46 protein-coding genes and 2 tRNA genes (1 of these 48 cut by a window edge) are annotated in these 50,418 nt (G+C 56.7%); 21 read left to right on the top strand and 27 right to left on the bottom strand.

Translation table 11 applies throughout. The features are described 5' to 3' along the window. The first annotated feature begins 87 nt into the window (after positions 1–87). Positions 88–1,755, top strand: coding sequence for a carboxypeptidase regulatory-like domain-containing protein (locus VFA76_03730; protein ID HZR30949.1), 1,668 nt, complete (start codon positions 88–90; stop codon positions 1,753–1,755). A 174-nt stretch (positions 1,756–1,929) separates the two neighbouring features. Here VFA76_03730 and VFA76_03725 read toward each other — a convergent pair whose 3' ends face one another. Then, positions 1,930–2,508 (bottom strand): hypothetical protein, encoded by a 579-nt coding sequence (locus VFA76_03725; GenBank protein ID HZR30948.1) that lies wholly within the window; start codon positions 2,506–2,508, stop codon positions 1,930–1,932. Between the two features lie 114 nt (positions 2,509–2,622). On the opposite strand from VFA76_03725, the gene VFA76_03720 reads away from it, so the two are divergent. The 3 genes from VFA76_03720 (at position 2,623) to VFA76_03710 (ending at position 3,284) form a co-directional block, all read left to right on the top strand. Next, on the top strand, positions 2,623–2,793 hold the full coding sequence (locus tag VFA76_03720; GenBank protein ID HZR30947.1) for a hypothetical protein: 171 nt from the start codon (positions 2,623–2,625) through the stop codon (positions 2,791–2,793). A gap of 111 nt (positions 2,794–2,904) precedes the next feature. Further along, positions 2,905–3,144: a hypothetical protein gene (locus VFA76_03715; GenBank protein ID HZR30946.1), complete on the top strand. Its 240-nt coding sequence runs from the start codon at positions 2,905–2,907 to the stop codon at positions 3,142–3,144. Next, positions 3,141–3,284, top strand: a complete 144-nt coding sequence (locus tag VFA76_03710) for a hypothetical protein (GenBank protein ID HZR30945.1) — start codon at positions 3,141–3,143, stop codon at positions 3,282–3,284. Before VFA76_03715 ends, VFA76_03710 begins: the two co-directional genes overlap by 4 nt. 6 nt (positions 3,285–3,290) lie before the next feature. On the opposite strand, the gene VFA76_03705 is transcribed toward VFA76_03710, so the two are convergent. The 3 genes from VFA76_03705 to VFA76_03695 form a co-directional block, all read right to left on the bottom strand. Then, a tRNA-Pro gene (locus VFA76_03705) sits at positions 3,291–3,367 on the bottom strand. Positions 3,368–3,479: 112 nt separating this feature from the next. Continuing rightward, complete coding sequence (locus VFA76_03700) at positions 3,480–3,782, bottom strand: metal-sulfur cluster assembly factor (GenBank protein ID HZR30944.1); 303 nt, start codon at positions 3,780–3,782, stop codon at positions 3,480–3,482. A gap of 54 nt (positions 3,783–3,836) precedes the next feature. After that, positions 3,837–6,401, bottom strand: a complete 2,565-nt coding sequence (locus VFA76_03695; protein HZR30943.1) for an RNB domain-containing ribonuclease — start codon at positions 6,399–6,401, stop codon at positions 3,837–3,839. Between the two features lie 466 nt (positions 6,402–6,867). Between VFA76_03695 and VFA76_03690 the strand changes: the two genes are divergently transcribed. After that, positions 6,868–7,416 (top strand): polymer-forming cytoskeletal protein, encoded by a 549-nt coding sequence (locus tag VFA76_03690; GenBank protein HZR30942.1) that lies wholly within the window; start codon positions 6,868–6,870, stop codon positions 7,414–7,416. 126 nt (positions 7,417–7,542) lie between these two features. Here VFA76_03690 and murJ read toward each other — a convergent pair whose 3' ends face one another. Beyond that, positions 7,543–9,204: a murein biosynthesis integral membrane protein MurJ gene (gene murJ, locus VFA76_03685; GenBank protein ID HZR30941.1), complete on the bottom strand. Its 1,662-nt coding sequence runs from the start codon at positions 9,202–9,204 to the stop codon at positions 7,543–7,545. A 200-nt stretch (positions 9,205–9,404) separates the two neighbouring features. Here murJ and VFA76_03680 point away from each other — a divergent pair, with 200 nt between their 5' ends. Next, positions 9,405–10,769, top strand: coding sequence for an aspartate aminotransferase family protein (locus VFA76_03680; protein HZR30940.1), 1,365 nt, complete (start codon positions 9,405–9,407; stop codon positions 10,767–10,769). Positions 10,770–10,781: 12 nt separating this feature from the next. On the opposite strand, the gene hemG is transcribed toward VFA76_03680, so the two are convergent. From hemG to VFA76_03660, 4 genes are all read right to left on the bottom strand, one after another. Then, entirely contained in the window at positions 10,782–12,230 is a 1,449-nt protein-coding gene (gene hemG / locus VFA76_03675; protein HZR30939.1) for a protoporphyrinogen oxidase, read from the bottom strand. 9 nt (positions 12,231–12,239) lie between these two features. Further along, the gene (gene hemH, locus VFA76_03670) at positions 12,240–13,214 is read right to left on the bottom strand and encodes a ferrochelatase (GenBank protein HZR30938.1); all 975 of its coding nucleotides are present in this window, start codon (positions 13,212–13,214) and stop codon (positions 12,240–12,242) included. Positions 13,215–13,228: 14 nt separating this feature from the next. Then, a complete protein-coding gene (hemE, locus tag VFA76_03665; protein HZR30937.1) occupies positions 13,229–14,275 on the bottom strand; it encodes a uroporphyrinogen decarboxylase in 1,047 nt (348 codons plus the stop codon). A gap of 160 nt (positions 14,276–14,435) precedes the next feature. After that, positions 14,436–15,137 (bottom strand): phosphatase PAP2 family protein, encoded by a 702-nt coding sequence (locus tag VFA76_03660; GenBank protein HZR30936.1) that lies wholly within the window; start codon positions 15,135–15,137, stop codon positions 14,436–14,438. A gap of 169 nt (positions 15,138–15,306) precedes the next feature. Here VFA76_03660 and VFA76_03655 point away from each other — a divergent pair, with 169 nt between their 5' ends. Further along, positions 15,307–16,269, top strand: a complete 963-nt coding sequence (locus VFA76_03655) for a polysaccharide deacetylase family protein (protein HZR30935.1) — start codon at positions 15,307–15,309, stop codon at positions 16,267–16,269. A 20-nt stretch (positions 16,270–16,289) separates the two neighbouring features. Here the strand turns inward: VFA76_03655 and VFA76_03650 are convergent, their stop codons facing one another. The 3 genes from VFA76_03650 to VFA76_03640 all read right to left on the bottom strand — a co-directional run bounded on the left by VFA76_03650 (position 16,290) and on the right by VFA76_03640 (position 18,589). After that, complete coding sequence (locus VFA76_03650; GenBank protein ID HZR30934.1) at positions 16,290–17,066, bottom strand: glucose 1-dehydrogenase; 777 nt, start codon at positions 17,064–17,066, stop codon at positions 16,290–16,292. A 210-nt stretch (positions 17,067–17,276) separates the two neighbouring features. Beyond that, complete coding sequence (locus tag VFA76_03645) at positions 17,277–17,858, bottom strand: cupin domain-containing protein (GenBank protein HZR30933.1); 582 nt, start codon at positions 17,856–17,858, stop codon at positions 17,277–17,279. Further along, complete coding sequence (locus VFA76_03640) at positions 17,855–18,589, bottom strand: sigma-70 family RNA polymerase sigma factor (protein ID HZR30932.1); 735 nt, start codon at positions 18,587–18,589, stop codon at positions 17,855–17,857. The genes VFA76_03645 and VFA76_03640 overlap by 4 nt, the downstream gene beginning before the upstream one ends. A 238-nt stretch (positions 18,590–18,827) precedes the next feature. On the opposite strand from VFA76_03640, the gene VFA76_03635 reads away from it, so the two are divergent. Next, positions 18,828–19,268, top strand: a complete 441-nt coding sequence (locus VFA76_03635) for a response regulator (GenBank protein ID HZR30931.1) — start codon at positions 18,828–18,830, stop codon at positions 19,266–19,268. A 327-nt stretch (positions 19,269–19,595) separates the two neighbouring features. Here VFA76_03635 and VFA76_03630 read toward each other — a convergent pair. Further along, positions 19,596–19,688, bottom strand: a tRNA-Ser gene (locus VFA76_03630). Positions 19,689–19,874: 186 nt separating this feature from the next. On the opposite strand from VFA76_03630, the gene VFA76_03625 reads away from it, so the two are divergent. The 3 genes from VFA76_03625 to VFA76_03615 are packed head-to-tail and all read left to right on the top strand — an operon-like array spanning position 19,875 to position 22,245. Then, positions 19,875–20,810 (top strand): chromate resistance protein ChrB domain-containing protein, encoded by a 936-nt coding sequence (locus VFA76_03625; protein ID HZR30930.1) that lies wholly within the window; start codon positions 19,875–19,877, stop codon positions 20,808–20,810. After that, the gene (locus VFA76_03620; protein ID HZR30929.1) at positions 20,807–21,274 is read left to right on the top strand and encodes a chromate resistance protein ChrB domain-containing protein; all 468 of its coding nucleotides are present in this window, start codon (positions 20,807–20,809) and stop codon (positions 21,272–21,274) included. The genes VFA76_03625 and VFA76_03620 overlap by 4 nt, the downstream gene beginning before the upstream one ends. Positions 21,275–21,303: 29 nt before the next feature. Further along, entirely contained in the window at positions 21,304–22,245 is a 942-nt protein-coding gene (locus VFA76_03615) for a DUF1259 domain-containing protein (GenBank protein ID HZR30928.1), read from the top strand. A gap of 497 nt (positions 22,246–22,742) precedes the next feature. Here VFA76_03615 and VFA76_03610 read toward each other — a convergent pair whose 3' ends face one another. The 10 genes from VFA76_03610 to VFA76_03565 all read right to left on the bottom strand — a co-directional run bounded on the left by VFA76_03610 (position 22,743) and on the right by VFA76_03565 (position 34,805). Beyond that, positions 22,743–23,489, bottom strand: a complete 747-nt coding sequence (locus VFA76_03610) for a 2OG-Fe(II) oxygenase (protein HZR30927.1) — start codon at positions 23,487–23,489, stop codon at positions 22,743–22,745. After that, positions 23,477–24,160, bottom strand: coding sequence for a GNAT family N-acetyltransferase (locus VFA76_03605; protein ID HZR30926.1), 684 nt, complete (start codon positions 24,158–24,160; stop codon positions 23,477–23,479). Before VFA76_03605 ends, VFA76_03610 begins: the two co-directional genes overlap by 13 nt. A gap of 97 nt (positions 24,161–24,257) precedes the next feature. Next, complete coding sequence (locus tag VFA76_03600) at positions 24,258–25,544, bottom strand: metallophosphoesterase (GenBank protein HZR30925.1); 1,287 nt, start codon at positions 25,542–25,544, stop codon at positions 24,258–24,260. Between the two features lie 136 nt (positions 25,545–25,680). Beyond that, the gene (phoU, locus tag VFA76_03595; protein ID HZR30924.1) at positions 25,681–26,358 is read right to left on the bottom strand and encodes a phosphate signaling complex protein PhoU; all 678 of its coding nucleotides are present in this window, start codon (positions 26,356–26,358) and stop codon (positions 25,681–25,683) included. Then, the gene (gene pstB / locus VFA76_03590; protein HZR30923.1) at positions 26,358–27,119 is read right to left on the bottom strand and encodes a phosphate ABC transporter ATP-binding protein PstB; all 762 of its coding nucleotides are present in this window, start codon (positions 27,117–27,119) and stop codon (positions 26,358–26,360) included. The genes phoU and pstB overlap by 1 nt, the downstream gene beginning before the upstream one ends. Before the next feature lies 1 nt (position 27,120). Further along, entirely contained in the window at positions 27,121–27,999 is an 879-nt protein-coding gene (gene pstA, locus VFA76_03585) for a phosphate ABC transporter permease PstA (protein HZR30922.1), read from the bottom strand. Beyond that, positions 27,989–29,032 (bottom strand): phosphate ABC transporter permease subunit PstC, encoded by a 1,044-nt coding sequence (pstC, locus tag VFA76_03580; GenBank protein HZR30921.1) that lies wholly within the window; start codon positions 29,030–29,032, stop codon positions 27,989–27,991. Before pstC ends, pstA begins: the two co-directional genes overlap by 11 nt. Before the next feature lie 160 nt (positions 29,033–29,192). After that, positions 29,193–30,941, bottom strand: a complete 1,749-nt coding sequence (locus tag VFA76_03575) for a putative porin (protein ID HZR30920.1) — start codon at positions 30,939–30,941, stop codon at positions 29,193–29,195. 85 nt (positions 30,942–31,026) lie between these two features. After that, entirely contained in the window at positions 31,027–32,058 is a 1,032-nt protein-coding gene (gene pstS / locus VFA76_03570) for a phosphate ABC transporter substrate-binding protein PstS (protein ID HZR30919.1), read from the bottom strand. A 209-nt stretch (positions 32,059–32,267) separates the two neighbouring features. Beyond that, the gene (locus VFA76_03565; protein ID HZR30918.1) at positions 32,268–34,805 is read right to left on the bottom strand and encodes a M1 family aminopeptidase; all 2,538 of its coding nucleotides are present in this window, start codon (positions 34,803–34,805) and stop codon (positions 32,268–32,270) included. Here VFA76_03565 and VFA76_03560 point away from each other — a divergent pair. Further along, the gene (locus VFA76_03560; protein ID HZR30917.1) at positions 34,804–36,348 is read left to right on the top strand and encodes a tetratricopeptide repeat protein; all 1,545 of its coding nucleotides are present in this window, start codon (positions 34,804–34,806) and stop codon (positions 36,346–36,348) included. The two genes, VFA76_03565 and VFA76_03560, sit on opposite strands and share 2 nt — an antisense overlap. Positions 36,349–36,506: 158 nt before the next feature. Further along, complete coding sequence (locus tag VFA76_03555; protein HZR30916.1) at positions 36,507–37,271, top strand: SpoIIE family protein phosphatase; 765 nt, start codon at positions 36,507–36,509, stop codon at positions 37,269–37,271. On the opposite strand, the gene VFA76_03550 is transcribed toward VFA76_03555, so the two are convergent. Beyond that, positions 37,268–39,037, bottom strand: a complete 1,770-nt coding sequence (locus tag VFA76_03550) for a hypothetical protein (protein HZR30915.1) — start codon at positions 39,035–39,037, stop codon at positions 37,268–37,270. The two genes, VFA76_03555 and VFA76_03550, sit on opposite strands and share 4 nt — an antisense overlap. A 142-nt stretch (positions 39,038–39,179) precedes the next feature. Between VFA76_03550 and VFA76_03545 the strand changes: the two genes are divergently transcribed. The 4 genes from VFA76_03545 (at position 39,180) to VFA76_03530 (ending at position 43,174) form a co-directional block, all read left to right on the top strand. Next, positions 39,180–40,346 (top strand): peptidylprolyl isomerase, encoded by a 1,167-nt coding sequence (locus tag VFA76_03545; GenBank protein HZR30914.1) that lies wholly within the window; start codon positions 39,180–39,182, stop codon positions 40,344–40,346. Positions 40,347–40,439: 93 nt separating this feature from the next. Beyond that, entirely contained in the window at positions 40,440–41,558 is a 1,119-nt protein-coding gene (locus tag VFA76_03540) for an OB-fold nucleic acid binding domain-containing protein (GenBank protein ID HZR30913.1), read from the top strand. Between the two features lie 263 nt (positions 41,559–41,821). Beyond that, positions 41,822–42,376 (top strand): hypothetical protein, encoded by a 555-nt coding sequence (locus tag VFA76_03535; GenBank protein HZR30912.1) that lies wholly within the window; start codon positions 41,822–41,824, stop codon positions 42,374–42,376. A 36-nt stretch (positions 42,377–42,412) separates the two neighbouring features. Next, positions 42,413–43,174: a haloacid dehalogenase type II gene (locus VFA76_03530; GenBank protein ID HZR30911.1), complete on the top strand. Its 762-nt coding sequence runs from the start codon at positions 42,413–42,415 to the stop codon at positions 43,172–43,174. Positions 43,175–43,204: 30 nt separating this feature from the next. On the opposite strand, the gene VFA76_03525 is transcribed toward VFA76_03530, so the two are convergent. Together VFA76_03525 and VFA76_03520 are read right to left on the bottom strand one after the other, a co-directional pair. Beyond that, the gene (locus tag VFA76_03525; GenBank protein ID HZR30910.1) at positions 43,205–43,870 is read right to left on the bottom strand and encodes a response regulator transcription factor; all 666 of its coding nucleotides are present in this window, start codon (positions 43,868–43,870) and stop codon (positions 43,205–43,207) included. Positions 43,871–43,929: 59 nt separating this feature from the next. Beyond that, the gene (locus VFA76_03520; protein ID HZR30909.1) at positions 43,930–45,579 is read right to left on the bottom strand and encodes a GAF domain-containing sensor histidine kinase; all 1,650 of its coding nucleotides are present in this window, start codon (positions 45,577–45,579) and stop codon (positions 43,930–43,932) included. Positions 45,580–45,884: 305 nt separating this feature from the next. Here VFA76_03520 and aroC point away from each other — a divergent pair, with 305 nt between their 5' ends. The 4 genes from aroC to VFA76_03500 are packed head-to-tail and all read left to right on the top strand — an operon-like array spanning position 45,885 to position 49,969. Further along, positions 45,885–47,075, top strand: coding sequence for a chorismate synthase (gene aroC / locus VFA76_03515; protein HZR30908.1), 1,191 nt, complete (start codon positions 45,885–45,887; stop codon positions 47,073–47,075). Between the two features lie 13 nt (positions 47,076–47,088). Then, positions 47,089–47,631 (top strand): peptide deformylase, encoded by a 543-nt coding sequence (gene def, locus VFA76_03510; GenBank protein ID HZR30907.1) that lies wholly within the window; start codon positions 47,089–47,091, stop codon positions 47,629–47,631. A 42-nt stretch (positions 47,632–47,673) separates the two neighbouring features. Then, positions 47,674–48,603 carry a methionyl-tRNA formyltransferase gene (gene fmt / locus VFA76_03505; GenBank protein HZR30906.1) on the top strand — a complete coding sequence of 310 codons (930 nt, stop codon included), beginning with the start codon at positions 47,674–47,676 and terminating at the stop codon, positions 48,601–48,603. A 10-nt stretch (positions 48,604–48,613) separates the two neighbouring features. Beyond that, positions 48,614–49,969 (top strand): transcription antitermination factor NusB, encoded by a 1,356-nt coding sequence (locus VFA76_03500; protein ID HZR30905.1) that lies wholly within the window; start codon positions 48,614–48,616, stop codon positions 49,967–49,969. 46 nt (positions 49,970–50,015) lie between these two features. Here VFA76_03500 and VFA76_03495 read toward each other — a convergent pair whose 3' ends face one another. Then, positions 50,016–50,418: the 3' portion of a PASTA domain-containing protein gene (locus tag VFA76_03495; protein HZR30904.1), read on the bottom strand. It continues 326 nt past the right edge of the window; only the last 403 of its 729 coding nucleotides appear in the window; its start codon lies off the right edge, out of view — the gene reads right to left on this strand; it ends in the stop codon at positions 50,016–50,018.

Genomic DNA, 50,418 nt, shown 5'->3' with positions numbered 1-50,418 from the left:
ATTGGGATTTCTCGACAGTTGACCGTTGTCGTATGATCAACTTTGTTCCGCTTCCGCTATTTCTCTCTTGAGAACAGGAGGGTTCCCATGCGGAGTGTGCTTCTCTTAACCACAGTAATTGCATTGGGCATTAGCTTGTTGGCGCAAACGAGTGCTCCTATTTCCAAGGGAGAGAAAAGCAAGTCGGCAACATTCTGCACTGTTTCAGGGCGGGTAGTCACCGCGGCTGAAGGAAATCCCCTGAAGTTAGCGCATGTGGCACTCGCACCCGAGCATCAGGGTCGTCCGAGCGATATTTACGCTGCCATCTCTGACGGCGATGGCCGGTTCAGGGTAAAAGAGGTTCCTCCCGGCCGTTACCGGTTTGTCGCCACCCGGGCAGGCTACGTGGATCAGCAATACCAATCTAAAGGAGCTGGCAAAGGCGCGATCTTAGCACTGCAACCCAAGCAAGAAGTGACAGATGTTCTTTTCCGCATGGTTATGGCGGCGGTGATCACTGGTCGTGTAAGCGATGAGGACGGAGAACCGATGGCTAACATCCAGGTCGTCGCGTTGCGCGCCCCAGATGAAGAAGAGATCGAAGATGGAGAACCGTTCTCGTTAAGGAAGCAAGAATTAATTCCAGCCTCGTCCGTGCAGACCGACGATCGCGGCCAATACCGCATCTTCGGACTTAAACCCGGCGACTATTACATGAGGGCGACGGATACATTCGAACCTCAGTCAGGAATGCAATTGAGTGAGGATTTCTTCATTCGGCAATCACTCGGCTCGCAGTACGTTCCCGTGTACTACCCCGGAGTACTCCAAGTGAACCAGGCACAACTGGTTTCGCTCCGTGCAGGCGAGGAGATGCAGGCTGACTTCTCCATGCGACACGGAAGAACCGTGGAAATCTCGGGGCGTGTTATCGGCCCCGACGGGAAATCTGCTAGCAATATCGGGGTAAGCCTTCTAGGCGTCGAAACCTATGGTATGGACAACTCCGCTGACGTGGACGCCGAAGGCAAGTTCCGGCTGAAAGGGGTACCACCGGGCAGCTACATGCTAGTTGCATACGAGCATGTGGAAGACAGCAGGTATAGCGCTCGGCAGAAGATCGAAGTCGGCAACGAAGACATCGAGTCCATCAGCCTTGCGCTTGGACGGGGTGCTAACTTTCGCGGACGCGTACTGGTTGATGGGCCAGGCGACCTCCATTTGGAGGACATATGGATTAATCTAGACTCCGTGAGTTCGGATCAACAGTCGGGAGGCTTCGGCCGTGTGAAGAAGGATGGTAGCTTTGAATTAACCGATGTGGCTGAAGGTCAGTACGTACTTTCCATTGGAACCCGTGATCCGGGTTGGTACACCAAATCGGCACGACTCGGCGAACAGGACGTTCTCGCAGAGGGGCTGCAAGTCGAGAAAGGGCTTTCTGGCGGGACCTTTGAAATTGTTATCGGCTCCTCAAACGCGCAATTGGAAGGTTCGGTAACGGAAGACGAGAAGCCGGTGGTGGGGGCACACGTCCGCATCGATCCATACCCGGCGACGCCCTACAACACGATCCGTCGGAATAAAGCGACCACTGACCAGACCGGCCGCTTTTTGTTTTCTGATATCGCTCCAGGGAAGTATCGAGTGTCCGCCAAGTTTGTTGCATCTGGGGACGCTCAGGCTCTGATGTCAGATTCGCAGACCGTTACGGTTTCCGAGCATGGCCACAAGACTGTGCAACTGACGCTGGTTCCACCCCAGAGCCAATAATCTGGCGGCTTTTTTGGCGCGCCTCGGCTGCGCCTCCGCGCTTAAATTTGGGGTGCTCGCGGTCGGCGAGTGAAAATGTTGGTCGGCTCTAGCGGACGATTTCAGAATTTTCTGCTGTCTGGCTTGCGAGGTGCCCCGGACGTACACGTCTTTCGCGTTTGAAACGCATAAATCCTAATCCGCTGGCGACTGCTCCCCCTCGCGTGTCATGATCCTCTGAACACCTCTTACCATGGGGCTGGTCACCACCTCACCGGTCTCGTCCTGCCGGATGATTCCAGTGCATTTATCGACTAGAAAATAGCCTATGGTTACCGAACCATTGGGGTTATATCGTCGCGCATTCTCGAGCCGAAATGCGTATGCTCCCTGACGATACTCTTCCACGCCGGGTTCGCGCTTCCAACCGACGTCCATTTCCTCCGCCCGAAGTTCGTCGGCCACAGGCATGAGATAGAGGAGGATTTCCGCATCTCGGACAGAGATTTTTTTGCACTGGGGCTCCGGAACGGCTCTCGAAGCTGCAGGTGACCCTGAGTTGCGAGTCTTGACGAGTAGCTGAACAGTATTTGTGGTATCCATGAACCAGCGTGCGAACCGATCCATGTCAGCCTTGGTCACATCAACCCGAAGGCAGCTGAGGCGCCAATACACGAACAGTGCGGCAGCTACATAGAGCGTCGGGATTAGCAGCAGCAGAGCCACGATTCGTCGAGCCGATTTCCACCGTGGTCTGCTTATGTTACCGGACATTCTTTTCACCACACTGTCTAGACAGGAACCTTACTACCTCCCGCAGTGTTGACAAGAGAGCTGGGGAGGAGTTGAGTTCGTGCACAACCTTATCATTTACGGATATTCCTACCAATGAAAGCACCTGTTCTGCGGGAAGATACCATGCTCGTGCTTGCCAAGCAGATAAAAACACTATTCAATCATGGCGGCGATCTGTGCCGCCGCGAGCTATGCCGGAAATATTACGACCGCTTGTCTTTCGGTATGGGAAACTACCCCGATATTCCTCTTGTTGAACACTGAGGTTGTAACCGTCTACAAAATTGCCGACACCGTTGTAGACGGGAAAATCCGAAGCGCTGTTTATGTGTTTGAAAATTATTGGTCGGGACGGGCGGATTTGAACCGCCGAGCATGTTCGCCCTGCCGGGCTCACCCCCTCGCAAGCTTTTTCTGGCGCGCTTCGGCTTCGCCGACGCTGCGCTTCAATTTGGGGTGCTCGCGGTCGGCGAGTGGGAATGTCGGTCGGGACGGGCGGATTTGAACCGCCGAGCGCGCTCGCCCTGCGGGGCTCACCCCCCTCGCAAGCTTTTCCTGGCGCGCCTCGGCTGCGCCGCTGCGCTTCAAGTTGGGGTGCTCGCGGTCGGCGAGTGAGAATATTGGTCGGGACGGGCGGATTTGAACCGCCGAGCACGCTCGCCGTGCCGGCTCACCCCCTCGCAAGCTTTTTTCTGGCGCGCTTCGGCTTCGCCGACGCTGCGCTTCAATTTGGGGTGCTCGCGGTCGGCGAGTGAGAATGTTGGTCGGGACGGGCGGATTTGAACCGCCGACCCCTCGCACCCCAAGCGAGTGCGCTACCAGACTGCGCCACGTCCCGACGGCTGAGAAAGTCCATCCTGCAAGGATGAACCGGGTGAAGCGGGGTCAAGAGAAGAATTCTACACCAGGGCCTTCTACAGCATGGCCGGTCTGAAGCCGGCAGAAGGCGCTTACGCCTCAATGCCCAGTTTTTCACGGCCTTCGGGGCTGATGCGGCTGGGGTCCCAAGGCGGATCCCAGACAACATTGATTTTTACGGTGTTCACTCCCGGAGTGTTGAGCAAAGTGGTTTTGATGTCGCGGCTGATCTCATTGTGCGAAGGGCAGCCCTGCGCGGTCAGCGTCATTTCGACTTCGACATCGCCCTCGTTGACTTCAACCTTATATATAAGACCGAGGTCCACGATGTTGAGCGGAATCTCCGGGTCATAACAGAACCGCAGCCGCTCCAGGATGTCTGCTTGTGTGGGCATGTAAAAGGAAATTGTACTTGATTGTGTGGCGCGCGGGCATGCCTCGGCACACTATTAGGAACGGCGCCGCCGTTTCTTTTGCTTGTGGGATTGCTTCTGAACGTGCTTTTGCGGGCGCACGGGCCGCTGCTCGACCAAGGAAAACTGTATCTTTTTCTGCACCGGGTCGATGCGGTCCACCAAAACGCGCACACGCTGGCCCAGGCCGTAGATTTTACGGGTGCGCTGACCGATGATCTGCTTGGTGTTCTCGTGATAGATGTAGCGGTCGTCGTTAAGTGAGTCGATAGGTACCAGTCCTTCAATGAACAGGTCGGTAAGTTCCACGAACAGGCCGTACTTGGTCACACTGACGATGAGACCGTCAAATTCTTCGCCGACCCGGTCCTCCATGAACCTGACCTTTTTCCATTCCATCAGTTCCCATTCAGCTTCGTCAGCGCGGCGCTCGGCGTCACTGGACTCCTCGGCAATCTCGTGCAGAACTGGTTCGGGAATGGGCTCGATGTGTTTTTTCTCTGCAGGGTGGGCCTTCTTCGAACGCGTGTGGGCAGATGAGGTAGCAGCTTCCTGCCGCTTCGACCAGGGCGTTGCAGCTCCCTCGCTGCGCGCTGGAGTGCCTTTTCCAACCGGCACATCGCCCTCATGCGCCTCCGCCGCCTCGCGCAGCACCTCCTTTAATATGCGGTGAACAATCAGGTCGGGATAGCGCCGAATCGGAGAAGTGAAATGCGTATAGCTAGGGGCAGCGAGAGCGAAGTGACCTTCGTTGTTCTCCGAATAGCGTGCCTGTTTGAGAGAGCGCAGCATCAGGAAGGAAAGAATCCGCTCCTCAGGCTTGCCGGCAATCTTCTTCGTCAGCTTCTGATACATACGCGGCGTGATATGCACCTCTTTGGGAATTTCCAGGTCGCGTGGATGCCGCCCTGTGCCGTGAGTGGAACGACGATCACTGCGGAATTGCATTCGCTGCACGGGTAAAGGTCCAACTCCTAACGAATAGCCAAAACTGGCGGCAATGGTTTCGAACTCATAAACCCGCTTGGGGTCAGGTTTCTCGTGGATGCGGTACAGCGAGGGAACGTGCTTGCTCTCCAGGTACTGGGCAACAGACTCATTGGCCGCCAGCATGAATTCTTCTATCAAACGGTGAGCGATGTTTCGCTCTGATCGCGCGATGCTGCGCATCAGGCCGAACTCGTCGAATTCGATCATGGGTTCCGGCAGGTCGAAATCAATGGAGCCGCGCCGCTCGCGCTTGCGGTTCAGGATCATGGCGAGATCACGCATCAGCTCGAAGGTCCCCACAAGCGGGTCGTAGCGCTTGCGCAGCACGGGATCTCCTTCCAGAACGGAGTTCACAGCCGTGTAAGTCATGCGTTCGACGGAACGGATTACTCCCGGCCTGATCTCGTAGTGCACGATTTCGCCCTGGTGATCAATTTCCATCACGCAAGACATCACGAGCCGGTCCACTTGTGGCTTGAGGCTGCAAATATCAGTGGAGAGCTCGACCGGCAGCATGGGAATGGCACGATCAGGGAAGTAGACGGATGTGCCGCGCAGTCGCGCCTCGCGATCCAATTCCGTCTCGGGTGTGACATAGTTGGCGACGTCGGCGATGTGTACCTGGAGTTCGAAATTCCCGTTGGGCAAGGTGTACGCCAGGACCGCATCATCGAAATCGCGCGCCGTCTCCCCGTCAATGGTGACGATCGAAAGTGCACGGTAGTCGCGCCGCGAATGCAATTCACTGGCAGGAATAATCGGCTCGATGGCCTGAGCTTGGTCCAGCACGGCTTGAGGAAAGCGGTGTGGCAAGTGGTGCTTGCGGATGATGATCTCGACGTCAACGCCAAAATCATCTTCACGGCCAATCACTTCTACGACTCTGCCTCGAGGATTCTGAGTGGGCGTGGGCCAGGCAGTAATCTCCACGTCAACCACAACCCCCTCGAGATCATCCCAGGTCGTCGGCCTCTTCTGGGCCTCTTCACCCAGTACACGATGCGGTGTGCTGCGGGAATCTACGCGCGGTGGACGCGCTACCCCAGAGGGCTGAGATTCAGTGGTCGAAGATTTAGCCTCCGGAATCTCTTGTCCAGGTGGAATGATGATGTCCTGGGTGACCTTTTCATCCATCGGGTGAACATAGTTGTAACGCGGGCCGTAATGAAAGGTGCCGACGATAGTGGGATGAGCGCGTTCCAAAGAGCGGACGATGCGGCCTTCGGCTCGGCCATCGGCGCGAATGGCACCCACTTCAACCAGAACGCGATCGCCGTGCATCGCCGCGTCCATAGCGTTGGGAGCGATGTAGATATCGCCGCTGATCTTTTCGCGCAGCTCGGAGCTGTCCGGGATTACGAAACCGTAGCCATCGCGGTGCATGGTAAGACGGCCGGTAACCTGGTTCTTCCCACGAGACGCCTTGGGAATTGCGTAGCGATCGCCATCAGCCTGAACCAGTTCGCCGCGTGAAACGAGATTGCGGAGACGGTCAGAAAGTTCCCGCCGATCGTTGCCGCGCGCGCCCAACTCGCGAACTAATTGCTTGTAGCCCGCCGTCTGCCGTGGTTGGCGTTCGATGTTGCGAAGGATGTTGCTGTCAGAAATCATGCTCAGGAACAGTCAGTTAGATGTGGCCGCGCACTGAACGTGTGCGCCGAACAGAATATTGTCCCGCCAGATTTTGCGCAGCACCGCTCAAGTCTGGATGATGACGCCCAATTTCCCGCTTCGGACCAAGGCTCCTGCAAGGGGACTAGCCCCTTAGTAACTGCCCAGTTTCCACCTTTGTACCTTACTCTACGCTAAGCGCGAAACTAACATGGCGGTAAGGACTTTACCGGATGCCTTCTTCATCACCCAGGGTGGAAGATGAAACCGGCAGCGCGACCGGGTCGTCCAAGACGTTGTGCGCGCAACGTGTCGCGAAGTCGTTGACGTTTGGGCATTTTCCTCAGGCGCAACACGATTTCCACAGTGTGCGGGTTGAAGCTGCAAGGTAGAATGGAAAGCAGTCTCCCGGACATCAACGACTGGAAACGCCACGTTAATTCCGACGGAAAGGATTTCTTTGACCATGTGGAAGCCCACAACTCAGCCCACGACTGGCAGTAGCCCGAAGCCGTTCAGCTCGGAACCGGAGCGTCCGGTCACAACCTCCACGATGTCTCATTCGTCAGCTTCAGAAACCAGCAGTGCACCCGCTCCACGTCCGACCGTAGGCACCACGGCAGAACAGGCAACCATCGGTAAATCGCTCGTGATTAAGGGCGAGGTCACCGGATCGGAATCGCTCTACATTGATGGCCGGGTGGAAGGCTCCATTAACCTTGCCGGAAATCGCGTCACCATCGGCCGGAACGGCGTAGTGGCTGCGAACATCAACGCCCGAGAGATCGTGGTGTTGGGCAAAGTGCGCGGCAACCTCACCGCCAGCGATCGCGTTGACATTCGCAACGACGGATCACTGACCGGCGATGTGGTGGCTGCTCGCATCAGCATTGAAGATGGCGCTTTCTTCAAGGGCGGAATTGACATTCGCAAGCCCGGGCAGAAGGTGAATGGCGACGGCAAAGACGCCGATGGCCCGGTTGTCACTGCTGCACGAGCCGGCGCTGCCAACTAAGAGCCTGGCCCGCTGAACCGATATAAGACTCGCGGCTGAAATGTGGCTGCGACGAAATGATTAAGGGCGCTCCCAACGGAGCGCCCTATGTTTTTATCGGGGGCTTGTGCCGGAATTTTTCTCGCCTTAAGGCTCTATTCTCATGTCCTCTGCGTGTTTTTCGGCGACGTGCGGATACGAGGTGCGTTGACCGCGTCGTCTCAGGCTGGCCGGCAATTCGGAGCCTGTCGCCCACAGCCCCATCGCAACCGCCGCCGCCCAGGTCACCGAAACCATTGCCAAAGCTTCAACGTCAGACAGCCGGCTTCCTGTCACCTTCACAGCTTGAGCAACTCCGTAGCTCAGCACGCCGGCGAAAATGGCAGTGAATACAGCTTTCCCCAACTCTCGCCAGGGAAGATGAGACATGCTGACCAACCTCTCCCGATGCAGCCAGATGGCCAGCGCCAGAGTATTGGCCAAGATGCCCAGGTCTGAAGCCATAGCCAATCCGACTATGGAGAATCGGTGAAACAACACCGAATAAATCGGCAGTGACGCGAAAGTGATGGCGGTCCCGGCGAGCATTGGGGTGAGGGTGTTTCCTGCCGCATAGAAAGCGCGGGCATATAAGGCCTGTGCCGACCAGAAGGCGAGTGAAACCGCGAACCATGCAAAGTACAGAGCAGTTTCGCGCGAGTCAGAAAAAGTAAATCGCCCGCGCCGGTACACCAGGTCTACAAAGGGTAGGGCGGCGGCAATCATCCAAGCGCTAAAGAGAAACGAGACCGCGGAGATCCGGTACACGGAGGCGTTTACCGTGTCGCGGAATTCGTCCATACGACGCTCCCCGATCAGCCTGGCAAAAAATGGCAACGAGGCTTGCCCTGTGGCTTGGCCGAGCACCGCCATGGGCACTGCAAACAGACGTTTGGCATAGTTCAAGCGAGTGATGTCGCCGGCACTGCCGGAGGCGAAGAAGCGCAGGATCCAATCGTCAGCCGTTACCAGCGACACGCCCAGCATCAGCGGGATAGAAAGCTTTACCCATTCCATAAATGCAGGATTTGTAAGATCAAACATCGGCCGGTAGCCTGTGCCCACGCGACGCGCACCGATGGCGTTCACCAGGAAGGGACCGACGAAGCTTCCCGCCAATGCTCCGTAGGCGAGAGAAGAAATTCCTAATCTTCTCGACAAAAGGGCTCCGCCCAAAATAATGAACACGTTGTAGAGCAGTGGCCCGAGCGCCGGAAAGAGGAACAACCGGCGTGAAAGCAGCACCGCCGAAACCACTCCGCCAACATAGAAGAACACTTGTGCCGGCAACAAAATGCGGGTGAGGTGCACGCAGAGCCGCAACTGTTCGTAGGTAAAGTGCGGGAAAAGGTGGCGCTCAATATTGAAGGCAAATAGCTCTGTCAGGCCAATGCCGATTATCAGCACGGTCGTCATAACCGTGATGATGATGGAGAAGGTCTTCTGCGCTTCGTCCTCCCGCTTCTCCGCCAGGAATCGCGTGTAGATGGAAATAAACGTTATGGAGGCGGTCCCGCCAGCCACTAGGTAATTGAGCCAATCCGGCAGGGTAAATGCTGCGACATAAGCATCCGTCTGCGGCCCAGCGCCGAATGCATAGGCTATGTAGGCTTCGCGAAGGTAGCCGATGATGCGCGAGAGCATCACGGCTGACATCAGCAGTAGCGTGGCTGAAAAGGCGCTGTGCTCGTGGGAAGGCCTGAAATAGCGCAACAGGTTACGACCGGGAGGTCGCGCTGGCGCAATTCCAGGATCAGAGGGAGAACCCATCAATTCGCCGATTCTACACGGAGTGTGACCCGTTCTATGGGCCGCGAAATGCGAATCTTGGTTCCCGCATCTCAGAAGATAGTGTCAGCGGCGACCTTTGCGTTTTTCCGGTTTCTGACACTGCTGCCGGCTGCGACCACGATAGTCATTGGGCGCAGGCTATAATCTTCGCGTCCCTTATCCCAATACTCGAGGCTCCCTTGGGCTCAGCGCCTTCTGAAGGGTCGCGCCAGTCGGCGGTATTTCGCCGTTCTTTTAGCAAGACTTTTCCGGCAGCAATTCGTGGCGAAGGCGCGCTCCTGTGGGACGCAGAAGGCAAGCAGTATCTGGATTTCTCCGGCTCGGCCGCAGTGAACTTCATCGGACATGGCGTGCGCGAAATTTCCGATGCCATGGTGGAACAGGCACGGGCGTTGGAATTCGCGCACACCAGCCAGTTCACCACGCCCATCGCCGAGGAATATGCGCGCGAACTGCTGGAGTTCGCCGGCGAAAATTTCCGCGCAGGCGCAGTTTACTTCACGAGCGGCGGATCGGAAGCAATTGAGAGCGCACTCAAACTCGCCCGGCAGTATCAAGTAGAAATTGGTCAGAAAGAACGGTTTGAGGTGCTCAGCCGTCGGCAAAGCTACCATGGATCAACTCTAGGAGCACTGGCCGTCTCTGGGAACGCGCGTCGGCGCGAGATTTACTTACCCATGGTCCGCGAGTTCGAGCATGTTGGCACTCCTTATTGCTACCGTTGCCAATATGAATGCAAGAGCTGCGCGCGCGCCTATGCCGATGAGGTGGAACACGCGCTCGCGACCAACGCCCACGCAGCGGCCTTCATCGTCGAACCGGTGAGCGGGGCTACCTTGGGCGCTGCTGTCCCGCCGGACGGATATTTGCAGCGTGTTGCCGAAACCTGCTTCCGCCGTGGCGTTCTGCTGATCGCTGACGAGGTCATGACCGGCATGGGGCGTACTGGCCGAAACTTTGCCGTGCAGCATTGGGGCGTCGCGCCGGACATTCTAGTCACCGCCAAGGGGCTCTCCAGCGGCTATGCGCCCCTGGGCGCGGTGATTGCCAGCCGCAAAGTAGTGGACGCTATTGCAAATGGTTCGGGCAGCTTCACCCATGGTTTCACCTACAATGCGCACCCCGTCGCGTTGGCGGTAGGTCGCGCGGTTTTGAGACGGATTCAAAGCTCGCGGCTGGTTGATGCCGCGTCTTCATCCAGCCGAAAGAGCATCGGCTCGACTGTAAAAACTGCACTCCAGGAGCTTAGCTCCTGTCGCGCGGTTGGTGATGTTCGTGGCATTGGCCTGCTCTGGGGTGTGGAATTTGTTGCCGATCGCAGCAGTAAGCAGCCGTTTGCCGCGGAAGTGAACTTCGCCGGCCGCGTGGGTCAAGCCGCCGCCAATCGCGGCCTGCTGGTTTATCCCATGCAGGGCTGTGTAGATGGATACTCGGGCGACCACCTGCTCATCGCGCCACCGGCGGTGATCACAGAAGAGCAGATCGCCTGGGCAGGAGGGGAGTTGAAAGCCGCGATTGATGAAGTGACGGCCGAGGTCGTTTAGTTTAGTTCCGGTCTATTGCTGGACCAGGTGACTCGGGCTGGCGGTGGCTACCGTGGTGACTGCGCCGATCACCTGATCAGCGGCTTCCTTTCCAGAACGAATACAGTCGGGCACGCCGATGCCACGATAACCGTTACCGACCAGGTACAGCCCCGGCAATCCCTGGCGCAGTTTTTCGATGCGCTGCAGCCGCTCCAGATGCCCAACTGCGTATTGCGCCATGGCGGCCTTCCACTTGTAGACTCGTGCGAAAAGCGGCTCCGATTTTATCCCGATGATTTCCAGTAGCTCACGGCGAACAATGGCCAGGATTTCCTGCTCACTCTGCGCAAGGATGCCCTCGTCTCGCGAGCCACCCAGGAAAACACGTAAGAGAGCGCGGTCGTCAGGCGCCCGATGGTGGAATTTATTATGAACAAAAGTACAGGCCAGCATCCGTTTACCCTCGGTGCGTGGCACAAGCAAACCGAAGCCGGGTGGCAACTGGAGCGCATTCTTCGCATACCCTAACGTGACCGTAACCGAAGAACTGTATGCGATTTGTTTCAGCTCCGCAGCCAAACGAGCGTCGGTCGATTCGAGCAGCCGACCGGCAACTGGCGCTGGCGTCGCGACGATCACGCTGTGGAAGCGTTGCGGAGCCTGGCTGTCCGAGATTAGCTGCCATACACCCTCAACTTGGCGCAGCTCTCGAACCGGAGTATTCGTTTGCAACGTCTCTGCCGGCAGATTCGCAACAAGTGCATCCACGATCTGCTGCATCCCATTTTTTAGAGATGTAAATAAAGATGGAGCGCCTGCGCCACTTGTCGCGGCACCTGCAGCGCGTCCCTTTTTGCGCGATGCCAACATAGCGCGCCCGAGGCTACCAAATTTGTTTTCTGCCTCCGCAAACCGGGGCAGGACTGCGCGGAGGCTCAGATTGGCGGCTTCACCACCGTACACCCCCGCAAGCAGCGGATCAGCAAGCCGCTCGACCATCTCCTGGCCATAATGGCGCTCCACGAAAGTAGCCGCACTCTCATCAGCTACGGCTGGCCTGGGAGGATGAAACCACTCCTGCACAATGCGCCGCTTTGCAGAAAACGAAAATAGCGGTGACCAAAGAATCGGAAGAAGCCTGGTAGGCACCATGAACATCAGGCCCTCAGGAATCGAGACCAGCCGCTGATTTACAAGAATATAGGTTTTGCGCTGAGCGTCATTCGATCCGATTAGCTGGTCGCCCAGGCCGAGCTCACGGCACAGTTCTGCGGCCCAAGGCTTTTCGCTGAGAAACGAATCCGGGCCGGCCTCGACCAGGCAGCCGTCCACGTTTTCGGTTTGCACCGTTCCACCTAGCCGCGAGGAAGACTCGAACAGCAGGTATTCGATCGCGGCACCCTGTCGCCGTCTTTTTTCCAATAAAAACGCGGCGCTGAGGCCGGATATTCCGCCGCCGACGATGGCTATGCGTCGCATCAGAAGTTCTTATGGCTTCGTCTGCGCCAGCGGCGCACCTTCCGCGTGAAAAGTCGTTCGTGATCGCGCCAAATCCGCCAGGGCAGAGGTCAACCCCGGCGAATCGTTCAAGGACTCGGCGCGCCAGAGGCGCATTCCCTGCTCCGCCGCAAATTGGCGGAATGCAATATCAATGTCGTACAAGACTTCCACGTGATCGCAAAGAAACCCTACGGGCTGAATAAACACACCACGATGTTTTTGTTGGCTGAGCTGCCGAATGGTTTCTTCCACGGTGGGCCCCAACCAGGGCCCGCCTGAGGTCCCTTGACTTTGGAACGCGAAGCTCCAGCCGTCTCTGCCAAGGGCGGGCACGGACATTGCCACCAATGCGGCGGTTTCGCGCGCCTGGTGCTCGTACGGGTCACCTTCCTGGATAGTTCGTGCGGGAACACTGTGGGCGGTGAAGATCACCGGCAGTTTCGCGCCAAGTTCGCTGCAAGCGTGTTCCCATCCCGCTCGTAGTTTCTCCGCGAAGGCTTGCACCAAAAGGGGGTGATCGTGCCACGATTCGACAAAGTCAACTTCGAATGGGACCGGGCTGGCGCTTCCCTTTTCGCGCTGAGCCCCGAGCAAGGCCCTGCGATACAGACCAACGCTAGTGCGGGAGTTCTGCGGCGCGAGACAAATTATCACGGCTCGTTGCACCCCATCGGCAACCATGGTGTGTGCAACATCCGCGATGTAGGGCCGCCAATTCCGCATGGCCCAGTAAACGGGCGCCTTCAGTTTTCGGCGGAGGGCCTCCGCCTGGGCTTGAGTGTACTCATCTAGAGGCGAGCGGCCGATCAGGGCATATCGGCGCTTAACTTCGTCCACTACGTTTTGTGGGAGGATTCTGCCGCCGGTTACGTTGGTAAGAAATTCCGGGACGTCGTCCACTCTCTCGGGGCTGCCGTGCGCCAGCAGTAGGACGGCGGTTTTAGAATTGACGGCATTTCCCATCGCCAGGATGTCCCTCAGACAGCGGCTGCCTTTACTGTGTACTCGTGTACAAATGTCACCAGATTGCGAACATTTTCAACTGGGGTCTCCGGCAAAATCCCGTGACCTAGATTGAAGATGTGTCCGGGGCGTCCATCTGCGCGTCGGAGCACATCTTCGGCGCGGGCCCGCAATTCTTTCCAGGGAGCAAACAATGCCACTGGATCCAGATTTCCTTGTACGGAACCTTCAAAGCGGATGCTGCGCCACGCATCGTCGAGCGGAATGCGCCAGTCAACCCCGATTACCTCTGCGCCGGTTTGTTTCATCGAGGGCAGTAGAGTTGCAGTGTCCGTCCCAAAGTAAATTACCGGCACGCCATTCTGGTTGAGTGCTTGAATCAACTTTTTGCTGTGCGGGAACACGTATCGTTGATAGTCCTCAACCCCCAGGCATCCCACCCAGCTATCAAAAACTTGGATTGCATCGGCACCGGCACGAACTTGTTGACTGGCATATTCGCTGAGCACGGCCACTAATTTGCCCGCGAGCTCGTTCCAGGCTTGTGGCTCGCGGAACATGAGCTTCTTGGTTTCAAGATAGTTTCGTGACCCGCCACCCTCAATCATGTAGCTGGCCAGAGTGAAAGGGGCGCCGCAGAAACCGATCACCGGCAATCTCTCGCCGAAATGTCCGGCCACCAGACCTATGGCTTCAGACACATATCCCAACTCTGCCACGCGGTCAGTTCGCAAGCGCTGGATCTCCGCCATGCCACGCAGCGGATTTTCTATCACCGGCCCCTCACCAGCTGCAAAACGAAACGGCATACCCATTACTTCCAACGGCAGCAACAGATCAGCAAAGATGATGGCTGCATCTACGCCCAGCCATTCAGCCGCGGTAATGGTTACTTCGGCAGCGAGTTCGGGGTTTTTGCAGATTTCGAGAATCGAATGGCGCTCGCGAATGGCGCGATATTGCGGCATGTAGCGGCCCGCCTGCCGCATAAACCACACCGGAGTTGCGGCTACAGGCCGCGCGTGACAGGCTTTCACAAATGCGGAGTTCGGCGCCGACATTGCTATTCAATGTAGCATTTTTTGTGCATGGGCTGGATGTGACGTCCCGCCGGGTTGTGCAGTCGTCTAGAACATCCCGGTGGTGCAGGAATGCAACCGCCAAAATTCGCATAGCCACGGCTGAAGCGCTTCAGGGTCGTGGGAACTCTGGCAGACCCGCCTAGTGCGGAGAGGTAAAGTAACTTCCAGTGACGTAGCCGAGTGTTCCGCCAATCAGGATGTCCGATAAGAAATGCTTCTTCGCGGGGAAGCGTGCCATGCTTACTCCTGCCGCGAGCGCATACATGCTCCACTTAAGCCAACGCTTCTGCGGATATTGGTGGGCGATCACGGTCGCAATTGCAAAAGTACCGGCTGCGTGTCCGGAGGGAAAGGATTTCCCCTTCTCCCAAAACTCGCCCGCACTGTTTGCCTGGTCTGGCCGCTGGCGATTGGTTCCCGCTTTGACCAGCGTGTCCAAGAGCGAGGCGGCTCCCGCTGCTTCGAGCGCAATCAAACCGGTCGAGCGCAATGTGGTGCGATGGGAAAGACACCCGACCCCATACATCAACGCCGCAGTACCCAATTCCAGATCCAAACCGACTGTCGAGGCAGTATCCCAGCGGCGCGCTGTCGAGGTGCTCTGAATCTCCCGGCTGGCGGGTGAATCTGCGGCTTCGATTAACACGGCGCTCGCCGCTGCAATTGGCAGTTCCCACTTAAGGTTTTTGGGCCGAATCGCGTTGCGCGGCGCGTTCACGATACCGTTCCAGGCCCAAGCCGCGTCATGGTGCACCTGCTGTCCGGTTCCCCTCACACAACCCTCGGAGGAAACACCGGTCTGCGCGCCCAGGTTAGCACTGAAAAGAGTTGCAAAGGCCACGACCACAGCCAGGCGACTTGGTATGCGGCATCTCACGCTAATTCAGGATAGCAAGCATGGATGCATCATCTTCGGCTCGGGATTGCTGGTTCTTACTTTTAAACCGGCAGGCAAGAAATTAGCACTTTACTGGTTTGTGCGATAATCCGCGTTTTCACGGGAGCAGTTTATGAAAATCTCGCGAGTATTGACGGGAATCATCTCGATGTTATTAATCTCTGCAGGCTGGCTGAACTCACAGAATACAGCTCATGCGGATCGCCAAGTTTGCATCACGGTTGACGACCTGCCCGCAGGCGCCGCCGATTCCATGTCTGCGGCGACCATTACCGATCTGACCTCGAAAATCGTAGCTACTCTTCGCGACCAGAAGGTCCCAGCCGTGGGGTTCGTCAACGAAAAGAAGCTGTACCACTGGGGCGAGGTCGACCAAAGAATCAACGCGCTTGCGATGTGGGTGGACTCAGGTTTGGAACTCGGCAACCACACGTTCAGTCACGCATCTCTCAACAAAGTGGGTCTAAAGGCGTGGGAGGACGAGATAGTGCAGGGCGAGTCAGTCACCCGGCTGCTGCTCGCCAAGCACAATATGAAGCTTCGATACTTCCGTCATCCGTACCTCGACACTGGCCGCGATCTGCAAACCCGCCGGGATGCGGAAGCCTTCCTGGTCGCGCGCGGCTATCGCATCGCGCCGGTGACGGTCGACGCCTGGGACTGGATGTTTGCCGGGGTTTACGAAGATGCCAAGAAGCGCGGTGACACTGCCTTGCAGCAGCAACTCGCGAAAACCTACGTCACCTACACCGATGCGGTATTTGCGTACACTGAACAGTTTTCCAAAGAGCTGATCGGTTACGAGCCCAAGCAGATCCTGCTGTTGCACGGCAATCAACTGGAGGCTGACCATCTCGGCGAAATAATTGACGTGATGCGCAAGCGAGGCTATCGGTTTATTACGCTGGAAGATGCGCTGAGCGACCAGGCGTACAGCCTTCCCGACACCTACGTGGGAGAGGAAGGCACCGGCTGGCTTGACCATTGGGCGATCACGCGTGGCAAGCCTCCCCAGGGAGCTCCGGTATTTCCGCAATGGGTGATCGATCGCGCGAAGACGATCAGGGGGTACTAGGGGTCACACGACCCGGAGAATCATCGGGTGACGCCAGCGGCCAGAAAGCCTCCGTCAACTACCAGGTTGGTACCAGTAACAAAGCTGGCGGCGTCCGACGAAAGAAAAATCGCCGCCCCAACAAGTTCCTCCACCTTGCCGTAGCGCCCCATCGGCGTGCGCTGCAATATTTCCTCGCCGCGTGGTGTTCCATCCAGCAGCTTCTGATTGAGTGCCGTACGAAAGTATCCGGGGACAATAGCGTTTACGGCCACCCCATGGCGTGCCCACTCGATAGCTAACGACTTGGTGAGCGAGGCGACGCCAGCTTTGCTCGCACAATAGGCCGTTACTTCGTACAATGCTTGAAAAGATCCCACCGATGCGATGTTGACGATGCGCCCGGAGCGGCGCTCGACCATATGCCGTCCAAAGATCTGACAGGCGCGCAGAGTGCCGGTCAAATTGGTTTCCATCAGAGCGACCCAATCTTTTTCGGGGAAATCGAGGGTCGGTGCGCGCTGGTTATATCCGGCAGAGTTGACCAGAATGTCCACTTTTCCGAACGCATGAACAATCGATTCGAGTAAACGCTCGAGGGAAGCGCGATCGGTGACGTCCGAGGTGATGGACAACGACCGCCGGCCCAAAGCCTCAATTTCTGCAGCCGCGATCTTGACCTGCTCCTGGCGGCGGGCGGTGGGCACTACGTCGGCGCCCGCCTGGGCCAGTCCGAGGGCGATCGCTCTCCCTATGCCAGAGGTTCCGCCGATCACCACCGCCACTTTGCCGCTAAGATCGAAACCGCTGTAGGCCATAGTGTTTCGTAACCAGCTTTGTCGGCAGTTAGTCTCGAACGACCGTCTGGCCGAGCTTGTTTTTGGAGCGGAAAGTATATCAAGCAGGTCGAAGTCAGGGCCCTGAATGCGTTCCGCTTTGGCAGATGCGATCACGAAAGGCGATAGATGTCCACCTGAAGATTTCGAATCCCTTATTGCGTCGCTCCGCAGTGGGATTAGAGGTCGGAATCAGAAAAGGGAGTCTTCCGTCGAGGTGAACAGAAAGCAGGTACAGCCGGTTTCACTCCACACTCGATGATCGACGCTGCCCGCCTCGCTGTGGATGAAATCGCCAGGGTACAGTGTTCTCTCATCGACCTTCAGTATGCCGTGAAGAAGATGCAGTTCTTCGATGCCCGCATGCCGGTGTCCTGGATAATCCGTTCCCGGATCAAGCCGGACCAACATGCTCACGCTATCGTTTTCCGAGTCCCTCGCGAGTATCTTGACGTGGATACCTGGCGCCGCTTCCTCCCACTCTGGTTTAGCCGGTTCGTCCAACCGAAGTACGAACCGCTGCGAGCCTCCTTCGCTGGCGATTCGCTTCGCCAACCGACCCCATAGCGATTCCGCGGGGCGCAAGACATCGGTGGGCCAGCCAACAAATGACCGGACAATAGGCCGGAGTGTCTCGATTTCCTGGCGGCAATCCTCGCACGACGAGACTTGAGCTTCAACTGAAGCCATCTCGGACGGAGGAAGCGCCTGCAATACAAACAGGAACACGAGATCCAGATGCTCTTGACTGTGTGTGCCCGGTCTTGAGTTCATGCGGCCTTCGTTTTTCCTTTTAGCGCTTCTCGAAGTTTTCCTAGTCCAGAGCGGATTCGCGTCTTCACGGTTCCAAGAGGTTGATTCAACTTCCTTGCCGTTTGTTCATAAGTCAATTCAGAGAAAAATGCGGTTCCGATCGTTTTTCGTTCTTCTGGATTCAGGGTCTCAAGCGCATTCCGCAACAGGCGGCTCTCCTCCTCAAACAGACAAGCCTGCTGAGGATCAACCATGTCCGTTGTCGGCCCCAAACTGTGCGGATACGTGTTCACTCTTTTCTTTCTCTGGTCGAACCGCAGGCGATCAATCGCCCGGCTGCGCGCCTGATTCATGATCCAGCCGACCACCGATCCGTTCGCAGGATCATAGCTCGAGGCTCTTCGCCACACGTCATAGAAGACATCGAGCGTGACTTCTTCGGCAGTTTCTCGATTCATGATTATCCGCACGATCAACGTGAAAACGATTCGATGCGTTTGCTCGTAAAGGGAATACAGTGCGCGCTGGTCACCTCCGGCGACGGCTCGGACGAGCTGTAACCACTCATTCTCGGATACGCGAGTCTTTGACTTATCCGCATCGAGAATGTCCCCGAGCCTCTTCGTAATCGGCTCACTCACACCAGAATTGTGCCCGGGGCATTGCTGCCCGTCAATAGGCCGGAAAGCGATCCGGCACTTAATACTCGCAGCCTGCGCGTCGCCTTGCCCTGACACCAGGATAAACGCCAAAAGTCTGCCGCCGGATTTGAATGGAAACCAATTTGAATGGAAACCAACAAGTACGAATCTTGACCCGGGGGACGAATGATTATTGTGTGCTGGGTACAAATCCCAAAGCTGATCTTTGACGTTATTCAGGACAAATGATGATTGGGCCAGGTCCTTCCTGCCAGACATCCGTTCCCACATCGTCGGCCAGCCGCTGCCGACGCCCATCGAGGAACACCCAAGGGTGCAGAGGTCCCTCATGAGCCGGCGAATACTGCTCGTGGATGATGAGCTTGCAATTCTGCTGACACTAAAAGCGATTTTGGAGATGAACGGCTTCGAGGTCGTCACCGCTGCCTCCTCTGCTGAAGCCAAGGTCAGACTCGGAGCTGAGACGTATGACTTGGTTATCACTGATCTGAAAATGGAGCATGAAAACGCCGGCTTTGACGTGGTACGGTTCGCCAGAGAACAGAGTCACCGTCCCGCGGTTGCAATTCTGACCGCTTGCCCCGATCTTGGCAGGGATTGGAAGGAACAGGGCGCAGATAACCTATTGATAAAGCCTATGAATACGGCGGAACTATTGGAGTGTATTGAGGCTCTTGTGGCAGGACAACAGAGCACAACCTGGCGGGAGAAGAAAACCTCAATTGTCACCAAAGGCGTACGGCTTCCCTTGGGAGGGACGGCGAGCTAGCACTTCGGCTGGCGGACTAAAGCAGCAGTTGGGCCGAGCCCGCAGACAAGGGGTATTGAAACACAACACAACAGTAGAAGGTCGTTAGTTTTCGGAACAAGACCTGGGAAGATCATGAGAGACGATAATATTTATGGCATATCAGTCCGTGCTGAAAAGGGTTTCACACAGCATCCGGCCGATGATTTTAGGGAACCAGTAGTAGAAGGCCGCGAAGAGCGGGAAGACCGCCCCCGGCGCCTGAAAGTCGCAAGCCAACGCAGATCATGTAAGGAAGGTCACAGGCGACGCCGGTAAACGGGCCATAGCCGTACAACTTAGAAGAACTGGCGGAGAGGGGGGGATTCGAACCCCCGATAGAGCTTTTGACCCTATAACGGTTTAGCAAACCGCCGCCTTCAGCCACTCGGCCACCTCTCCGGCGACGTGCCAGCAACAGTTTACCATCATCCTCTCAGTTCAACTGCTGAGCTGTTGCCTTACGGCGATTTTGGCTCGCTTCAAAGGCGTCCTGGAGAGCCGCATCGCTCACCGGTACGGCGAGATCGTGGCCCCACTCCCCCTTCCCTCTCCGGCATTGTTGTTATACGTATATCATGTATTATAATGCCGATGCTTGCGGACGAAACCCGCGCGCCCTGGCTATTGCTCGTATTCAAGCTTCCCGTGCGACAAGCGAGCGGCAGGGTGGACATCTGGAGAAAGCTTAGGCGCTATGGGGCACTTCCCATGCTGACGGCCGGCTACGTACTCCCGAATACCCCAGCTAACCGAGAGCGGTTCGAATGGCTTACTGCTGCCATTCGCAAATACAAGGGACAGGCGTCGGTAGTGCAGGCACAGTCGATTGGCGATCTCCCCGACAAGAAGCTCGCGCAACTCTTCACAGAGGCGCGTTCCCGTGACTACGAACTGGTATTGAGGAAACTCCGCAAGCCGCGACAGTCGGTGAGCAAGCTGTCACGTCTTCGTAAACGTTTTCAGGACATCGTAGAAATTGATTTCTTCAACAGCCCGCTGCGCGCCCGAGTGGAGGCGGCATTTGGCCGTCGCGACGATGTTTACAAAGTTGCGGAACCGAAGAAACAACAGGTTTCTTCCAGGAAGAAATACTCGAACCGAACCTGGATGACTCGGCCACGCCCCGGCATCGACCGAGTTTCATCTGCCTGGCTCATTCGGCGCTTCATTGATCCCAATGCAAAGTTTGTGTTCGGCGCCACTCCCGAACAGCACCCCGAGGCCATCCCGTTTGACATGTTTGGGACCGAAGGATTCGGCCATCGCGGCGACGACTGCAGCTTCGAGACACTGCGGAGGCAATTCGCAATACGCGGTCGCCGAATTGCGGTCATAGCAGAAATGATTCATGACGCTGACATAGGAGATGAGAAATTTGGGCGGGTGGAGGCTGTGGGGCTGGATCGCACCCTCATCGGATGGGCGCAGCAAGGGATTTCTGACGAGACATTGCTTCAAAGGGGCATGGACCTGATCGAAGGTCTCTATCAATCAATGTCTGAGACGGGGAGGATGCGATGAAATGGATAACCCGAGCCAACGTAAAGGTAGATCGTGTGGCATGCCCGTGGCTCATCCGGCGATTCATTGATCCCCAGGCTGAGTTTTTATTCGTTAGCGAGGAACGTCTGCTGGAGGCAGCGCAACGCGAGCAGGCGACGGCTTTCGACGCTCCCAGAATCAAAGAGGTCCCGCTGAACCATCGGGGGAAATGTTGCACCTTCGAAGCCATTCTTTCTGACTACAAGCTGCGTGATCCGGGACTGGCACGGCTTGCGCTCATTGTTCGGGCCGCAGATGTGCGCGGCCAGGAGCACGTGGCGAAAGAAGGTACAGGCTTAAAGGCAATCGCCCACGGTTTCGCGGCGCTGGGCATCCCAGATCATGAACGACTGGCTAAGATGTTTCCCATGTACGACGCGCTCTTTGAGTATGAACAACGCGTGAAAAGGAGCGTGCCCGATTTGTGGGTGCGCTACTGGTAACCAGCACAAGCACCAGGAAGGAACTTCTTATGAAGACTGCAGACGAAACAACACGGCACGTAAACTCTTTTCTCATCCCGACAATAACCCTCGTCGTCCTTTTAACGTTGGGCAGCGCACAGTTCTTGGGGCAGGCAACAAATGAGAAATCCGACTGGAAACCGGTGGAAGATGCTATGGGCCGCTCCGGCAAGCTCCAGCCGGGTGATGTCTTTAAATTCGGAATGCCTCGTAAAGACCTGCAAGTCACAGTGAACGGAGTTCAGGTGAAGCCGGGGCTGGCGCTTGGTTCGTGGGCCGCATTCAAAAAAATGGGTGAAGAAGCGATGGTGATGGGCGACCTGGTGCTGACAACCGATGAAGTTGAACCAGTAATGCTGAAGCTGCAGCAGGAGGGCATCGAACAAACCGCATTGCACAACCACCTGCTCGGTGAATCGCCACGCGTCATGTACATGCACATTGCTGGCCGCGGCGATGCAGTGAAGCTGGCCAGGGCGCTGCATGATGCGCTTGCGCTGACCAAGACTCCCGCTGAAGGAAATCCCCCATCAAGCCCGCCAAAGCTGGACATTGACACTGCCGGGATTGATGAAGCTCTGGGGCGAAAGGGCAAGAACGACAATGGCATCTACAAAATTGAGGTTCCACGGTCCGAAAAGATAACAGACAGCGACATGGAAGTGCCGCCATCAATGGGGGTGGCGACGGCAATCAACTTTCAGCCGACCGGCGGCGGCAAGGCTGCAATCACTGGAGATTTCGTGTTAATCGCCAGCGAAGTCAATCCGGTGATCAGGGCGTTGCGTGAAAACGGCATTGCAGTCAATGCGGTACACAATCACATGCTGAACGAGAATCCGCGGTTGTTCTTCATACACTATTGGGCGAATGCGGATGCCGTGAAACTGGCACACGGGATACGAGCCGCGCTCGACAAGACTAATTCGGCAAAGGCAACGGGACAATGATCTTCAGGACCGGTCGGTTGCGCTCAGGAATTTACTAAGAGGAACGGAGGGAGAGAAAATTAAAAGGGCTGCGACATTGGTTATGCTCTAGCCGCCAGCTATTTGCGAGAAAGCTGACAGCGTGGAAACATGCACCGTCACAGCCCCTGATGCGACCACTGCTTTCGCAGTTCCAAACCCCAACGCTCCTCGCAGAGTTGTTGGTTTTTTCGGGTTTGGTCGCCCAGTGAGTTTCCCCACCAAGCTGATCACCCAGCCTACTTCGGACTGACTGACTTGCGTCAATCAACCCTTTCAGCCATCGACGGGATGGAAGTTAAGCGTTTCGCCACGAATTGTCAATGCCGGATATTGGTGCAACTAAGAAGAGAGCGCCACGTCTGGAGCTTTGCCTCTAAGCCATTGCCAAATATTCGTTTATCAAGAGTGACCATCCTGTTTTCCTTCATTTTCCACAAGAGATTCCACAGCGACACCGGGGCGATGCAGGACTATTTCTACTGTGCATCATGAAAGATCACGCCCAAAGTGTAGCGCTCACCGCTCAGAATCGGGCTCACGCCGTGGCGGAAGTTGGTACGGTAGTGACCACGAGATCCCTTTGCCGGACGGTATCGCGTGCTTATGACAACCGCATCGCCCTGCAGCAGACGAACTGCGTGGCCGACGGACTGCGCGCGCGGCCGTTGTTCCACCAGCAACAGTTCGCCTCCCGTGAATTCGACTTCCGGCTGGCTCAATCCGAAAATCACCTGGAAGGGAAATACGATCTCGCCGTAGACGTCCTGATGCAAACAATTAAAATCTCCTGCGCGATAGCGAAGTAGCAGCGGAGTCGGGCGGGTCTGACCATGAGCGTGACACTGCTTAAGGAAGCTAGGCAAAGTGTTGGGGAATTTAGCGGGTAGCGCAAGCGCGGCCATCCACTCGTTTGCTGTACCGACCAGCTTCGGATAAAGGAGCTCGCGAAGCTCCGCCACCAAAGTGGGGAGCGGATACGCAAAATACTGGTATTCGCCGCGGCCAAAGCGATAGCGTGCCATGTCAATTCGGCTGCGAAAAAGCTCGGGATGCAAATAGAGGGAGCGCAGTTCCTCGCATTCCGTCTGTCTCAGGACTTTTCCCAGTCGGGCGTAGCCAAAATTCCACAGGTCGTCCCGCACCGCTGGCCAATCCAGTCCCGCGATGCGGTCCGCGGCGGTTCCGCTTATGGACGACGCTTTGCTTAAGGTTAGTCTGTGCAATTTTGAATCACAGAAAGATGCAGTAGTCGCCTGTCTCTGAAGCCCAGACGCTTGTATAGCTCGACCGCCCGCAGATTTCCTGGACGCACATGCAGAAACGGAATTTCGCCGCGGTGGTGAATTCGCTCCATCAAAATAGCCATGAGTGCGGTGGCATATCCATGTCCGAGGTAATCGGGATGGGTGCATACGGCACTCACCTCGGTGTACCCGGGAATTCGCAGCCGCTCGCCTGCCATCGCGACCAGCTTTCCGGAATCGCGGATCCCGATATAGTCGCCCAATTCGTGGGTACGAAGGCCGAACGGCCCGGGCTTGGTTAACCTGGCAAGAGCCAGCATCTCAGGCGCATCTGCCGCTGTCAGCTCAATGAAGTCGAGCTTTTTTGTTTGGCGGACCCCGTTTTCACACGCCATTTGCAATAGTGGCGTACTTTCTATGACTCGCCACTCTCTGGGGGGCTCCTGGGGACTTTCAAGAAAGAGGGCGGAGGGTGTTTTGGCTGAGGGCAAAGATGCTAAGGACTCGTAACCTTCTGCCGTCAGCGATGACACAGCGGCAAGAGAGGTGATGTCGGTGGGAAATCTCCGCGCATAGTCGCCAGCTTCAGCAAATTTTGCCTGCCTGGTGGTGAGTGCTCTCCATATGACGTTGTCGAGTGGATGCGTCATCTCAGCCGGCCATTCTTTACTCACCTACGGTAAAGTTCGCATGAAGATCTATCTATCCGAAACTTGCGCTTGAACAAGGGCCCTGGACGTTACCGGTTCACGCTCGGCGCAACGTGAGCAACGTAATTTCGGGTGGCACACCAAGTCGAACCGGTATGCCGATGGTCCCCAAGCCGCGGTTCACGTATAAGGAGGCGTGGCCGCCCGGATCGCGGGGCGAAGCGTCGGCAGTTTTCCCAGCGCCGGCTCCAAAGGAACGCTGATAGAGTCCGGCCGGGTAAGCGGTAATGAACCGCGCGGGCGTGAAGCGGTGGTCCAGGATTTCAACTTTGACTTGGCCGCCGTGAGTATGTCCAGCAAGTGTCAATTCAATACCCAGTTCGCGGGCGCGATCGAAAGCATTGGGATTGTGGGACAGCAGAATGTTGGGCATATCTCGCCGGATTAATGCCTCAACTCCGCGCAACATCTCCAGGCGCTCGCCCGACCACGAATGTTGCCGTTGATAGTCCACTCCGATCAAGTTGAACTTCATGCCACGCCAGGTGAGCTCTGTATTCTGCTGGCGCAACATCTGCATGCCGTGTTGCCGAAACAGTTCTTCAGCGGCATCTTCTGCGTCGGCGTAGATCTCGTGATTGCCGTTGCACCCCCACACTCCCAGAGGTGCGCGCAAACGGCCCAGTTCTTTTACGCATTGCTCCAGGGGATCGCCGGGACCTGTCAGCAGATCGCCGGTAACCGCAACCAGTTCCGCGTCAAGTTGGTTAGCCAGGTCCACAGCTCGAGCGACCTCACTGCGGGGCATATAGTCGCTGATGTGAATGTCGCTGAGCTGGGCGATTCGGAGACCATCGAGCGCAGGCGGAAGCCCCGTGATTGGGACCTCCACTCGACGCACCGTGTAACGGAAACGCTCAGCCGCGAATCCGTAAACGGCGGCTGCAAAGGGCAGCGCCCCCGCCGCGAACGTAGCCGTGCGGAGGAAATACCGCCGTGAGCCGTCCACCAAGTCAGGCACATTTGCGCTGCGAGGTCCCAACCGGCGCAAGGCTGCTGCTACGATCCGCCAAAGCTTCCCCGCCCCGCGCACAACCTGCACCGCCAGGTAGGAAACGATGGACCCGCCCAACCACAGCGCCAGCAGGATTGAGGACCAGGCATAGTATTCCTGGTGGGGAGAGGGCCAGCCCGCTATCCCCGCGACCCTCTGGGCAAGTAGCAGCAGGAAGAGCGAGACCGCACCGATCCATGACCAGCGGAGAACGAACCGCAGCTTAGGGTGCTGCACCCGGGCGATGCGCCGCCGGCTCCGTACAATCCAGAACCGCTGTGAGAAGTAAAGTAACGTCAGAAAGACGATAAGAAAAAGAAACCGAACCATCCAAACAGTCATAGAGACCCGATCACCCATCGGAAGTGAAGCACTGCCCTCACCCCACCGAAAGCTGGTACCAGAGATGATTTTGCTATTGGATTAGATTCAGCGAAGTGAAGGCCGGACACTTTGAAAAAGCGCACTACCTGGCAGTCACGTGGCCGGTCCCGAAGGAGTGCCGTACGTCTGCCCCGCGCACCCAGAAGATCACGTCTTCGGCAATATTGGTGGCGTGGTCAGCCACCCGCTCGAGATTTCTGGAGATGAGAAGTGCATCGAGCGCTTGCCGCGTGACCGTAGGATTTTCATTCATGGTGCGGACCAAGGTAATGAAAGCCTCGTCGCGCATGCGGTCCACAACATTGTCCATTTCCAGGACGGCCTGAGCCAGTTCGGCCTTGCCTTCGATGAACGATTCCAGCGAGCGCTGGACCATAGCCGACGCGGCGGAAGCCATACGAGGAATGTCCACGGGCAAGTCGGCCGCTGGCATGTCAACCATGTCCATAACTCTCTCCGCTATGTTCACGGCTTGGTCGCCGACGCGCTCAAGGTCAGCATTAATCTTGACCACCGCCAGGATGAAGCGGAGGTCAATCGCCATGGGCTGTTGCATGGCGAGCAGGTCGAGGGCAATCTCGTCAATTTCGCGCTCGGCGATGTTGATCAGGTCTTCACCTTCCAGCACACGACGGCAGAGGACGAGATCGCGCTCGCGATAAGCCTGGCAGGCGCGTTCCACTGCCTGTTCAGCCAAGCCTCCCATTTTGAGCAGCTTTTCCCGTAACTCTTCCAACCCTTGCTGAAATTTGGTCCGCATTAGCCGAACCTGCCTGTGATGTAGTCTTCCGTGCGTTTCTCGGAAGGTTTGGTGAAGATTTTTTCCGTCTTATCAAATTCGATGAGTCGCCCTAACAGGAAAAATCCCGTAAACTCCGCCACTCGGGCGGCTTGCTGCATGTTGTGGGTGACAATCACTATGGTGTACTTCTCTTTCAATTGAAATATAAGGTCCTCTACCTTGCCGGTGGAAATAGGATCCAACGCCGAGGCGGGTTCGTCCATCAACAATACATTAGGTTCGACAGCAAGCGCACGCGCAATGCAGAGCCGCTGTTGCTGCCCGCCGGAGAGGCTGGCCCCGGACTGCTTCTTGAGCTGATCTTTCACTTCATCCCAGAGTGCCGCCATGCGCAAAGAGCGCTCCACGATCTCGTCAAGCCGCCGGGCATTGCGGAATCCATTCAGCTTAAGGCCGGCCGCCACATTGTCATAAATTGACATGGTGGGAAATGGGTTTGGTTTTTGGAAAACCATACCCACATGCCGGCGTATTTGGACGGCTGGGGTTCCATTGCCGTACACATTGATATCGCCAATACGAACCTGACCTGATACTCGAGTATCAGGCAAGGTTTCGTGCATGCGGTTTAAACAACGAATGAACGTGGATTTACCACACCCGGAAGGCCCAATGATTGCAGTGGCGTGGTTAGGAGCAATAGACATGGTGATGTCATGCAGGGCTTGATTTTGTCCGAACCAGGCATTCAGGTCCCGCACTTCGACGCCTACACCCATGTCAGTTGGTCCCCTTCAACAGCCCGCGACTGGCAACAATTCTTACAATGGCCACAACGCTAACAATAAGCACGATTAACACCAGAGCACCCGCCCATGCCTGGCGGTGCCACTCATCATAGGGAGAAATGGCATACGCGAAAATCTGTAACGGCAGCGCGGCGGTGGGCTGGTCCAGTTTCCAGTTCCAGTATTGATTACCGAAGGCCGTAAACAAGAGAGGTGCTGTCTCACCCGCGACTCGGGCAAATGCCAGCATAATTCCCGTAATAATTCCGGCAGCAGCTGTTCGTAGAGTAATGGACACCGTCGTTCGCCACCGTGAAATCCCCAATCCTAAAGCCGCCTCCCGCACAGACAGTGGAACCAGCAGCAACATTTCCTCTGTAGCGCGGCTTATGGTGGGAATCATCATAATGCTCAGTGCCACGCCACCCGCTAACGCAGAGAAGTGTTTCTGGCGGAACACCACAAGTCCGTAAGCGACAATGCCGATTACAATTGAGGGTACGCCATTTAGCACATCGGCTGTGAAGCGGATAGCATTTCCGAAGCGATTACGTCCGTATTCGGCGAGAAATACTCCGGCACCGATACCGACCGGCACTCCGATAAGGCTGGCGATCGCCAGAATCACACCTGAGCCAGCGATGGCATTGCCCATGCCCCCACCCACTTCGCCCACGGGCTTGGGAGTCTGAGTCAGGAAAGCCCAGTTGATGGAACTAAGACCACGCTGCATCAGGTACAGAAAGATCGCAGCTAGGGGCAAAAGCACCAGCAGAATTGCCAGAACTGCACATGCCGTGGCAAGGTGGTCTTTTACCGTGCGGGCCCAGCTGATGCGATCTTGGGACATCACATCTGACCTACTGGGCATGCACCCTCGCAGGGACACCGCGGGTCACCGTCCACACCAGGAGCCGCGCGAAACCGTTCACCACAATGGTGACCAGGAACAAGGCTAATCCGATCTCAACCAGCGCACTCAGGTACAGGTTGCCGGTGGCCTCGCTAAACTCGTTAGCGATTACGCTCGCCATGGTGTAACCGGGTGCGAGCAGCGACTTGGCGATTTCCGGGCGGTTGCCGATCACCATAGTAACGGCCATGGTCTCGCCAAGCGCCCGCCCAAGGCCCAGGATGATCGCGCCTAGAATGCCCGCACGCGCATTGCGCAACACCCCCATGCGGATCATCTCCCAGCGGGTGGCCCCCAGCGCCAACACAGCCTCGCGTTGCTGCCGGGGAACTGCGGTGAGAACATCTCGCGTCAGGGAAGAAATAATGGGTACCACCATGATCGCCAACACCACCCCGGCTGCCAACATACCAATTCCGTAAGGCGGGCCTTCAAACAGCCGAGTCCAACCAAAATACTTCGCCAGCCAAGGTTCCACGTACAGCCGGAGGAGCGGCACCAGGACAAATATCGCCCACAGTCCATAGATCACGCTAGGAATGGCGGCCAGTAACTCGGTTGTGAACGAGAGTATCCCGCGCAGCCGGGCGGGACACATTTCCGCAATGAAGACGGCGGCCCCGACTCCCAGCGGCACCGCCAACGCTAGAGCCACCAAGGATGAAACCAGAGTGCCGTAAATAAAAGGCAACGCACCGAAATTGCCGGCAACCGGGTCCCATATCTGGGTCTTGAAGAATCCCCAACCGAACTGGTGTAGGGAAAGGCGGGAATTCAAAACCAACTCCAAAACTATGAGCACCAGGATGATCATGACGGTCATCCCACAAGCCATCATGGCCACACCGAAAGCGGGATCACTCAGCCTGCCGAAGAAACCGGTGCCTGCACGCAGAAGCGGGACGGCCCCACCACTCTCCCCTGCGGGAGGTAAAGAGGTTGGACCGGCGGACGAAGCTGGAGTAGCAGTGCCCTTAGTGATTCGAGGCACCGGAAGGGCGCTATTGCTCACCCTCAAAAAATATCAGAATAGTGTTACAGCCATGTTAAAAGGGGAGCCAGCAGGACACCCCTGATTTCTCCTGAATTATTTCAAAAACGAACAAGCGTCAGTGGGTTAGCTGACGCTTGTTCTGCTCTGCGTTAATGACCTAGAAACTGTAAACCAAATCGAACTGCATGCGCTTGAGGTAAGGCTCAACCTGCCCGGGCTTGATTCCGGAAGCCAGAGCAGCGTGCTGCAGGTTGCTGTTCAGAGTACGCCCAACCCACAGGGTGTAGCCCGCTACGATATTCTTGCGGACCTTCCACTGCACATAGGCGCGATGCTGAACAATATTGGTGGGAGCGCGCTGATCGCTCTCATTGAAAGCGGCCAGCACCGAGTCCTGCTCCTGCCGTAGGAACGCATAGCCAAATTGCAGGTCGTTCTTGTTCTTGGTTTGACCCAGGCTGAGCTCCCCGTAATAGGCATGCGCCTGACGTCCGACGCCTACGTTGTTCGGGTGCCGGGCGTTGAGGTTGTTCTCATACTCCAGGAGAAAGTTGAGAGGCAGCCTCTCCATACCGGTCTTCACTTGGGTGTTCAACAGGGCATCGGCGTAAAGAAAGCGTGACCTGAAGTGCGGTACTCCCTTAGCATCCACAACCGTCGCGTTCGTGAAGCCGTTGGGCGCGAACACGCAAGGTGGGAAGCTAGGCAACCCTGATCCGCCGGCGCAGCCCGGGCCAGGCCCTGTGATAGGGAGCGGACCAATCACCGGAGTACCAACCGGCGGCGGAGTACCTGTGCTCGGCGATCCGGTAGTTGTGGCGCCCACTGTGAACGCCGATGCTTGCAGGAGGGCATCAGGCAGATGCCAGTTCAAGAGAGTGGCAGATGGAGTTATGGTGATGCGGTCCTTCATGAAGGACAACTTGGTGGAAACCTGACCACCCGCCGCATAGGAATCGGGGCCTTTCGACACTTCGTTAAAGAATAGTTCCATACCCTGAAGGGTCACATTCTTGATGAACGGCGATTTCAAATCGAACGAGAGCTTCTGGCTGAAACCTTCGGGATTCAGGTCGGGGTCGAAAGTGACGGAGGTTCGGTTCCAGCTGTAAGCGAATTTTCCGCCCGTCAGCGACAGCCACTTGTGGGCTGTAGGGTTGTAAATTATGTAGGCGCGATCCCAACCAACAAGCTTCCGATTGAACGCGTTGGTAAGAGTTTCGTTCGTGGTGGTGGGATCAGCGTTGGAGCCTGAGGCCACGAAGAGACCGCCGACAAAGTCCTCACTCAACTGTCCTTCCACTCCAAAGCGTGCCCGGAAGCGCGCGCGATTGCGGTCAAAGCAGCCTTTGCAGCCGCTGTAGTCCTGGACGAGGTTTTCACCGCGTACGCGCACGTCGCCAGTAAAGCGGAAGCGGCTGAGAAAGTCTTGAATGCCTGAAAGCTTTTTCTGCTCATCCAGTGCCGTTTGCACGGTGCTGGTCATGTTTGTTTTTACGTCCGCAACGTCAGTCTGTAGCTTGGTGACCGGGTCCTTCTGCTCGTTAGCCGCGGTTTCAGCCGCCGCCGCCTTCTCCTGTGCAGTAGTGGCTGCCGACTGTGCCTGCTGGAGCTGGCTCAGGCTTTGCTGCGTGGCTTGATCACGACTCTGCAGCTGCTGTTTCAATTCCAACAACAGCTGCTGTTGCTGCTGGATCTGTGCTTGCTGCGCTGCCAGAGCATCTCGCAGTGCCTGAATATCGCTGTTGCCCGCGGTCGTTGTGCTGGCGCCCCGTCTTACAGTGGTCGTCTTTTTTGTAGTGCTGGTTGTCTTTCTTGTGGTGCCGGTTCCCTGCGTGCCCTGCGCCAACAGAGCCGGCACAAGCGACAGGAATAGAAGGAATTGCCACAGAGTCTTGCTAGTCACTCGAGTTCTCCTTATGGGCTTCGCTGCTTTAATGGAACGCAAGTTGTTGTGGTGTACACATTCCGGTTAGTGAACTGCCTTTTTGTCAGTGGATCTGGTTGATCTTGGCCTTTACTTTTTCTGCGACGTTAGGCGGCAAAGGCGCATAGTTTAGTTGGGTTGCCATCGGCTCACCCTGGTCCAACATCCAAACCAGAAAATCATGCAGGACCTTGCCCTTGGCAGGATCCTTGGACTTGGCCGGAATCAGCAGCCAAGTGAAGCTGGCGATGGGATAGGCATCCTTGCCCGGCGCATTAGTGATGGACACGCGGAAGTCGTCCGGCATGGTTTTTGCCGACGCGGCTGCTGCGGTAGTGCTCTCGAGGCTGGCTTTGACGAAATTTCCCGCAGCATTCTTTACCGGCCCGTACGAAATCTTGTTTTGCAGGGCGTAGATCAGCTCCACATACCCTAGGGCGCCATCCATTTGCCGCACCATACCGGCAACGCCTTCATTTCCTTTAGCACCGACGCCAACGGGCCACTGCACCGAGGTGCCTTTCCCTACTTTGGATTTCCATTCGGGACTAACCTTTGAGAGAAAGTCGGTAAAGATGTAGCTTGTACCGCTGCCGTCCGAGCGATGGACAACGACAATTGGCTTGTCTGGAAGTTTTAGCCCCGGATTAGCTGCGGCGATCTGCTTATCGTTCCAATTGGTGATGTTGCGCAGGAAAATGCCCGCCAGCACTTGGGGCGTGAACTTAATTTCTTCGCTTACGCCAGCAATGTTGTAGGCGGGCACAACGGAGCCCAGCACGGTAGGAATATGGGAAAGTTGGAATGGCGCATCCCTCAGCTGCTCGTCCGACATCGGGCCATCACTGGCGCCGAAATCTACAGTGCCGGCGGTCACCTGGCGAATACCGCCGCCGCTTCCGATGGATTGGTAATTAATCTGCACCTCAGGGTGCAGCTTGTGATATTCACTGAACCATTTGGAATAAATGGGATAAGGGAAAGTTGCGCCTGCGCCGTTCAGGTTGATATTTTGCGCAGTGGCCGTCAAGGCCAACGTCCCACACAGCGCCGCTAGAAGAATTAAGACAAACACGAATACGTTCCACCGTGTCACTGGTTGTTCCTCCTATTGGCTCAGTTGTATGGGCGAAACATTACAGGAGTGTTAAAGCTGGTTGAATATTCCGTGAAAGCGATAAGGGCACGGCCCCAACCGTACCCAATCCCTCTCATTGCGTACACATCTTGTATCTGGAAAACAAACAGGGCGGGTTAAGGTGTGATGAATTCTCGGTAAATAAGTTCTTACATACACGGAAGGTTTTAGCGCACTTGGGCGAGAACGCTCTGATAAGGATCCATTATCAACTTGTGCGCGCCAATGGGAGCCGTTAGCCGGAAATGGGTCTCATGACCTTCGGCAAAGACTCGGCCCAGCAGCAGTTGCGATCGCGTTCCGGTAACCGCATAGATCGGGACCGAAGTGACCAGATCGTCGGGCGCATCTTCCTGCAGAATTGTTCCTGTCACCTCGGCAGTTGCGCCACGGGGAACAAATTTCATGTCCCTGATGCGCAAGCGCGGGATCGCCGTCCCATTCACCCAGCCCTGAAAAAACCAGTCCAGTGATTTGCGGTTTTCATACCTGAGCACGGCCGGCAGCTGTTCCTCGAATGCTTCCTGGACATCGCTCAAGGTCATTTCCTTACCGGCGTAGCGCTCTTGCAATCTTCGCAGCACTTGCCAAAACAGCTCGTCACCTCCTGCAGCGTTACTTCGCGCCGGCAGTCGCGCAACACTTGGCCCGGCAGCATCGCGCAACATGTGACGCAGCATATGGAAAAGCCACGTCCCCCGGCCGTAGGCAACCTCGTCATAGGCGGTAGGAAATCGCGACGACGAAAGCCTTATTCCCAGAGTTACGGGTCCGGCATCTTTCAGGGGCATCCCCTCTTTATTATTGGCGAGCAGCTGCTGACGATAATGGTCCATCACCGCTGCGAATTGTTGTGGGCTGTCATTCTCGACCATCATGAGGGCGCAATAATTCGCCAGCGCTTCTGAGATCCACTGGTCCCGGTAGCTGCGCCACATCACCAGATCACCCCACCACTGATGAGCGGTTTCGTGCCACTGCATTAAGCGGCCGTACAACACATCCGCCGTCGGTGAGAGGCGCAGGTTTGCCCTGTCTTCGGGCTGAAGGAAGGTATAGCTGGAGAGGTACACCAGCCCCGGCCAACCTTGGCTGCTCGGGCCAGGGATTTGGGTGAGCGCCAGAGAACTATAAGGAAACGGACCGAGGCGCGACGACCAGTAGTCAATGGCGCGGGCCGATTTTTCAGCCACCGATTGCGCATTGCGGGCCGGTGATGGGACCTGAGGTGGGACCAGATCGGGCGGGTGCTCAAAAGGTGGAGCAGGGATTGCACCCTCGGGAGACAGGCTAGGTGTTACTGTCGTATGCGGCCGCGGAAATGCGTGCTCGACGCCGGCGGCATAAGTCTGGACTTCCACCTTGCCGGCCCGCGCCACCGCACGGACATAACGTCCCATATTGAATCCCGCTAGAGGAATGGGCCTTTCCGTCTGCCAGTGGGAAACCTGTTCGCTCCCTGCAGTATTGCTGGAGGAAGGCTTCGGAGTTCCAGGGCGGCTCATCAGCTTACCGGTAGCCAGGAGCGTCCAGCCGACAGGATAACGAAATTCCATCTCGAACTGCGCATTCGCCATGCCGCGATTCGGATACCACGTGCCGCGTGCTCCAACGTACAGCAATCCTCCTCCGGCATCGGAGAGCACCGAGCCCGAATACTTAAATCGCAATCTCAGTCGCTGCCCGCTTTGCAACAGTTGGGGAAAAATCACCGCCACCACGTCGTTGCTTCGGCGGGCTCGCTGAGTGCCTTCTACAGAAGGATTATGGATAAACTCCACCGGCTTGCCGTCCGACTCAACCGCCTGGACCTCCAAAAAGCGCGAAAGCTCGAACAAGAGCGTGCGATCCCCACCGCGTCGTACCTGCAGGTCCAATGTGGTCTCTGCGGTGAGATTCTCTGGCGGCGTCACATTGGCGTGGATCTCATAGCGCGAGATCTCAACTTTATCTTCCCTGTGAAATTTCCTGCCGGAGGCCTCGGTTCTATTGGGAAGCAACCGTGAGGAGCGAGTGGCGAAAGAAGTCCACATATCGTAGTAGCTGGCGCCTTCCCTGCGGTTCAGCTGCCCAACAGAGATTTGCTCCGCCAACGTGGAATCAAAGTACACGTCGAAAAGACCTCGGCGCTGATTCTGCAGCCGCGCATGCAGGAAGCGGTCCTCGTCTCCTGCCGTGACTGCGACCTGGCTGCCTACCCCATCCGGACTCGGCAAGCTTCGGCTAAACGTAAGCAGAAGCCGAAGCGCGTCAGTTCCGGCCAAATTTCTTGCAGCGGCATCTAGCCGGCCGACATAATCCTGGGCGTCAGAGGCGGCACGAAGGGCGGGTTGCAACTGCTCGAAGGTGTCATCATTAAAGCGCAAGTAGGCACTAGTGAATTTCTCCTCCAGGATGGCAGACCCAGTAAACAGCGCCATGGAGGAACGTTCCGCCTGGTCAGGCGGCACCAGCAAGATTTCGCCCTCGCCCTCGAAGAAGGCACCGGTCACTCGGCCCAACACATTACGCGTGAAAGCAATCCTGCCGTCATCAAGGCTGATATGCAGGTCTTCCCGGTCGAGGGAGGCATCCCGCACCAGGTACACACGGGACGGATCCAGTCCAACATTGCCGAGTTGGACGTACAGAGCCTCCGCAGTGAGGGCATCGTGAGCGACTGGCGCAGCTTGACCTTCGCGTGTTGGGCCGGCGAGGGCAGGCATGAAAAACATCAGAGACATCGCGAGCGCGCAAACGGAAGTTGTGACGGGACAAGAGATTACGCTGGTTACTTTGGTGACGGTGGAGGCCCGCGGACGCACTGCTAGAATCCGCCCCGTGCGGGCCTTTTCGAGCTTTTCATTAATGTTGATGCTTGCTTGTGCGCTCTCCGCGCCCGCAGACACTATTCACCTCAAAAACGGCCGACTCATCTACGCCGACCGTGTACGCCAAGCCACAAAAAACGTCGAGTATGACATCGGTGATAACTCCTATGCTATCCCCAAGTCAGTAGTAGATCACGTTGAAAGCGGCGGCGCGGCGAGGGCTCACTCCAGCAGCGGACAAGGCGCGAGTGATTCGGCAACTCAGCTTCCGGCCTTCGTCCCCAATAACAATCTGGACCAAACCCAGCTTCCGGTTACCGTGGTTAAAGACGGCCGGATTGACGATTCGGCACTGGAATCTCTTGAACGTTGGGGCAGCTCTGGCCTCTTGGCGGCGGGTTATTTTGAGGCGGGCAAGCACGAATTAGAGCGGGGACACAGCGACCAGGCGCGAGGCTACTTCACTCGTGCCCTCAGCTATGCCCCGGGTGACGCCGTTATCCTTACCCACTACGCAGCCCTCCTGGTGAATGTGCGGGAGTTCGCAGAGGCGGCCTCAGTCGCGCAGCGCGCAGTTCGAGTTGATCCGAACTCTGCCGACGCCTATGCCGTACTTGGCTTTGCCCAGTTTGGCGCAGACCACAGCGACCAAGCGGTACGTTCATGGAAGCGTTCTCTGCAGTTGCGGCCGGATGCACTGATCCGACAATACCTGGATAAGGCAGAACGTGAACTTAAGGCGGAGTCGGACTTTTCAGAGCGCGAAACCGGACACTTCACTTTGCGCTATGAGGGCAAGCAGACTTCGGAAAACTTTCGACGCGAATTGATGGAGACGCTGGAAAGCAACTACCAGGATCTTTCGCGACAGCTGAGCGTGGTTCCGCGCAACAGTATCGCCGTAGTGCTTTATACCGAAGAGGCATTTTTCGATGTAACTCAAGCTCCCAGCTGGTCGGCTGCAGTGAACGATGGAAAGCTACGCATCCCCATCCGCGGAATGACCTCGATCACACCAGAGCTGGCGGGAGTGCTTCACCACGAATTGGCCCACTCATTTATTAACGATGTAAGCCGGGGGCGCGCGCCGCAATGGCTGCATGAAGGCATAGCGCAACTGGTTGAGCCGCGTGATCCCGGTGCCTTCGGGCAACGATTGGGACAGGTTTTCCGTGCACACCACGGTATCCCGTTCAACATCCTGGAACGAAGCTTTACCGGGTTTTCTGGCCTTGAGGCACGAATGGCCTATGACGAGTCATTGGCTGCCGCCGCCTACATCCGCGACACCTTTGGCATGGATGATCTGCGCCGTATTCTGGAGAGAATCGGTGAAGGGAACTCCCCCGAGGCCGCCCTGCGCACCACGATTCATGCTGATTATGCAAGCCTTGAGACCGAGATCGGCAATTACTTGAAAGATAAGTACGGGGAATAAGGCCCGGTCCAGGTCAACCTCTTCGCCGATCCCGACACTCACCCTCCGGGCAGCCAATTCCGTCCCAAGCCTGCATCAAACGTCCATCCGTGCGCCTTACCCCTGGTCTAAAACTGTTGGCCGAAAGGCCTTCCTGTGCTATTTTGACGCGGGTTCGTATGAAACTGCCTTTCATGAGAGCGGTGGCCACCGCCCCGGATTACCGCAAACCGGCGCCGAGTGCACTTCCAATCATGCCGGGAATTGATGTCGGCGCTGCTTATTGCATCGCTCGCATGGGAGGAGACTTCTACGAGTTCATTGCCGCAGGGTCGAATCGGCTGATATTTGCCCTGTTCGACATCTCCGGAAAACGCGCCCAAGCTCTAGACATAGCCGCCACCGTGCAGGATGGCATGCGCGATGCGGTTCCCAAGCTATTCAGCGAGCAAGATATCAACGAGAGTGAAGCCATCACCGAGCTTACCCACTCGGTGAATCGAGCGATTCTTTCTCAGGCGAGCAGCAGCCACTATTCACCGGCATTCTTGGGCTGCTTCAATCTGGGTCTCGGGACGCTTGCCTATGTGGGTGCCGGTCATCCGCCCGCATTGATAAAAGATGGCTCTGGGGTGACAACCCTCGAGTCCACTGGACTGCCGCTGGGATTGTTTTCACACGCCACGTACGAGCCGCAAATCTCGGTCCTGCAACCGGGAGCGGTCCTATTACTCGCCTCGCGTGGTCTGTGGGAAAGCCAGTGCAAAGGCGAGGAGTTTGGTGGCGAGCGTCTGAAAGAGAGTTTGGCCGACGAGCAGTTTACCGACGCGCAATACCTATGCGAGGCCATCTTGCGAACGGTGCAGCGTTACACCTGTGCCCCGCTGCTTCATAACGATGCAACCGTGATTGCGTTGCTGCGCACCAACCCTGGATCCAATTAACGCCGCCTGCGGCGAGTGCGGTGACCGTGACGTGCCGGCTTCTGCACGCTATTTTCCGGCGCCAGCTCATCCGCAGTTGTGAACTGCGGTTCAATATCGGTCGGTATGTCCCGTAGCCGATCCAGGGTTTTTTGCACCTCTGGCCGGATCACAGCAAATTTCTCCAGCATCTGTTTGGCGCCGTCATAATTGCCTTCGGCTTCAAGGGTCAACAGATCGTGATCGAGGTCGCGCACGGCCTCCTTGATTTTGGCAAAATCCACGGTGTAGCTGCCGTCCGGGCGCGCGACGAAACCACCCTTGTCGAGCAAATAGTTGAGCTGAATAGCGGTGCCTTTGCCGTGAGCTTCGCTTAAGCCGAACCGCAGGCTACGAAAGGTCGAGGCCAGATAGGTTGTGTAAAGTTGGCGCTGTGCTGCTTCATCGCTCTGCAGCAGAGATCCCAGGTTCATTTCTTTGCTGTGGTCCATCATGTACTGCAAGGCAAATAACCCGGTCACGTCAGCCTTGGCCTCTTCAATCGCGCTGTAGAGTTCTTTGAGTTCTTCGCGCGGAGAGGTTTCGCGGTCCTGGACCTTGATCTGGTGTGGCCCCAAGCCGTGCATGAGCTCGTGGGCCAGGATGTGGGTGAAGAACCATTCAAAGCTCACATCCCCCTGCGCCGATCTGGCTAGAACACGGCCAGCAATGGGTATGAGGACACTATGAAATTTCGCCTCCTGGATATTCTTCAGCATCACTCGCTTGCTGCCCTTTTGTTGCACCACGCGTTCGTCATTGGGCAAGTTGTAGGCGGCAGTTTGCACTCCATGGCTGCCGTCTCCAGAACTGAGGATTTCGTCTACCACCCGAATGGGGGCGGCGGCCCCTAATTTGGCGACCCGATATTTCGGATCTTCTGGAAGATTGTTTTCGATTTCCTGCAAGTGTTGGGCAAACGCCGCCAGCTTTGCGGTTTCTTTGTCGTCACGCAGGTTTACATATGCTTCGAATGCCGCCTTGTAGCCGAAGAGTTCGTCGGTGTAGGTTTCATATGGGCCGATGGTAATGTCGAGCGGCGCATCGAGGTCCATCCAGGCGATATCGCTCTCGTAGTAGTCGTTAGAGAGGAAAGCCTCGGCCCGGCTGGTTAGAAATTTCTTCAGCGAATCGTTGTCCGTGAGCCCGGCTGCCTCGCGAAGCAGTCCAGCAGCGCGCTCCAGATCCGACTTGTATTCCTGAGTGTAAGGCACGAACGTGAGCTTCTTTTTCGAATTGTCTTCCCAGCGGATTACCGTGAAGAAACCTTTGGCCTGCAGCTGCTGGTCTGCGGGCAATTCCTTGACCCCGGCCTCGAATTGCTCCTTGGTCATATCCTCGGGATAGAAATTGGCGCCCAATGGTTTGCGAGGCGGAACTCCAGGAATGAAGGCCTTGAAACCGTCCAGATCGTCCCATGGACCTTTGTTGATCCAGAAATAGTGCAAGCGGGCGCGTCCCAAAGGGGATTTGTCTTTCTGCAGCTTGGCATAGAGGGCAAGGTCGCCGCTCCAGAGCTGTTGCATGTAAATGTTATTGACGATGCGCGCCGCCTGGATCAGTTTAGCCAGAGCCTGCCGATCGCCGGATGACAAGGACTTGGTGTCCACTCGAATCGTAGTGGGCGCAAATCGCGAGATCATGCGGTTCAGTTCCGCGAGTCCCGGAACCTTAGCTGCAGCGGGCTTGGGTACTTCAGCCAGACAGGCAGCACAGAAAAGACCTGTGACCGCAGTAAGCAAAAGCATCTTCAGCGCCAATATTCCACCTCTTGCTGCGACACAGCAGCAAAACCAATCCCCAGAACTATTCATGATAGCAGGGCTCGAATGCACTATTCGGGGCCAGGGTTGTAGAATATTGACAAGTTCCATAGCCGAGTCCAAAGCCATGAAATCAGTTGTTCTGCTCTCAGTCATTTTCGCCCTAGCCCCAATGTCCGTTCTTACGGCGGCAACTCCTGCCGACACAAAGTCGGACACCGTAGTAGAGGAGATCATTGCTCGGGTGGACAATCACATCATCACCCATTCTGATTACACGCGCAGCCAAGAGCAGGTTCGCAGCGAGGCCCAACAACAGGGTATGCCCAGCCAGGAGCTAGGCGAGCGTGAAAAGGACGTACTTCGGGACCTTATTGATCAGCAGCTACTGGTTGAAAAGGGAGCCGAGGACGGCATAACCGGGGATACGGACCTGGTCAAGAAGCTGGATGAGATTCGTAAACAGATGGGGTTGGGATCCATGGAGGAGCTAGAAAAATCGGCGCAAGCCCAGGGAATCTCATACGAAGATTTTAAGCAGAACATGCGGAACAACATCGTGACCCAACAGGTGATTCAGCGCGAGGTAGGGTCACAGATAAGAGTTTCCAAGGAAGAGGCGCAGAAGTTTTACAACGAGCATAGAAGTGAGCTGGAGCGTCCCGAGCAGGTGCGCCTGAGCGAGATTTTAGTTTCGACCGCGGCAAAGTCCGCACCTAAAGCTGACAGCTCCAAGCCTGGGCCATCGAGTGAGGCCACGCCAGCCAGTAGTGTCCCCGAGGTCCCGGAAGAGGAACGGGTGGCACAGGCGGAGGCCAAAGCCAGCCAATTGCTCGCAGAGATCCGCAAAGGAGCAAAGTTCGACGAAGTAGCGAGAAAGAACTCCGATGGCCCTAGCGCTGCCCAGGGCGGCGATCTGGGACTGTTTAAGCGCGGAACCCTGGCTAAGGAATTGGAAGACACGACATTTGCTATGAAAGCCGGCGAGGTTTCCAACGTAATTCGCACTAAACAGGGTTTTGTCATCCTGCAGGTTACGGAGCACCAGATGCCAGGCGTACCGCCGTTCAAAGAGGTGGAGGCCAGGGTACAGGATGCGTTGTATTACCAGAAATTACAGCCTGCGTTGCGTGCCTACCTCACGAAGCTGCGTGAGCAAGCTTTCATTGACATCAAACCGGGTTACGTTGACAGCGGCGCCAGCCCCAACGAAACCAAGCCTATTTACACCACAGCCTCAGCAGCGGAAGGCAGCAAAAAGCTTAAAAAGAAGAAGAAGTTCCTGCTGTTTTAGTGTAGGCTGACCCAAACCAGAGACCTGTTCAAGTTCTTCTCCCGTGCGGTGGGCAGTACTGTCCCCGTGTAGAGCGGGTTTCGTTTGTGCGCCATGAAAGACTTCTATATCTCCGATTGCGCCAGCTGCGAGAACAAGGTGATCACCTCCAGCTTTGTGGTCGCGGTTAAACAGGTGAAGCCGAAGAAAACCGGTGAGCCGTATCTGGCGCTGACTCTGGCAGATCGAGGCGGCCAAATCGAAGCCAAGATGTGGGACAACGTCACCGATGCGCTCAATGCTTTCGAGCAGGATGACTACGTCAAGGTCAAAGGACTGATCAACCGCTACAAGAACCACTTTCAGCTTACGATCCATAAAGTGCGGAAGTTGCAGCAGTCGGAAATCGAATTTGACGACTACCTGCCCAAATGCAGCAAAGATATCAACCAGCTATGGCAGACACTCGCCGATTTCGTAGCCACGTTCAGTAATCCACATCTGAAATCTCTGGTTCAGGCTTTCATGAGTGACGCGGAGATCGCTGCGGCGTATCGCAATGCCCCCGCCGCCAAGACCCTGCATCACGCATACATTGGCGGGCTGCTAGACCACGTGGTGTCCTTGTTTAAGTCATGTGATCTGGTGAGCCGTAATTATCCGCTGGTAGATCGCGATCTTCTCCTGACGGGCGCATTCCTGCATGACGTGGGAAAAATCTACGAGCTCAGCTACAACCGGTCGTTTGCCTACACGACGCGCGGCCAGTTACTGGGCCACATGATCATCGAACTGGAGATGCTGCAGGCCAAAATCGCCCAGCTGCAGGACTTCCCCCAGGAGCTCAAAACATTGCTCGAGCACTTGATCATCAGCCATCACGGCGAATACGAATTCGGCTCTCCCAAGCTACCAATGTTTCCCGAGGCGCTCATGCTTCACTATCTTGACGACCTCGACTCGAAGATGGAGAGCATGCGTGCGCACCTGGAACGTGAGTCCAACCTTGAGGGAGCCTGGACCGGATACAACGCTTCGCTAGGACGCCCATTGCTGAAGCGGGAGAAGTTTCTTGAGCCAACGGCAGAACCGGCGCAGGCCCAGGCAGCGGCCTCCGCGGCGGGCAGCGCTGGAGTGTTAACGGGAATGGAATCCGGCAACGGGCAACACAGCGGGACCAGTGCTCTCTCTGTGGTGTCCGCAGACTGCGAGCCCGCAACAAAAACGTCCTAGAGTGGGCACAAGAGAACCCTTCACTTCTCAAACCGGCACGAAGCAGAGTTACGAGTTAAATTACTGTCATTAAAGTATTTGCGCCAGCGATTCCCTTCTGTTAAAAACACTTCATTCGGAGGTCATCTATGCATTCGCGATTAATGGGATCTGCAGCCGCAGTCTGCTTGCTCCTCAGTCTTCTGTCTTGCAGCAAGCCCCAACCGGCGACTGAGTCGCAAGGGCCCGCAGGGTCCCAAGGACCCGCTGCCTCGAACAGCCCCATGGGAGAAGCGGCGCCAGGTACGAAGAAGTCGCCTGAACACCAAGCCGTCGTGGTACCGGCAGGAACGCCGATAACGGTACGGCTGAATCAGGCCGTGGGATCAAAGATCAGCAACCCTGGCGATACTTTTACTGCCACCGTAGTAACGCCGGTGGTGGTCAACGGAGTCACCGTGATTCCAGCGGGAGCGGCCGCGCAAGGCACAGTGGCCGAGGCAGCCTCCAGAGGCCGTTTTAAAGGCGCCGCGCTGCTGAGGATCGCCCTAAATTCCGTCACCGTAGACGGGGTGCCGCATAACGTCCAAACCGCAGCCGTCTCACGCGCCATGAAGGGTAAAGGTAAGCGGACGGCCGAAATGATTGGCGGTGGCGCCGGTGTGGGTGCGTTAATCGGCGCGCTGGCTGGTGGAGGTAAGGGTGCGGCCATTGGCGCAGTTGCCGGAGCCGGTGCAGGCACCGCCGGATCTGCTTTTACCGGCAACAAAGATGTTCTCTTGCCCGCAGAATCGGTGGTGACATTTAAATTGCTACAGCCACTTCAGGTCAACCAGTAGTCGTCCGAATGTCACCGCTTTGTTTGCGGCGGAACTTTGCGCCGCGCATTTGTCATGCTCGATTTCAACCACTTCCAGGTCCTCACGTTTGATTGTTACGGCACGCTCATTGACTGGGAGAGCGGTATCCTCGCAGCTTTGCGTCCGATTCTGCATGCGCACGGAAAGCAACTCGACGACTCGGCCATCCTGCAGCTTTATTCTGAATTGGAGCCGCAGTTACAGCAGAGCGAATTTCAACCGTATGGCCAGGTGCTCAAGAATGTAGTCAGGGGATTGGGGAAACGGCTCGGTTTTAGCCCTTCAGACGCCGAAGCAGCGTCGCTAGCCGAATCGCTGAAGGATTGGCGTCCTTTCCCAGATACAGTCGCCGCTCTTCGGGAGTTGAAGACGCGCTACAAGCTGGCGATCATATCCAATACCGAGGACGCAATGTTCGCTGAGACCAACAAACAACTGGGGATTGCCTTCGATCAAATCGTTACCGCACAGCAAGCGCAGGCTTATAAACCATCCCACAAAATATTCCGCCTCGCGCTAAAGAAAATCGCGGTGCCGGCCGATCGCATTCTGCACGTCGCCCAAAGCCTCTATCACGACGTGGTGCCCGCGCGCGAGCTAGGTCTTGCCACGGTGTGGGTGAATCGAGCCGCCAGCAAGGACGGCTCAGGTGCAACGCGCCGAGCTGCTGACGCACAGCCTGACCTGGAAGTTCGGGACTTGGAAACGTTGGCAAGATTGATGATGCGGGAAGGGGGCAGCGCGGTCGCAAGCTCTCATTCCGACCGCTCGGAATGACCGTCCAACCGGCAGCCCTTCTGGGTAGAGCTACTGATTTACGGGTATTTTAATGATTTTCTTCTGGATCGCGTAAGTGACGAGCTGGGCCTTATTGTGAATGTCGAGCTTGCGCATGAGATTGAATTTGTGTGCTTCGACCGTCTTGACGCTCAGACCCAGGAGTACTGCGATCTCCTTGACCGAATTGCCTTCAGCCAGCAGCTTCAATATCTCGCGCTCCCGAGGGGTGAGAGTGGACATGCGGGGGCGCATTTTGGCATCGCGCACGCGTGCCCGGAAATCTTCCACCAGCTTACTCAGCACTTGCGAGCTTAAATACTTTCCACCCTTGTAAACGTCGCGAACAGCACTGACCAACTGCGGAGCGGGCGTGTCCTTCAGGACGTATCCCGCAGCGCCCACTTCCAGGCACTGCACAAGATAGTCTTCGTCCTCGTACATGGTAAGAAATAGCAATTTCGTCTCGGGACGATTTTTGCGAATCTGACGGGCCGCCTCGAACGAGGACAATCCGGGCATGCCGATATCCATCAAGACCACGTCAGGGCGGAGTTCGCGCGCCTTCTCTAGCGCATCACCGGCGTCAGCTGCCTCCCCAACGACCTCAAAATCGGACTCTCCTTCGAGTAACCGGCGCACGCCCTGACGGAACAGCGTATGGTCGTCGACCAGCAAGCACTTAATCTTGGGCATTAATTCCTCGAGTCTGAGTCTCCGGCCGCCATCCCCGGCGAACCGGGCTGATGCCAGCCTTAGCTTGCCGTGGAACTGACTGCCACTCCGCGCCCGGGATACGCACTATCCGCCGCCATGGCGGGTAACGGAGCCGGCGACGTTGCATCGGGCACGGTTACTTCGATGCGAGTACCGCGTCCTTTGCTGGATCGCACTTTTACACACCCCCCCAGGGCCACAATGCGCTCACGCATCCCCGCGAGGCCAAAGCTTCGGACCTTGGAGATGCCTTTCTGCACGAAACCCACGCCGTCATCCTCTATGGCCAGCTTTACCGCCCCATCCTCGCGGGTCATTTGAATGGTTGTGTTCTTGGCCTGGGCATGTTTGGCTACGTTATGGAGGGCCTCTTGGACCACGCGGTAGATGGCGGTTTCGGTTTCTGGCGCTAACCTCCCCACATTCTCCGCGACCGCGACTCGTGCCTTCACCCCGGTATTCTTGCTGAGGTCCTTGGCTTCCTTGCGGATCGCCGCCACCATGCCCAACTCTTGCAAGACCAGGGGTGTGAGCCGGCCGATCATGCGCCGCAGTCCTTCAATAGTGCGATCTACCACCGCCAACGTCTCGCTGATCTTCTGGTGTGCAGGACGCGAATGCAGGCTGCTCTCAAGCATTCCCAGGTACAAGCGGATCACCATGAGTCCCTGCCCCGTCTCGTCATGCAGTTCGCGGCTGATGTGTTTCCGTTCCTCTTCCTGCACTCGCAGCAGGTGTCCGGAGAGTTCGGCAATTCGCGACTCACGTTCGCGCAGCGCGTCCGTCATTTGCATGCGATGAATGGCCAAAGCGGAACGATCGGCGATGGCGCGCATCAGCTCTCGTTCCGTCGGCATCCACTGGTAAACCATGGGAAAGCCTATTTCCAAAACACCGATGATCTCATCCGCACTCTTTTTGAGCGGCGCCGCCCAAAGAGATTTCGCTTTGCGACGCAGGATGGGATCGGGATCGCCCTCGGAATCGGTGGTCTCGGTTAACTGGTCAGCCTCACCGGTCAACGCCACCCTGCCAGTGAATCCCTCGCCGGGACGCACTCCCTGTTCCTCTTCCTGGTCGGCCCCGAAGCCCACGGAAGCACCTACCCGGAGCATTTCCGTCTCGGGATCACGCAAGAGAATAGCGCCCAGTTCTGCTCCGAAGGTCGAAGCGGTAATTTCCAGAACTTTTTTCAAGAGTCCGGGCAGATCAGGAGCAGACAACTCGGCATCCAGGACCGTTAGCAGCGCCGCCGACGCAGCCCTCTGCATCTCGAAATAAGCAAGTGACACCGAAACAAATGTGACCGAAGAGAACATTTCCAGTGCGGCCACGATTTCTGTGCGGCGGTCGCCAAAGGCCTTGGCAACGTAAGGCTCACAAAAGAGCTCGTAGAGTTCCAACGAGCGCGCTACCGCCCTGGTCTCCACCTGCATCTTGGCCAGCCGTGTGCCGAAATAGTTCAGGTTCTCAGCGAAGGTAGTGAAGTCTCCCTGGCAGAACAGTGCAAAGCCAGTACCGAGGTTTAGGCGTTCCAGGGAGATCATGGCGCGGCCGTCAAACTGAAACTCCTCAAACATGCGACTCCGCCAGGCGCTGGTGATCTCTGGAAAGAACGGCCTCAGAACGCGCACTGCCTCCAGGATCTGTCCACGCGAGCTCTCTTTCAATAACAGCGGAGGGGACAACGGTTTCTCCTTAGTTGGCCAGAGATTAAGACTACCGATTGCGTTAGGCGGCTTGGCTGGCGATCAAACTCGGAAACACCCGAGTTGCTGGCATTCTATCGGTTTTGGGATGAAGAATCTAGGGCCGTCTAGCAGTATTATCGAAAAAGTCACTGAGAGATTCCTCTTAGTAACCCTTAGAAGCGAAGGACGGAGCCAGGAGCCGCAATTTCAAAGGATGGTTTTGACCCCTGATAACTCTGATTCCTTTATAGATACGCCCCACGTTAGAACTCCCACTTGCATCAGGTACAATCCTTAGTTCTATGCTGCGCTATTTTACAGCTGGCGAGTCGCACGGGGAGGCATTGGTCTCGCTCCTCTCAGGAATGCCAGCTGGGCTGAAGATTGACACCGCCTATCTCGATAGAGAGCTCTGGCGGAGGCAGCAGGGCTATGGCCGCGGCGGCCGAATGAAAATTGAAACTGACCGTGTGCATATCCTTTCAGGGGTGCGCCAAGGTGAGACCATCGGGTCACCCATCGCTATCCTTTTGGAAAATAAGGACTGGAAGAACTGGCAGGAAGCTCTACCGGTTGGCAAAGGCGATGCAGCCGCACACCGAGCGGTAAAGTCGCCGCGTCCTGGACATGCTGATCTGGCCGGTGCTCTGAAGTACAACTTCCCAGAAGCGAGATACGTTTTAGAACGAGCCTCCGCCAGAGAATCGGCGGCGCGGGTAGCCATCGGGGCGATCGCCAAGCTTTTCTTGCAGGAGCTGGGGATTGAAGTGCTTAGCCACGTATTGGCGGTAGGAAATGCGGCCCTCGCCAGCGCCGAGGTGGAATGGGAGAAAATCCGAGCGCTGGCAGACCGAGATGAAGTTCTGTTGAGCTGTGTAGACCCTGAGACAGAGCAGCAAATGAAGGCCGAGGTTGACCGAGTTCTCCGCACTGGAGACTCCGTGGGTGGAGTGTTCGAAGTCGTCGCCCATAAGGTTCCGCCCGGCTTGGGCACGTACGCTCAATGGGACGAGCGACTCGACGGCCTGCTGGCTGGGGCAGTAATGTCCCTGCAGGCGGTGAAGGCGGTAGAGATCGGGGTGGGCGTTGCGGCTGCCACTTCCCCTGGTTCCCAGGTGCATGATGAAATAGCTTTTAAGCGGGGTGGGGCGACTGGAAACAGTTCACTTAGCGGTTTCCATCGCAAGCACAACCACGCGGGGGGAATCGAGGGCGGCGTTTCCAATGGCGAGGACATCCTGGTGCGTGGTTACTTGAAGCCGATTTCGACCTTGAGGCGGCCGCTGGAATCGGTGGATTTCAAGACCCGCCAACCGGTGAAGGCTGCCTACGAGCGTTCCGATGTGTGCGTTGTACCTGCGGCGGGAGTGGCGGCGGAAGCCATGGTGGCTCTTACGCTCGCGCGCTGTGCTCTGGAAAAGTTCGGCGGCGATTCCATGACTGAGACTTTGCGAAATTTCGAAGGCTACCGCCAACAAATCCGGGAATACTAAAGACTGCTTGCAAATGGCTACCGTTTCGAATGAACCTCCAAAGCGAATGATCTATCCCATCGTGAAATATGGGGACCCGGTCCTGGAGAAGGCGGCCGCACCCGTAACAGTTTTTGATGACGATCTTCGCAAGCTGGTGGAGGAGATGTTCGAGTCTATGTATGCTGCCCACGGCGTTGGACTGGCGGCCCCGCAAATCGGGATTTCCAAGCGCCTCGCCGTCGTGGATGTCACCTTCAAAGAAGACCCTAATGCCAAACTGGTGTTGGTCAACCCCGAAATCATCCACAAGGAGGGAAAACAGACGCAGAATGAGGGCTGCTTGAGCATCCCCGAATTTCGCGAGCCGGTGACCCGGCCAAAGCGCGTCACCGTGCGCGCTCAGGACGTGCACGGCAAATTCTTTGAGCACACAGGCGAAGACCTGCTCGCCCGCGCTTTGATGCACGAAACCGACCACCTCAATGGCCGCCTATACATCCATCACATCAGCGCGCTGAAACGCGACCTGATGAAACGCAAGATCCGAAAAATGGTGAAAGCCGGCGAATGGTAGGCCTGCTTTGACTTCCGCCAGAGTCAGTAATCCAAGCTATTTATGGACGTAGTATTCTGCGGCACGCCACGATTCGCCGTCCCGACTTTGGAAAGATTAGTAGAGGGTGGTTTTCGCGTGCGACTGGTGGTCACGCAACCTGACAAGCCGCGTGGCCGTGGTATGGCGCTGGCTGCATCTCCTGTGAAGGAGAGGGCGGTCGAGCTCGGGCTGTCCATCATTCAGCCGGACAAAATTAAAAATAACGAGGAATTCCGCAGTCGGCTCATCGAGCTCAAACCTGAAGCGATCATCGTGGTCGGCTATGGACGCATCATTCCGCAATGGATGATTGAGCTTCCGCGGTTAGGCAATATCAACCTGCACGCCTCGCTTCTGCCGAAGTATCGCGGTGCAGCGCCAATTCAATGGGCGATTGCCAGTGGTGAAACGGTCACCGGAGTGACCACAATGCGGATTGATGCCGGACTTGATACCGGTGACATTCTGTTGCAACAAGAAATGCCGATTTTGGCGGAGGACACTTCCGAGACGCTGGCGCCTCGCCTGGCATCGGTCGGCGCGGATCTGGTGGTGAAAACGCTGCATGGGTTGCAGTCCGGGAGCGTGCACCCCACTCCGCAAGATCACAACCGTGCATCTTTAGCGCCAATTCTGAAACGCGAGGATGGGCTGATAGATTTCCGGCGCACTGCTGAAGAGATTCTTAACCGGAAGCGTGGGTTTCAGCCCTGGCCCGGCGCCTTCACCACCTTTCGCGGAAAACAACTGCGCGTGTGGACAGGCACTCCGGCAGGCGCCGTGATTCCACCCGGTGAAATCTCAGTATTAGAAGATCGCTTGTTGGTCGGCTCCGGCGGCGGCACGGCGCTGGATCTTCTGGAACTTCAACCCGAGGGAAAGCGGCGCATGAGCGCACCTGACTTCATCCACGGATACCATCCCCGCGCGGGCGAGAAGTTTGGGGAGTAGTGCTGGCTCTATGCTTGTTTCTCCCGCGCGTGCAGCCGCTTTCGAGATCCTGCTGAAGGTCGAGACAGAAGGCGCATACGGCTCAGAGCTGCTGCATTCTCCCCGGTTGCAGAAGCTTTCTGCCGCCGATCACGGACTGAGCACTGAACTGGTGATGGGAGTACTGCGCTGGCGTTCGTCGCTGGACGCTGAAATCGCCCGTACCTCATCGCAGCGGCTGGAGAAACTGGATATCGAAGTACTGGCTGCGTTACGCCTGGGAACGTACCAGCTCGCCGCGCTCGAGCGTATCCCAGCCCATGCGGCAATTAACGAAAGCGTGGAGTTGGTCAAAACGGCACGAAAGCGTTCCGCTGCTCCATTCGTGAACGCCGTGCTGCGGAAAATCTCACAACGTGGATCGGAGCTGAGAGAAAACTTCGGCGGTGCAGGAGCCAGTAGCAGTGCCGCGGCAATCGCAGCGGCATTCGCCCATCCTGCGTGGTTGGTAGAGCGCTGGTACCGCGAATTTGGTCCGGAGAACACAGCCAGGATCTGCGGCTACGATCAGCAAGTGCCGGTTAAAGCCATTCGCCTGTGCGATCCTGCGGCAGAAGACGAATTGCGACGCGAGCACATCCGTCTTGCCCCTGGCGTTTTGATGGCCAACGCGCGTCTCGTTCTACCTGGCGACGCCCTCTCGGGTGACGTCAGCCGCAACAAAGCCATCCGCGAGGGAAGGATAACAATTCAGGATGAAGCCTCGCAGTTGGTGGCGACTCTGGTAGGCCGCGGAGAGAGGCTGCTCGACTGCTGCGCCGCGCCGGGGGGCAAGACGAGCGTGCTTGCCGACCGCAATCCCGAAGCCAGTATTCTGGCCGCCGAACTTCATCCACATCGAGCGAGTCTGCTGCGTGATCTGGTGAAGTCGACAAACGTGCGGGTGGTCGCTGCAGATGCGCAGCATCTGCCGGTTGGCAACAGCTTCGATCGCGTACTTGCCGATGTGCCCTGTTCTGGCACGGGGACATTGGCCCGCAATCCAGAAATCAAGTGGCGGTTGCAGCCCTCTGATTTAAACGATCTGCATGCTCGGCAGGTTGGCATTCTGAGCAGTGCGCTCAAACACTTATCGCCCGGCGGCCGAATCGTCTATGCGACTTGCTCAATGGAACGCGAAGAGAATGAGAAGGTCATCGAAGAGGTGCTGCAAGGCAATTCATCTTTTCGCGTGATGGATAGCAGATTGGAGCTGGAAAAATTGCGCGTCGAAGGAGAGTTGGTCTGGAAGGATGTCAACTCCCTCACCAGCGGTTTCTTCCTGCGGACCATTCCTGGAGTTCACCCCTGCGATGGGTTCTTCGCTGCGGTGATCGAGAAGAGCTAACGAAACCCGATTTTCCTTCCTGGATCTTCGTCCTCTGTGGTGAGCCTTAGCGGGAGATTTCGAAGTCTATCACTGCGCCGGCGGTAATTTTCTGTCCCGGCGACGGATTTTGTCCCACGATCGTCCCGGGGATTACCGGACCTGTGCTGGATGTGGTCGGCATTGTTTGCAGGGTAACCGTTCCTACGTGCATTCCCGCCGATTCCACCTCCAGCTTGACCGCCTGCAAAGGTTGACCGATGAAGTCTGGCATCACAAAGGCGGGCGGCTCTGCCGGCGCCGCAACCAAGATGCTCATCTTCGGCACCGAGACGCCGCTCGCATTTGCAGCCGGACTTTGTGCGACCACCTGATCTGAGGGCGCGTCGGAGATGCGAGCTATGGCCTGTTCTTCCAACTGCAATCCTCGCTGAGTGATGTTCACCTGCGCTATCCGCCCGCTCTGTCCA

This window comes from Terriglobales bacterium, from assembly GCA_035651655.1.
GTDB lineage: Bacteria > Acidobacteriota > Terriglobia > Terriglobales > Acidobacteriaceae > DASRFG01.
Note: the sequence above shows the minus strand (reverse complement) of the source record. Positions and strands in the feature narration are given on the sequence as shown.

Bases quoted from the DNA above. Each gene is read 5' to 3' on its own strand.
- VFA76_03525 (HZR30910.1), bottom strand. From the start codon at position 43,870: ATGCCCAAGATTAAGTGCTTGCTGGTCGACGACCATACGCTGTTCCGT.
- VFA76_03605 (HZR30926.1), bottom strand. From the start codon at position 24,160: ATGACGCATCCACTCGACAACGTCATATGGAGAGCACTCACCACCAGG.
- VFA76_03545 (HZR30914.1), top strand. From the start codon at position 39,180: ATGAAATCAGTTGTTCTGCTCTCAGTCATTTTCGCCCTAGCCCCAATG.
- hemG (HZR30939.1), bottom strand. From the start codon at position 12,230: ATGCGACGCATAGCCATCGTCGGCGGCGGAATATCCGGCCTCAGCGCC.
- VFA76_03540 (HZR30913.1), top strand. From the start codon at position 40,440: ATGAAAGACTTCTATATCTCCGATTGCGCCAGCTGCGAGAACAAGGTG.
- VFA76_03650 (HZR30934.1), bottom strand. From the start codon at position 17,066: ATGGCCTACAGCGGTTTCGATCTTAGCGGCAAAGTGGCGGTGGTGATC.
- aroC (HZR30908.1), top strand. From the start codon at position 45,885: ATGCTGCGCTATTTTACAGCTGGCGAGTCGCACGGGGAGGCATTGGTC.
- VFA76_03550 (HZR30915.1), bottom strand. From the start codon at position 39,037: ATGCTTTTGCTTACTGCGGTCACAGGTCTTTTCTGTGCTGCCTGTCTG.
- VFA76_03635 (HZR30931.1), top strand. From the start codon at position 18,828: ATGAGCCGGCGAATACTGCTCGTGGATGATGAGCTTGCAATTCTGCTG.
- VFA76_03600 (HZR30925.1), bottom strand. From the start codon at position 25,544: ATGGTTCGGTTTCTTTTTCTTATCGTCTTTCTGACGTTACTTTACTTC.
- murJ (HZR30941.1), bottom strand. From the start codon at position 9,204: ATGGGTTCTCCCTCTGATCCTGGAATTGCGCCAGCGCGACCTCCCGGT.
- VFA76_03535 (HZR30912.1), top strand. From the start codon at position 41,822: ATGGGAGAAGCGGCGCCAGGTACGAAGAAGTCGCCTGAACACCAAGCC.
- hemE (HZR30937.1), bottom strand. From the start codon at position 14,275: ATGTCGGCGCCGAACTCCGCATTTGTGAAAGCCTGTCACGCGCGGCCT.
- VFA76_03695 (HZR30943.1), bottom strand. From the start codon at position 6,401: ATGATTTCTGACAGCAACATCCTTCGCAACATCGAACGCCAACCACGG.
- fmt (HZR30906.1), top strand. From the start codon at position 47,674: ATGGACGTAGTATTCTGCGGCACGCCACGATTCGCCGTCCCGACTTTG.
- pstA (HZR30922.1), bottom strand. From the start codon at position 27,999: ATGCCCAGTAGGTCAGATGTGATGTCCCAAGATCGCATCAGCTGGGCC.
- VFA76_03560 (HZR30917.1), top strand. From the start codon at position 34,804: ATGAAAAACATCAGAGACATCGCGAGCGCGCAAACGGAAGTTGTGACG.
- VFA76_03700 (HZR30944.1), bottom strand. From the start codon at position 3,782: ATGCCCACACAAGCAGACATCCTGGAGCGGCTGCGGTTCTGTTATGAC.
- VFA76_03655 (HZR30935.1), top strand. From the start codon at position 15,307: ATGAAAATCTCGCGAGTATTGACGGGAATCATCTCGATGTTATTAATC.
- hemH (HZR30938.1), bottom strand. From the start codon at position 13,214: ATGGGAAATGCCGTCAATTCTAAAACCGCCGTCCTACTGCTGGCGCAC.
- VFA76_03690 (HZR30942.1), top strand. From the start codon at position 6,868: ATGTGGAAGCCCACAACTCAGCCCACGACTGGCAGTAGCCCGAAGCCG.
- VFA76_03615 (HZR30928.1), top strand. From the start codon at position 21,304: ATGAAGACTGCAGACGAAACAACACGGCACGTAAACTCTTTTCTCATC.
- phoU (HZR30924.1), bottom strand. From the start codon at position 26,358: ATGCGGACCAAATTTCAGCAAGGGTTGGAAGAGTTACGGGAAAAGCTG.
- def (HZR30907.1), top strand. From the start codon at position 47,089: ATGGCTACCGTTTCGAATGAACCTCCAAAGCGAATGATCTATCCCATC.
- VFA76_03645 (HZR30933.1), bottom strand. From the start codon at position 17,858: ATGAACTCAAGACCGGGCACACACAGTCAAGAGCATCTGGATCTCGTG.
- pstB (HZR30923.1), bottom strand. From the start codon at position 27,119: ATGGGTGTAGGCGTCGAAGTGCGGGACCTGAATGCCTGGTTCGGACAA.
- VFA76_03730 (HZR30949.1), top strand. From the start codon at position 88: ATGCGGAGTGTGCTTCTCTTAACCACAGTAATTGCATTGGGCATTAGC.
- VFA76_03625 (HZR30930.1), top strand. From the start codon at position 19,875: ATGCCGATGCTTGCGGACGAAACCCGCGCGCCCTGGCTATTGCTCGTA.
- VFA76_03555 (HZR30916.1), top strand. From the start codon at position 36,507: ATGAAACTGCCTTTCATGAGAGCGGTGGCCACCGCCCCGGATTACCGC.
- VFA76_03725 (HZR30948.1), bottom strand. From the start codon at position 2,508: ATGTCCGGTAACATAAGCAGACCACGGTGGAAATCGGCTCGACGAATC.
- VFA76_03720 (HZR30947.1), top strand. From the start codon at position 2,623: ATGAAAGCACCTGTTCTGCGGGAAGATACCATGCTCGTGCTTGCCAAG.
- VFA76_03565 (HZR30918.1), bottom strand. From the start codon at position 34,805: ATGCCTGCCCTCGCCGGCCCAACACGCGAAGGTCAAGCTGCGCCAGTC.
- VFA76_03620 (HZR30929.1), top strand. From the start codon at position 20,807: ATGAAATGGATAACCCGAGCCAACGTAAAGGTAGATCGTGTGGCATGC.
- VFA76_03715 (HZR30946.1), top strand. From the start codon at position 2,905: ATGTTCGCCCTGCCGGGCTCACCCCCTCGCAAGCTTTTTCTGGCGCGC.
- VFA76_03500 (HZR30905.1), top strand. From the start codon at position 48,614: ATGCTTGTTTCTCCCGCGCGTGCAGCCGCTTTCGAGATCCTGCTGAAG.